We start from the raw sequence: 56,949 nt of genomic DNA on the forward strand, positions 1-56,949 counted from the left end.
CGGTTATCGAATATCCCTGGTGCCTGTTCCGTTTGGCAGAACTGTACCTGAATTATGCGGAAGCACTGATTGAAGTGGGTGGTGAAGACAACTTGGCGACTGCAAGAACATACATTAACAAGGTACGCACACGTGCAGGTATTCCTACTATTGAAGAAGCATGGGGTGAACATGGTAAAGACCCCAATTACTACAAGAGTAAAGAGAATATGAGAGCGATTGTGCGCCAAGAACGTAACTTGGAATTGTTTATGGAAGGACACCGTTTCTTTGATTCCAGACGTTGGAAAGTGGCAGAAGATTTTTTGAATTGCCCAGATAAAGGCTTGAATATTGATACCGATGATATAACTAAATTCGGTGAGGTAAAAGAAATATTGATTCCGAGAAGTTTCAACAAAGCGTTATATCTGATGCCGATTCCTGCAAAAGAATTGGACAATAACGAACGGTTGGTTCAAAATCCGTTCTACAATTAATGGTTACGGCAGTTTGTAATCGATATACTAATTTAATAAGTAAAGAATATGAAAATACATAGCTTACTATTTGTTTTTGGTTTGCTATTAGGACTTTGTTCTTGTAGTGAAACTGAAAATACAATTGAAGATTATAGCATTAGTGTTTTTCCCGAAACATTGGAACGCATACCAGCCGAAGGGCAGGCATTTACTCTTACTGCCACTTCCAATCTTAGAGAAAAACTGACGGTGAAATGTCCGAACTGGGTGACTCTTGAGGATACGGAAATCACTCCGGAAGGTGAAGTCTATACATTTAAAGTAGATGCTAACAAAAATGTGGAAAAGAAAAACGGAAAGATCCAGTTTACCGCCCGCGGAGCTTTGAAAGCAGTAGAGGTGACACAGACCGCAGCTCCAGATTACATTAATTTCACTGTGGACAAGAGTGCTATTTCACTTGATGATCAGCAAGTGAAGGAAATAGAAATTACGGTTTGGAGTGATGCCGCAGATAAGAATTTAGATTTTAATGTAACGTGTGAAGATTGGATTACCTTCATTTCAAAAAAAGCTTTCGATAGAGCGTCAATTGACGAAAAACCTGGATGGATTTACATATTCAGAATTGAACAGAATGATGACATTGGAACAAGAAATGGTAAGATATCCTTTGAGAACCCCAATAATATTGGAACTTATAAAATTGTATCAGTGGTTCAACCGGCAGAACCTAACGATGGAGAAATTGATAGGAATTTTACGCCGACTGAGCAAGTATATAAATTGGGTATAGAAAAGGCATATGCTTCCTACGGTACTCGTGGTAACACTCTTGAACCGGAAAATGCTACTGTTCAATTAGTTTGCGATGGAAATCCCAATACTGGCTTCTCTGGTCCTTACGCAAAAGAGGATGCTGTGCTTTATAATCCGGAGGTTTATAATCAATACTTTACTGAATTTCAAAAATGGCCAATGTCACCTGGTACCTTATCAAAGGTATATCCATTGGCTAACGGAGATAATTATCTGATTTTGACATTGGCAAACAATGATGAAAGTATTGATTACATGAAGTTCTACCCGAATAGTAATGCAAATGGTCGGTGGGGAAAGACAGACATTTGGATTTCCACAACTGCAGATGGTAATGACTTTGTAAAAGTTAAGAATCAATTGGACTTCCTATATGTAAACACCGGTTTCGTATGGATTTCTCTCACAAAGAAAGGAATCATAAAGGGAGCCAAACGAGTGAAGATTGCGATATATGATGCCATGGGTGAATATATTAGAGCCAATGAAATAGAATTCTATAGTGCAAGAAACTAAAAACAGATGTAGAATGTGGCAAAAGTTTTGTATTTTCGCCACATCTACTTTTTCATTAATTCGTACTATTATAAAGTTATGAAAATACACAATTTAATTTTATCCATTTTATGCTTGCTTTGCTGGGGTAGCTGTAAAGAGGACGAAAGCGTTGTTCAAGAAATTAATTTCGGTCTTTCTGCCACCACCCAGTCTGTGGGGCAATCGGGAGGAATTTTCACTATTAATGTGACAACCGAATCAGATATCGAAATTACTGTTTCTTGTCCCGATTGGATTAGCGAGGAAAAAGTAACTAAAAGTGAGAAAAGATTGAAGTTTACCTTTTCGGTTGTGCCCAACAACAATGCTAAGCTACGTAGCGGTACTGTGGTATTCACATCAGTACTTGGCAGTACTTCTAAAAGTGTAGAAGTTACTCAAAAAGGTCGGGGAGATTATAATGCCGAAGAGGTGGATATAGACAATCTTCCTTCTGATACAAAGAAGGTGAAGATTATTGGTGCCAAATCATATCAGGGAACGCAGAAAGAAGGTCCGACGAATTATATAGGAGGGACTGTTGATGCACTATTTGATGATGATATTACTTCATTGTTCCAAAGCGCATGGGGTATGGAATGGTTTGGTAAAAACTATGATCCTTGGACAGAGGTCTTCGAGCATTTGAAACCAGAATTGTTAAAAATAGAGTATTATACATTGGATTTCTATTTCGCTGATAATAAGGAAGAGAGTATAAACAGTATGATATATTACCCGCGTTCCCAAAATAACAAAGGAGGCGTATGGGGAAAGTTTGATATCGAAGCATCTACGTATGAAAGTCCCGAAAAGTTCGAAAAGGTAGGTAGTGGAGACTGCGGTCAGAAAGAAGGGGTTATCGCATTTATCAGTTTTGATAAGGAAGTGACGCACCCACATACCATTCGTTTGAAGGTATATGACTCTTACCAAAATTATATTTCGGCAGGCGAAATTGAATTTTATGGTCAAAACGATGTCGCTTTCGACACTACCACACTATTTGCTGACAACATTTGCTCCACACTGAAAACCGATATTACACTGGAGGACATCAACGCATGTGAATATCCGTTCTTTAAGAAAATTGCCACATACATTTATTACAATCGCGATGAATATACACAATTTCGTGTGAATGAATTTAAGGCATATCCGCATCCGGATGTACATGCTAAAGAAAATAAAGTGACTCCTTATGATTTGCTAGATAACGTGACTGGCATCTATGTGAAGGAAGGAAGCACATTAGTGGCTTTTGTAGATAATCCTTCCGTAGAAAGCATTGGGTTGCGTGTAGTCAATTTTGATACTCCGGAGAAAGATGGTTGGTACTCCTATACCAATTATTTATTGCGAAATGGTATGAATAGACTGAAAATGTCGCAAAAAGGACTAGTGTATGTGATGTATCATACATCGGCTTATGAAACAAGTGCCCCCGTTAAAATCCACTTCGCATCGGGAGATGTAAATGGATACTTTGATAACGAGAAGAATGCACCCGAAGATTGGAATAAGTTGCTGACTGCTAATGTCGCGCCACATTTTGATGTAATAGGTAAGTATGCTCACATCGTTTTTCCAGTTAACGATTTGAAGAAAGAGAACGATGGAAAGGGATTTGTGCAGTTCTATGATGACTTAGTGTACAATGAACAGGAGTTTCAAGGTGCAGTGAAGTATGACCGTTTGAGTAAAAATCGTATGCTTTTCAGTGTTTTCTATAGTGATTCTTATATGTATGCTACAAATTATCATACCGGATATAATGTAAGTACCATGGGGAGCATGTGCAGTTTGGAAAATTTGAAACAAGAAAGTTGGGGACCATCACATGAAGTAGGACACATGAACCAAACTCGCCCAGGATTGAAATGGACAGGCATGACGGAAGTCACTAATAATATCCAGTCTTTATATATCCAGCATTTGTCAGGAAATCAATCTCGTTTGGAGAAGAACGGTGACTACGAGCCTGCTATGAATACGGCGTTTGTTGACAAATGCCCGCATATCAAGATCAATTATCCCGGTCGTACGGGTGAGAATGTATTTTGTCAGTTGGTTCCATTTTGGCAATTGTATTTATATATGGTGAAAGTAGCAAATAAGCCAGATTTCTACAAAGATCTATATGAAGAAATTCGTCGTACTGATGCTGATATTGAAAATGCACGTAATGCCGGACAGCATCAGATGGAGTTTGCCTATACCTGTTGTAAGATTGCTCAATTAGATTTGACTGATTTTTTTGAAAACTGGGGATATATACGCGAAGCGGATTGCTCAATTGTAGATTATGGTATGACAGGAATCTACAAAATTTCTGAAACCGATGTGAACAATATGAAGGAGCGCATTAGGAAATTGGGTTTTGCTAAACCGAAACATGATTTTAAGTACATTTGCGAAAGCAATATGAAGACTTATCAGGAGAACGCAACCGTGACAGGCGGAAACGTTATTAGAAGTGGTAATAAGATTCAGGTGACAGGTTGTAATGGCGTGGCCTATAAAGTCTATAATAAAGACAATAATCGATTAGTCTATGTCTCCAACCGGACTTCATTTGAGGCTTCCGAATTACCGACCAACATTGAAGTAAAGGCCGTTGCTCCAGACGGAAAAGAAACCGTATTGAATATGAGATAAAACATTTTTATATGAAAAGAATACTTACACTACTTATCATCCTTTCTTTCATTCCCTTGTTATGGGCACAAAAGAACTATGCTACGAAGAATGTATGGATGCCTGATAATGGTGATGGAACTTTCACAAATCCCATTTTATGGGGAGATTGGGCAGACCCAGATGTAATTCGTGTGAAAGATGATTTTTATTTGATAGGAACTAGTATGCAATACGTCCCCGGGTGTCCCATCCTTCACTCTAAGGATTTGGTCAATTGGGAGATGGCAGGTTATGCTATTGAACGTTACGACGAAGATGAACGTTACGATCTGAAAAATGGTTCACTCTATATGAATGGTTCGTGGGCCAATTCTATTCGCTATCATAACGGTAAATTTTATGTAGGATTTTGTACTCCTGACGGGTGGGGACGGGAAAAAGGTAATTTCTCCATTTGCATAGCCGACAAAATAGAAGGACCTTGGGAACGTACCATTTTCCCGGAATTTATGTACGACCCAGGATTGCTTTTCGATGACGACGGCAAGGTATATGTTGTTCATGGGCAAGGTACACTCTATGTTACCGAACTGAATGCCGACGCAAAATCCGTCAAAGGAAAACCGGTGAAAATCTGGGAAAAGAGATTCAAAAACGCCCACGAATTCGGAGGAGGATTCGGCATGGAAGGTAGCCACGCTTATAAAATAAACGGGAAGTATTATATCACTTGTCCGGCAGGGGGAGGTCAAGGATGGCAAATCTGCCTGCGCTCAGACAACATCTACGGACCGTATGAACATAAGCTGATTATGAATGACAATGACCCATATCCTCCATATGGATTTCATCAGGGAGGTATGGTGCAACTAAAAAATGGAGACTGGTGGTTCATCATCATGCAAGATCGTATGCCTATCGCTCGTACAGCAAATTTGGTGCCGGTGACATGGGTAGACGGCTGGCCGATGTTGGGAGTTAACGGCAAGGATGCGGTGACCTATCCGAAACCAAATGTGGGTAAGACCTACAAAATGAAGGCACCCGCCACGTCGGATGAATTTAACGACAAGAAGTTAGGGCTGCAATGGCAGTGGAACCACAATCCGGATCCTACCCGTTGGTCGTTGACCGAACGAAAAGGCTATATGCGGATTAAAGCGTCGAAAGCCACTAACTTGCACGACGCACGCAACACGTTAACACAACGTACGCAAGGCCCCTTGTCGCAAGGAACGGTAGAAATGGACGTCACCGGACTAAAGAATGGTAATGTTGCGGGATTCGGTATTTTCCAGAAACCATATGCTTATGTAGCCGTAACGCAAAATGAGGGAAAACGCAAAATAGTAATGTGTAATAATGGAGAAACCATAGAAAGCATTGACAACTTTGCAGGTGATAAATTATGGATTCGTGCCCGCGTAACAGACCGTAATTTTGAAGCCCGGTTGTTCTATAGCCTTGATGGAGTAAACTATCGTCCGATTGGCAATGAATTGAAAATGAAAAACGGATTCCGTTGGACTGGAAACCACTTCGGCCTCTTCAATTTCAGCACGACAGAGGAAGGTGTGGAAGGATATGCGGACTTCAATTGGTTCAGATTCATCAACAAATAGTAGTGATAAATGTACAATAATTATACTTCTAAAGATATAAGGTGGATGAGGATAACAAGAAAAAACTGGTTATTAATTGTTTTTTTATTCAGTAGTGTGTGTGGATGCTTTAGGGCAGTCCACCACCTCTACTTACTCTACAATAGAGATAACGGATGAAGTGGAATTACTTAGCCCACAATCTGTCGTCTCGTGGATATCTTCTACTAAGGCTCAAGTGGAAGTGGAAGGTAATCGAGCACATCTGACACAAGATGGTAAGCATTTCTATATGGAAATCATCTCTCCTATAGGAGCTACATTTAAAACTTATATGGCAAAGAATACTTATGAGAATGAGTATCCCATCAAAGGCTATAGTATGTTGGAGGCCGAATGTCGGCTAGATGGAGATGAAAGAAAGATTATGGTACGAATGAGTAGTAAAAGGAGGATGAGATAATTTATTACCGTAGTTTGTTCAAATTTGAATTGACGGAAGAATCAATTCGTTGTGATAAATATGGTTAGTGATATAAGCTTTAATAGAACTATAAAATGCTAAATTATGAGAAGTAAAATACTATTTCCTTCACTCTTAACTTTTTGTTTGGGATTGTCGGCTCAGAATTGTGAGGTGAGTGGTGATATGATTAAACAAACGGCCAAGAAGGTTTCCAGGTTACTTGAGACTAGTCATCGAATGCTCAATCCTATTTCTCCTCCGGGTGTGTATATTGCCGATCCGGAGGCCAGGCAGATGCCTGATGGACGTGTTTATGTATATGGTTCGCGTGATGAGCCGACAAATGTTTGGTGTTCGCATACCTATGATGTGTTATCGACTTCTGACTTGATAAATTGGGATGTGGAACAGCTTTCTTTCGCTACAAAAGGTATAGGAAAGCAAGTTGATTATACCGACCAGTTGCTCTATGCTCCGGATTGTATCTATCACAACGGCAAATACTATTTATACTATTGCCTGACGAATGAAAAGGAAGATGAAGGTGTTGCCGTATCTTCTTCTCCTTATGGACCTTTTAAGGAGGGAAAAGCTATAACAGGAATTCATGGAATTGATCCTTCGGTCTTTATTGATGATGACGGGCAAGCTTATTTATTCTGGGGACAAGCCAATGCTAAAGGAGCGAAACTGAGTAAGGATATGTTATCTATCGAAGGTGAAGTACATGAGAAACTGTTAACCTATAATGAACATGCATTCAATGAAGGCAGTTCGGTTCGTAAACGGAATGGCATCTACTATTATGTATATGCCGGGCATCAGCGTCACGGTGAATCCAATTGTGCTACCCTGAACTATGCTACGGCTACTTCTCCATTAGGTCCTTATACATATCGGGGAGTAATTATAGACAATTGGGGGAGCGACCGGAATCTAGTGAATAATCACGGTTCTATTGCTGAAATAGATGGGAAGTGGTATATCTTTTATCATCGACCTACCCATGCTAGTTCATCCATGCGCAAGGTTTGTATAGAACCCATTGTGTTTAATCCGGATGGAACTATCAATGAAGTAGAAATGACCACCCAAGGTTGTGGGGGGCCTATTAATCCTTTATCGCGTATGGATGCGGCAAGGGCTTGTCTTTTGTCAGGTCATGCTACGGTGGTTGTTCGGCGTCTAGAACATAACGTTCCGGTAGAATATTTATCAGCTATCCGAAATGGTGATTATGCTTATTGGAAATATTTTGATTTTACAGGGGTGAGGGCAAATTCTTTCATCTGTAAAACGTGGGGAAAGAATGCTGCCGGTACTATTGAAATTCGATTGGATAAACCGGATGGGGAACTTATTGGTACTTGTGAATTAAATCCAATGAATGGAGAAGTTGCCTATTCTATTCATAAGGCGAAGGTGAAACCGGTGACTGGTGTTCATGCATTGGTATTGGTGTTCAAGGCAAATGAACCGAATATGACAGAGCGGGATTTCATGAACTTGGAATGGTTTATGTTTGAAAGTTGTGACTATTAATTTAGTCTTAGAATTAAAACAATGTTATATTGAAATAAACATAGTGTAAAATAATCAATAATTATATATGAGAATGATTCATTTTTTAGCGTTGGGCCTATGTTTCATATTAGGTTCATGCACGATGCAGCAATCTGCTGTGCAGGTCAGTGACAAGGGTACAGAGTGGAGTTGGGACAAAGGGACAATTGTTGTGAGAACTCCTAAACGTCCTGCCGGACAGGAAAGCGTCATCGGATTGGCACTTCCTAAGATGGAAGTGGTGCGTGTGGGATTTGTAGGATTAGGTATGCGTGGACCGGGTGCCGTGTCACGTTTCACTTATATTCCGGGAACACAGATTGTAGCGTTGTGCGACTATGAAAAGGAGCGTGCCGAGAAATGTCAGAAATATCTGAAAGATGCTTCTCTGCCCAAGGCTGCCATCTACTCAGGTGAAAAAGGCTACGAAGAATTGTGTAAGCGAGATGATATCGATTTGATTTATATTGCAACCGACTGGCTGCATCATTTCCCTGTGGCGAAATGCGCATTGGAGAATGGAAAAAACGTAGCGATTGAAGTGCCTTCGGCTATGAACCTGAAAGAGTGCTGGGAGCTGGTTGATCTCAGTGAGAAGACCCGTAAGCACTGTATGATTCTGGAGAACTGCTGTTATGACTGGTTTGAGATGAATACCTTGAATATGGCACAGCAAGGCGTGTTTGGTGAGGTGATTCGTGCGCAGGGTGCTTACATTCATAATCTGGCTCCTTTCTGGAAGCATTATTGGAAGAAAGGTGAAAGTGACAAGTTGGGCTGGCGCCTTGACTATAACATGCGTCATCGTGGTGACGTGTATGCTACTCATGGTCTTGGTCCTGTGGCACAGGCGCTCGATATTCATCGTGGCGACCGTATGGAGACTTTGGTAGCTATGGATACCAAATCGGTTGTAGGTAAGGACTTGGTGAAAGAGAATGCCGATTCTGTTTGTAATAATTTCCGCAACGGCGACCACACTACTACTTTGATTCGCACTGCTAATGGCAAGGTTATCGAAATCCAGCATAACGTGATGACTCCGCAACCCTACAACCGTCTTTATCAACTGACAGGTACTAAGGGGTTTGCCAATAAATATCCGACTCAAGGGTATGCTCTTGACGCAGAGCAGTTGAAGGCTTCCGGTGTCCAGCCCAAGGTGGACGACCTGAACTCACACGGCTTCATGCCGAAAGAGGAGATGGTGGCTTTAGTGGAAAAGTACCAACATCCTATCTTGAAAAAGTATGGTGAGATGGCGAAAGAAGTGGGCGGTCATGGTGGCATGGATTTCATCATGGATAGCCGCTTGGTTTACTGTTTGCAGAATGGTCTTCCTTTAGATATGGACGTTTACGATTTGGCAGAATGGTGTTGCCTCGCCGAGTTGGGTGAACTCTCTATGGACAACGGTTGTGCTTCCGTTGCGTTCCCCGACTTTACCCGTGGCGAATGGAATAAGGTGAAAGGATACAGACACGCTTATGCTGCTCCTGCTGAAGAGGAAGCGGTGATGGAAAAGGCGAAGGCTTTCACTTCCAGACTGAAAGAACAAGGCGCCAGAGAATGGGCGGAAGCAGAAAAATAAGAAAGAACTGATAGAATCAATTGGTTTAGGGTATCAGAAAGTGAATCCCGTTCCGTTATTGCAGCGGAACGGGATTTCTATTACTTTCCTCTATACTCTTGTGGTGACTGATTGAAGCAGGCCTTGAAGCAATGGCGGAAGTAGCGTAGGGAACTGAATCCTGCCTGATAGGCAATTTCCGTGATTTGCAGTTCGGGATGATTCTTCAATAGTTCTGCCGCGTATTTCAGACGGGCATTCATAATAAACTCGTTAGGAGACATACAGCTCAAGGCTTTCAGTTTGTTGTAGAATGCGCTGCGGCTCAAGGCCATTTCTTTGGCGAGGACACTGACATCGAATTCTGAGTCTGAGAGGTGTGCTTTGACTGTTTCCTCTAATTGTTCCAGGAACTTGGCATCAATAGGGTTGAGTGCCAGTGCCTGTATTCCAATTTCAACAGGAGACTTGCTGGTTGCCATTTCCTGGCTGAACTTCTGTTTCAGCAGTTTCCGGTTACGCAGTATATTGGCAATGTGAGCCTGCAACATTCTGTTGTTGAAAGGCTTTCCGATATATTCGTCGGCACCGCATTGCAGCCCTTCCATCTTCTTGTCGTTCGAGGTGAGGGCGGTGAGTAGTATTACGGGAGTGTGGCAGAGGTCGAAGTCGGTTTTGATTTTGGAACACATCTCGATGCCGTCCATTTCCGGCATCATGACATCGCTCAGTATGAGGTCGGGACGTTCTTCCATCGCTTTCTGCAGTCCGTCCTTTCCGTTCATGGCAATAACTACCCGGTAGAGCGGTGAGAGCAGGTCAGTGAGCAGTTGGAGCAGTTCTTCGTTATCCTCTACAATGAGTACGCAGTCCTTGTCCGTTCTTCCGGAGGGGAGCGCTTCGGGTGTTTCTTCCGTTGCACATTCTTCCGCTTCGGCAGTCTCGGTGAGCGGTGCAGGTATTGTTTCATATCCCGTTTTGTCTGCTTCTACGAAAGTGACGTAGCTATCATCTTTGAACGGATTCTCTTTGGACAATGTTACAGTGAAGATACTTCCGTAGTCTATTGCACTCTGCACTTCGATTTGACCGTGGTGTAGTTCCACAATGCCCTTCGAAAGAGCCAGACCGATGCCGCTGCCGGGTGACGAGGAACCCTCGTCCGCCTGATAGAAGCGGTCGAAGATAAATGGTAGAGCATTTTGAGGAATACCCTTGCCGGAGTCTATTACTTTAATATGAATAAAGTCTCCTCTATCAGTGATTTGCAGTTCTATCTTCCCTTTTTCGGGCGTATGCTTGAAGGCATTGGAGAGCAGATTGGTGAGGACTTTTCTCAGTTGTCGTCCATCAAACCAGCACAACAGACTTTCTACTTCTGTATGGAATATAAACTGTAGATTCTGTAAGTCCGCCTGGTCGGTGAAGTCTTGATGGATTTGCTTCAAGTAGGGAATGATGTCCATTTGGCAAACGTTCAGATGCAGTTTTCCACGCTCCATCTTCCGAAAATCCAGTAATTCGGAGATCAGTTCCTTGAACTGGAATGTGTTTCTGTAGATTTTTGTCAGGCGACTGCGCAGAAAAGGAGAGAGACTATTGCTCTGAAGCAGTGCTTCTATTTGTGTGATAATCAGTGTCAACGGTGTGCGAAACTCATGGGAGATGTTAGCAAAGAACTGCAATTTGGCTTGTATCAGTTCTTCGTTCTTTTCTTTTTCCAGTTTTTCTTGTGCCAGTGAAGCGCGGAGTCGCATCTTGGAACGTGCTTCACGGAAGATATTCCAACCTATGACGGTGATTGTGCAGAGATAAAGAATCCACATCCACCAGGTATTCCACCAGGGGCGGTGGATGAGAATGGGAAGTTCAATGGCATGCACTTCATCGAGTGGACTTTGCTGTTGTTCACGTATTACCAACTTATACTTTCCGGGGGAGAGATTAGTGAATACCACAGTGTTACCGTTGGTTCTGTTCCATTCTCTGCTGAATCCTTCCATCTTGTATTCGTAAATCTTCCTATCGGTATTACTAACGTAATTGTTGGAAGAGAAATTGATGGAGAAGTTGTTTTCTTTGTGTGCTAACTCTATCTGGCGGACAAAGGGTAGGGCACTTTTCAGAATACCGTCATCTGCTCCGACGGAGATACCCCGGTTGTTTACTGCCAAAGAAGAAAAATAAAGATTGTACTTCGGGGCGATTTTCTGCAAAGAGGAGTTCATGAACGAACTCATTCCTTCTACACCGCCTACAAACGTTTCTCCGTTACGGCAAATCAGAAGCCCGCAACCTTCATTGATAGCGGAAAGGTGTAGGCTTTCCACATCAATTATCCGCTTCTCTTTGGTTTGCGGATGATAAATAAGGAGACCGTGGTCGTTATTGATTGCCAGATATCCCTTGTCGGTGATGACCATATTGTAGCAATAGTCGGCATCAATATCCGTGCAGGCTATAAATTTCTCCCTTTCTCTGTCGAACCGGTAGATGCCGCTGCCGGAAGTACCGAAATAAAGGGTACCGTCGTGGCTTTCTACCATGCTCTGTACATAATACTTTCCCAGTCCGTTTTCACCGTATTGGTAGATATACTTCTCTTTTGGATTGTTCATGTTGATACGGATAATCTTCTTCCAGTGGGTTATCCAAAGGTAATTTTGAGAATCTATCAGAAAATTGCTTCCCTCTGTGTTTGCTTCCGGAGTCTGGGGAAGTAGTTTTTGGAAGTCTTCTTTTCCTTCTTTGAAAAACATACCTTTTCCTGTGAGCAGATAGAGCTTTCCTTCTTTGAACGCTGTTTTTATCCAAGTATCTCCAAACTCTTTGGAGTGGAAGACAACCCTTTTGCTTGGAATGTCGAAGCATAAGCCACCCTGTTTGTGAGTGCCTATGTAGAGCCGGTCGTTTGCGGCATCGTAGGTGATACATTTCAGATTGTAGAATATTCCGTTGGGTGATTTTGCGTCCATCAGGTAGTGGGTGAATCGTCCGGTTTTCCGCTCCAGACAGTTCAGCCCTCCCCCTTCGGTACAAATCCATATGTCTCCATGCTTGTCTTCCACCATGTTCCCAACAAAGGGGAAACTTAGTCCGTTCTCATTACCGATACTTTCGGTATAGTGGCTGAAGATATCCACTTCGGGGTTGAAGTAGCTGACCCCGCCATAGTAGGTACCCACCCAGATAGTACCTTGCCGGTCTTTGTGGAGGGAAAAAATGGAAGAGTGGCGTAAATTTCCGGGTTTGCTCCCTTTTTGATAATAAGAAACATGTCCCAATGTGTCTATCTTGTTCAGCCCGTTGAAGGTGCCCAGCCAGATACTTCCTTCGTTATCTTCCACAAAGCAACGCACGTCATTGTTGGAGATGCCGAATTCGTCCTGAATGGTGAATTGTTGGCTGATTCCGTTCTCTATCTTGTACATGCCGTTGCGGAAGGTAGCCACCCACATTGCGCCCCGGCTGTCGCGATACAATGAAAGTACGTTGATGTTCGGAATCACGCAGACGGGTGATGACGGGGTATGGATATTATCTGTTCTGTAAAGTCCGTTTCTGGTACCCAGCCAAAGGCTGTTGTTTACGTCTGCATAGAGTCGGATGATTCTTTTGTGGAAAGGGGCTTGATAGACAAATTTGAATGTTTCTTTTTCCCGATCCCATTGGAAAATGCTGTCATTGACAGCGGTCCATATGGTATGATTCTGTGCGAATAAAGCCTGTGTGCGTAGCGGCAACGGCAGGAAACGGTCCTTGTGTAGATCGTAGCGGATGAGGTTTCCGTCAGAAGTGAAAAATAGGCTGCCTTGTTTGTCACTTACTATATTGGATATTTCATTGCCGCCAAAATAATCTTTGTTGTCCGGAGACGGTTTATAAGTTCGCATTTGGTTTCCGTCATAGCAACTCAAGCCTTCGAGTGTACCAAACCACATTCTGTCCAGTTCGTCCTGGCAGATGGAGAGTACTGATATTTGTGACAGACCGTTTGATTTGCCTAAGTGTTTAAAATAGATATTTCCGTGGACGGCAACAGATATGAGCAGAAATAGGTATAGTAACGATTTTCTTTTCATAGCGGGGATTTTGAGATTAAGTGTGTTTGTATAATTACCAAACAAAGGTAAGGCTTTTAGCCGAAAATGGAATGTTAAAAATTAGCTTTTTAATGGAGAAGACATAAATGTATCACGAAAAAGACAAATTCTCCCCTTATGAGTTTAAGGGCATTCTATCTTTGCGGCAACCGTATGAGGTATATTGCCTTACTGTGTAGCCTTTAATATAAAGTAATGAACATGAAACTCAAATCAATTTTATTGGGCTTGTCCATGGCGACTGCACTGCCTGCTTTGGCGCAGGTGCCGGTGTATTTGGATGCAAATAAGCCTGTTGAAGAACGGGTGAAAGATGCACTAAGCCGTATGACACTCGAAGAAAAGGTGGCGATGATTCACGCCCAGTCTAAATTCAGTTCACCAGGTGTGTCTCGTTTGGGTATTCCCGAGGTATGGACAACAGACGGTCCTCATGGTATCCGTCCCGAGGTTTTGTGGGATAAATGGAATCAGGCCGGATGGACTAATGATTCTTGTATGGCTTATCCGGCGTTGACTTGTCTTTCGGCTACATGGAGTCCCGAAATGTCGTATCTTTACGGGAAGAGTATCGGTGAGGAAGCTCGCTATCGCAAGAAAGATATTCTGCTCGGTCCCGGTGTGAATATCTATCGTACCCCTTTGAACGGACGTAACTTTGAATATATGGGCGAAGATCCGTATCTATCTTCTGTAATGGTAGTTCCTTATATTAAGGGAGTACAGGAGAACGGAGTGGCGACCTGTGTAAAACACTACGCATTGAACAATCAGGAATTCAAACGACATACCACTAATGTTCATTTGAGTGACCGTGCTCTTTATGAAATATATCTGCCGGCTTTCAAAGCTGCTGTTCAAGAAGGTGGGACGTGGGCAATTATGGGTGCCTATAACCTCTATCGGGGAGAACATGCCTGTCATAACAAACGTTTGCTTAAAGACATCCTTCGTGATGAATGGGGATTCGATGGGGTAGTGGTATCTGATTGGGGAGGTGTACATAATACCGATCAGGCTATTCATAACGGTTTGGACATGGAATTTGGTTCTTGGACGAACGGGCTTTCTACCGGCACCCGCAATGCTTATGATAACTATTATCAGGCCTATCCTTATCTGAAACTGATAAAGGAAGGTAAAGTTGGAACCAAAGAACTGGACGAAAAGGTGAATAATATTCTTCGTCTTATTTTCCGTACTTCCATGAATCCCAATAGGCCGTTCGGCTCTTTAGGTTCTCCCGAACACGGGCAAGCCGCACGCCGGATTGGTGAAGAAGGCATTGTTCTTTTGCAGAATAAGAATAATGTATTGCCTGTCGACCTGAATAAGGCGAAGAAGATAGCCGTTATCGGTGAAAACGCCATTAAGATGATGACAGTAGGTGGTGGCAGTTCTTCTTTGAAGACTAAATATGAGATTTCTCCATTGGATGGTTTAAAGAAACGTATTGGTTCACAGGCTAAAATTGTGTATGCACGTGGATATGTAGGTGATCCTACCAGTGAATATAGCGGCGTCAAAACCGGTCAGAACTTGAAAGATAACCGTTCGGAAGACGAACTTCTCGCTGAGGCTCTGCAAGTGGCTAAGGATGCGGATTATGTAATCTTCTTCGGTGGACTGAACAAGAGTAATCATCAGGACTGTGAGGATACAGACCGTGCCTCTTTAGGTCTGCCATATGCACAGGACAGGGTAGTAAGTGAACTGGCAAAAGTCAATAAAAACCTGATATTTGTCAATATCTCCGGTAATGCAGTAGCTATGCCTTGGGTGGATGAAGTTCCCGCCATTGTTCAGGGCTGGTTCTTGGGCTCGGAAGCCGGCACGGCTCTTGCTTCGGTTTTAGTGGGAGACGTAAACCCTTCCGGAAAACTTCCTTTCACTTTCCCTGTAAAATTGGATGATGTGGGTGCTCATAAACTGGGTGAATATCCGGGCAATAAAGAAGAATTGGCAAAGTCGAAGCACAGGGGGGATACCATTAACGAAACTTATCACGAAGATATTTTTGTAGGTTACCGTTGGGCGGATAAAGAAAAAATCAAACCGTTGTTCCCGTTCGGACATGGATTGAGCTACACGACTTTCGCTTATAGCAAACCTTCTGCTGATAAGAGAACAATGACTGCCGACGATACGATTTCGTTTACTGTCAATGTGAAGAATACGGGAACCCGTGAAGGTCAGGAAGTCGTCCAGCTTTATATCAGCGATAAGAAATCCTCTCTGCCCCGCCCGGTGAAAGAACTGAAAGCTTTCCAAAAAGTGAGACTGTCTCCGGGCGAAGAGCAAGCGGTGACGCTGACAATTGATAAGAAAGCATTGAGCTTCTTCGATGACACAAAACACGAGTGGATAGCCGAACCGGGCAAGTTTGAGGCGGTTATCGGAAGTTCATCGAGAGATATTAAGGGGATTGTACCCTTTGAGTTGAAATAAATTAGCGTGGGAGATATCCGGATACATATCAAGGTAGCCGTGTAGCACCCCGATGCTATTGGAATTTTTCAATTCATATTCGGCATATACCAATATATATATCCGGTTTTTTCTTTGTCCTTGGCGGCGGGCAAAATGAAAATCAATATTTGTACTTCAGATAGTTGGAAGCATTCTTGCCGTTTACGGGTATGAAGGTAAATCCCCATTTGTAATCGCAATTCGCGGGAATGGTGAATCCGGATTGCACTTTGGCACCCCAGCTGTCGTATCCTCCTACTCCTTGTTGCTTCATATCTATGCATACCTCGATGAAATCACGTGCCTTTATGTCATTCACGTGGGTCATGCGGCGCAATACGTTACGCGCTTCCTTCTCATTGTGATTGCGTATCTCTTCCGCCGAATAGTTCCTCCACTGGTACGGACGGTTCGTGGTCTCTTCCGAGTCGAAATCCTCTACGGCATTGCGCAGGGCATTAAAACCTACCGTGCTGTCCGCCTTTATCATAAAGCCGCTGTCTCGACTATCGGACAACATCAGCCAGCGGGTATCGGTGCGGTGCCCATTTTCCTGCGGGCGTACGTAGTTCACATACATCGTTTCTACGGTGGTATCGTAAAGGCCGATCATCGAACCGGCATTCCTGTCGATGTAGTTTTCTCCGGGGCCGCGGCCGTAATACTTCACACGGTTCATTTTCATCGGAACGCGGAAGCGCACACCTATGCGCGGCACTTCAAGACGGTCCGGGTCTTCTTTCTTCTTTCCCGGAGTATAGGTGGCAAGATGAGTGTCTTCCGATATGTCGGTATGGGCCGCCTTATGGCTGGTGGGCGTGAAATGCAAATTCACGTTCATTATCCCGTCCTGATAAATTGTGTAGAGAACGGTATAGGTGTTTCCGGTAGGCAGGCCGTATGTCACTGTCACAAAAGCTTTGCCATCGGCCATCTTCACGTCTGTTCCTGATACGTTGAAGTCACGGCTTGCCTGCTTCCACACCTGCAGCCGTTTGGGGTTTCCGTTGCCATAGTCATTGTCGTTGGGAGCGCGCCAGAAGTTGGGCTGTATACCGAATCCGCCAGCGAAATATTCCAAGCCTTTCACCTTGTACGATTTCAGTAGTCCGGCATCCTTGTCAAACTCAAAATTCACTTTCGAAGAGCGCACTATGATAGCATTCTCTGTACTCATATCCTTCAATGTGGGGCCGGCGGCATTATATTCGCTGGTGGAGGCTGAGACAGGCAGACAGAACTGTCCGTGGGCTATTTCATGGTTTTGGGGAATCAGTCCTTCGGCTTTCTTCGTACGGACACTGAAATTGATGAGATATTCCACACCGGCAACGGCCGAGGGATATTCTGTCGGCACGGTAATCTCCTTGCTCTCTTGGGGGGCGAGCGCTATGTTCAATACTCCTTCTTTTATGTTGCTGCCGTTTGCCGTAAGTTCATAGCTCACGTTGTATTCGTCGAGGTTGGTGAAATAGAAACGGTTCATGATTCTGTACCTGCCCTTGTTTGCATCCATTTCCTCGAAAGATACGTTCTGATGGGCATACTTCACTTCCGCCATAGCCGGATGGGGTGTACGGTCCGGTCCCACGATGCCGTTGCAGCAGAAGTTTCCGTCGCTTGGCATATCCGTTCCATAGTCGCCGCCGTATGTCCAATAGCAGTTGCTGTCTTTGTCACGTTCCGCTATGCCCTGATCTACCCAGTCCCAAATGTATCCTCCCTGTAGGTTCGGATACTTATAGATTGCTTTCCATTGGTCCCAAAGGTTGCCGTTGGAGTTGCCCATGGCATGGGAGTATTCTGACGGGACAACGGGACGGTCGGATCCTGTCTTGCCAATGTATTCGAGCCAGTCTGCGCTCGGATACTGGGGTACATACATATCGGAGTTCCATTCCCACTGCGCACGTTCGTAATTCACCGGGCGGTTCATGAGTTGCTTCTCCCGTTCCTTTATCCACAGATAGGTCTGGTAAAAGTTGTATCCGTTTCCCGCTTCGTTGCCGAGCGACCAGAAAGTGATGCTCGGATAGTTCTTGTTGCGTTCGTACATATTTTCCGTACGGTAAATGTGGGGCTTGAGCCATGCGGGATTGTTGCCCAACGTGCCGCCTTTACGAAGGTCGTAATACATTCCGTGCGACTCGATGTTCGCCTCATCATATACATAGAGTCCGTATTCATCGCACAGTTCATAGAAACGGCGGTCCTGCGGATAATGGCATAGGCGTACACTGTTGATATTGTTCTGTTTCATCAAGGCGAAATCCTTGCGCATCACTTCTTCGGTAATGTAATGGCCGGTATGAGGGTCATGCTCGTGTATGTTCACGCCTTTCAACTTTATGGGCTGTCCGTTTACAAATAACACCACGTAAGGCTTTCCGTTTCCGGCCAACTGCTCTATGGGCTTTATTTCGATACGGCGGAAGCCGACGTTGAAAGGTACTACCTCCGTAACCGTTCCGTTTTCTTTCACTGTCATTACAAGCTTGTAGAGATGGGGCTTCTCCGATGTCCAGGTCTTTATGCCCGGTATTTTCTTACCGAAAGATACCGTGTTCTCCTTGCCGTCCTCCACTGTCTGTTCTTCTTCGCCTTTGGCGACAGTTTTGCCGTTTGCTTTGTCTATAAGCTCGTAACTTATGCTGAGGCGGGCTTCTTTATCGCCACGGTTTCTTAGCTCCACTGCCAAATCGAACGCTCCATCCTTGTAAGAATCATCGAGCGTAGACTTCACACGAAAATCCTTGATTGCCGCTTTGGGCTGCGAATAGACAAACACGTCCCTTTCTATGCCACTCATGCGCCAGAAGTCCTGACATTCGAGGAACGAACCTGTGCTCCATCTGAATATCTTCAGGGTAAGGATATTCTCCCCTTTCACGATATAGTCGTTGATAAGATATTCGGCAGGGTTCTTCGAATCCTCGTTATAGCCCACTTCCTTGCCGTTGATATATACGTAGCATCCCGACTTTGCTCCGGCTATGTGTAGGTAGATGTCCCTGCCGTTCCAGTCGGACGGTATGCTGATGTTCCGGCGGTACACTCCCACCGGGATGTCGGCTGGCAACTGTGGAGGTTGTGGGTTTCTCGGCTGGAACTCGTAGCCGTGGTTCGTGTAGATAGGAGTTCCGAAGCCCTGCATTTCCCAGTTTCCGGGCACTTTTATATCCTTCCATCCGGACAGGTCGGCACCGTTGTCCGTAATGTCTGCTGGCAGGTTGCGGTGTGAATCTGTATAATAGAACTTCCAGGTGCCATTCAACAACCTGTAATAGGTACTCGATTCATACTTGCCTGTCATGGCCTGCGACTTCGTGGCGAACGACATGAAAGTGGTACGGGGCTTCTCGCGGTTCACGCTCACCGTCTGCATATCCTGCCAGTATGGTAATCCGGATGAAACCTCACTTTGAGCCATGATGCTTCCACACAATACCAGGCACAATCCCAATAAATGACTTTTCATGATATTGATTGTATTAGTTAGTAGGACTGTCTCTTTGATATGAATAAGTATTATATATCAGATTTCCTGTATTTCAACAAGGCCTCAAGATAATAATAGTCTGCATATACGAGCGGCACATCAATCTCGTTGCCATGAGGGATACTGCCCACACTGTGCATCAGCGTAAAGTTACAGTTATTTCCCGGAACGGCGAGGTATGTCGGCGAAGATAATGACTTCAGTATATGTTCCGCTGCTTTATAGTACTTATTACCGTTCTTCACGTAATTCGCCAGTTCGAGAAAAGCAGATGCCGTGATTGCTGCTGCCGAAGCGTCGCGCGGCACTACTTCGAACTGGGAAGGGTCGTATTTCCAGTCAGGTGTATATCCGGGCTGTCCCGCATTGAAGTCCCAGTATGGGATACCGTCCTCCGGCATATTGGGGTGGTTCAACCAGAACTCGGCGGTCTTTAATGCCATGTCTAAGAAGAACTGTTCTTTGGTTTCCCTATATACCATTGTGAAACCGTATATCGCCCATGCCTGCCCTCTTGCCCATGCTGAATTGTCGGAAAAGCCCTGACAAGTGGCTTTGTGGAGCACTTTACCCGTGTTCTCGTCGTAATTCACCACATGGTAGTTACTATAATCTTCACGGAACTGGTTCTTGGCGGTGTTGCGGGCATGATTCGTGGCTATCATGGCATATTTGGGATCTTCCGTCACCTTGCTTGCCCAGTAGAGCAGTTCGAGATTCATCATGTTGTCTATAATCACGGGATAGAGCCATTCGTCCTTGCCGTTCCATGCCATACGCTTGTTCCACGATTCGATACAGCCGACGGTTTCGTTGTATCGGGTACAAAGTGAGTTGGCGGATTCTATCAGTATGTCCTTGTACTTTTCGTTTCCTGTCAGGCGATAAGCGTTTCCGAAACTGCAATACATCAGGAACCCCACATCGTGGTGATGCTTTGTGGTTTTCATAGGTTCAAGTGCTTCGGTCCATTTTATAGCTGCCTGTTTCCAGAAGTCTTCTTTGTTCCATTCATATAGATACCATAGGCATCCCGGATAGAAGCCTTCCGTCCAGTCGTTCAGCTTCGTGGTTTGTAACTTGCCGTCTTGGTCTACTGTACGGGGATATTCCGTAGGTTCGGGTACTGCTGCTAACTGGTTCTTCAGTTGTATCTCGGCAGTTGTGAATCCTGTTTCCACAAAGTCTTTTTCCTTCGCGGCTTCACCGCACGATGTAAATATTCCCATGAGAGGGAAAGATAAGAGGATTAATAAGTTTTTCATTACTAAAGTTTTATTAAAAATGTGTCAAAACCCAACATAAGAACACAAATAACACAAATACCCAATCAGATAAGTTTGGATCATATAAGTCTAAAAAGCAATATTTGTGTAATTCGTGTTCTAATCTTTCATTGGTTATAAACCGTAAAGTTTCAATTCGCCGATGGTTACAGCAGGGTGTGTTAAGTTAATATTAGGAGCAACATTATGAGACTCATCTGTCATAGGCTCATTTTCCTTCTGATGATTTAGCGCATCATAACTGCGTATGAAAGAAATTCTGAAGACTTTAACCTGCATCCCGTTCAAGGCATAGACAGGTAAATCTGCTCTTTCCCTAAACCATGTACTCTTTCCGGTAGGTAAATTATCATTTTCTCTTAAATATTCACCCAACAACACAAGATTACTCTTCGACTCTCCTGCATATATTTTTATATGGCTTGGTACATTATTGTTATTAGTACCGGTTATATAATTGAATGTAATATATTTGTATTGGTTATCCGGCAAATTCACATCGATGTACACTCCATATTCAGCATCATAGTGAGGATTTATGCCGCTATTCCAAATTGTTTGAAAGATAGTCGTGATGTCACCATCTGCAATTCTTGTATGATCTTGAGACCATCTTTGACTGCTTGCAAACAACATATCATTGGTAATTTTTATTTCCGGGAGTTCGTCACCCATAGGTGCGCCACCGCTACTCTTCGTGTTTACGATGATCCAAATACGGCGTACGGCTGTCTCGTCTTGCATGAAAGTGACAGGCAGCATATAGTCTTTGGTTGAACTCAATTGGCTTATGTAACTCTTGTTAAATGTCACGGACAATGTGTTGTTCTCGTATTTCAAATCTGAATAATGTGTGCTTTTCAGTACCTCACATTCCGTCTCGTATCGGATACTGTATTCTTTCATGTCAAGTTCATCGTTCTCGTTGGCTATGTCAAGAGTGACATTTCCGCTCAATCCGATGTTTTCCACTTTGAACGTCATATCCTGTTCTCCGCCGCCTATCATGTACGTATAATAATTGTACTCAGGACGGATATACTCGGTATCATACTCTTGGTTGAAACGATATGTGTAGACATCCTCGTTGGCGGTGTTGGTGATGCTGACCAATGCACTGCGGTTGTTCTCATTGTATGAGTTTTCCGATGCCATTATTATAATCTCACCGCTACCGTTCTGTTTTGCCACGGGATTGACGGTGACCCATGCACCACCTTCTAACGTCACAGTCCATGAAGTCGCATCAGAAGCATCCACCATGAAACTGTAAATCTGCCCTTCTGCTGGAACGGACACTACGTGTTCTTGTCCGCTGACACATTCGAAATCAGAAGATGTTATCTCGAACGACAATTCTCCTTGGTTCAATTTGTTATCATCGTTGCTACATCCCACCATTGCCACCATTGCAGCAAGCAATGTGAAAAGCCTTATGTTCTTATATGGATTTTTCATTTCTTTGGGTTTTTAAGTTTATTATTTCCAGCGCAAAGCACTCAGGCCGAGGCGCCAAGTGGCAAACTCATTACTTCTGTATTTGTCTATCACTCGCTTTAAGTCCCGGTCCATTTCGTAAAGTTCGTCTACCGCATAAACCGTTCCGCCCGGATTATATGTATTGTTATAGTCACTACGGTTCTTGTCTGGAGCATATTCCGTATTTACGAATTCTACATGGGTATACTTTGTCGGTTCAAGTATGAATGGTTTCCAAAAGTCAACACTTCTTTTTATAGAAGCCCCCCAGTTTACATCTTGTGCATAGAAAACATCAGCTACCTCGTATCCTTCAAGTATGGCTTTCAGATGGCATATCTTTGCAAAGAACTGCAGGTCGTATGCATGGTATGCAAAAGCGTCTCGTCCCAAGAGGTCTGTCGTAGTGCCGTTGGGAAAAAGGTTCTGTTTCACCCATTCCGGATAGTTGGTATTGAAATAGTTTAAAGCGTCCTCATCACCAAGTACTGTACCATATAGATAGAATTGAAAAAGAAGGCATGTACCCCAGTTGTTTATACGCAAGTCGTTGTCGCTTTTGAATACTTGAAGACGTTTATTTACCCAATTGTCGATAGTCTTTCTGTCTGCTTCGGAGATAACATTGCGGATGATGGAATATCCTTCCACGGCTGGAGTATAATAGTGTTCGTTGATGTTCGACCTGTGGTTTGCAACGTTACCTTTTGTCCATTCCTTGAGATTGGCCGCGGCTTTGTCCAGATACTTCTGTTCGCCGGTCATCAGGTAGGTTACGCAATGGTAGTATATCCTGTTCATCTCTCTCACGATGTAGTCCTTATCTGCTTGTGTGGCATCGTTATAATTGGCTTTCCACCATGTTGCCTGATTCAGATTCTTGTCTGATTCCGCTTTGATAGCCGTCTCGAACAGGGTTTTAAACGGGCTTTCAGGCTTGTCAAGTTCTGCCTTTGCTTTATCGTAGATTTCCTTGGACATCACCGCGTTGGGAAATACCTTGTTAACGTCGATTTGTGCCTTTATGGAAGAGGCTGTGAAGCCTCCCCATAATAAAGTCATAATAAATAATATCTTTTTCATACGTGTTCTCATTTAATTACCATCCCGGATTTTGTTCAATCTGGTTGTTAGTCTTTATTATCTCATATTGTGATATAGGATAGAGATACATCTTGTTGTCGAATTCTCTTTCCTCTATCACCACATTCGGATTATAGGTAAAGTGCTCACCCTCCTTAATTATCTCCATGCCCCTTATTTTCAGTAAGTCGTTGTGTTGTTCCGGTTCATCGAACAGTTTCCAGCGTCGGATATCGAAGAAACGGTGTTCCTCGAATGCTAGTTCCACACGGCGCTCCTTTCTTATCACTTTTCTCATTTCGTCCTTTGTCAACGAAGGATTTAACCTGTAAGGGGTAAGTCCGGCACGCTTACGGATTTCTTCGATAGAATTATAGACGCGCTTGTCCGGAGCCGGCAACATCTCGTTCAGTGCTTCGGCGTAGTTGAGCAGCACTTCAGCATAACGTATCAACGGCCATGTACGGTTTACGGAGTTTGCGGTACCACCGTCCCATACCACATCGTTCGACATAGCTTTCTTTAAGTAATAGCCCGTGCGGGTGGAAGTGGTATAGGCACCTGCCGCGTCTTTGCCGCCAGCAAAAGTTTCTATCGTAGTAGACTGCATGTTCATTTTGAAGTCCATTCCGTTATAAGCGATGTTCATGTAGAAACGAGGGTCGCGGTTTTCGTAAGGAGCGGCTGCGTGTACCGGGTTGTTCCAGTCGAAATCAGTGCCGTCTGCCATACCGAATGCGTCTACCATATTTTGTGACGGACCGGTGTAACCTCTACCGCCAAGACTAATCGGAGAGTTGTTGCGCTCGTAGCCGTTTTCAGAATTGTATTTGGTAGAAAACAGTATCTCCTTATTGTAACGATCAGTGTTCGTCTGCGACACGAATACGTTCAAATAACCTGTATTCGATTCTAAGTCGACAAGCCCGTACTTCACGCCTTCTAATCTTTTTAACTTCTCTGTGGTTTCCACTACGGCCTGGTAACGGCTCATATCGTTGTCCGGATTATTCAGAGGGCTGGCCCAATACAAAAGGACTCTTGCTTTCAAAGCGAGTGCTGCTCCTTGTGTAGGGCGTCCTTTATCTTTCATCTCGTTGAAACCTTTAATTACATCATCACCATCCACATAGTTTACCGGCAAAGCGCCGAAAGCAAGTTCGAGGTCGGCAAGTATTTGCTGTACACATCTGTTGTAGGAAGCTCGTTCCTGGCTTTTCGCCTCATCTATATCAAGCTTGTCTGTAAACAGAGGAACGCCGCCGTAACGCTTTATCAGTTCAAAATAGAAATAGGCGCGGAGGAAATATGCTTCACCCTTCATGCGGTCGCGTGTCCTGACTAAATCTTCCTGCGTACCGGTGATTGTCGGTTTTACGGGGAAGACGATATTTTCGCAGTTCTCTAACCATTTGTTTACTACGCGTATTCCGTCATAGTTCTTGTCCCACACATTTTCCACAAGATTGTACGGTCCCCACGTACCATCGTGGAAGCCTTTTATACCGCTTGTCACGTCGGAGTGTACGGCTTCGTCGCATGCCGAAGCCAACATGGCGTTACTGATACGGTTATATCCGTTGGGCAGATAATTATACGCATTGTTGAGGAATTGGAATGCTTGCGTATAGTTATTCCATACATCCTCTTCGTTCATTTTTCCATCTTTTTCCGGGTCAAGGAACGAGTCGCATCCCGAGAAGATGAAAGCGAGCAACGATAATGCTATTATATTCAGTTTTTTGAGTTTCATGCTATTAAAGTTTTAAAGATATACCAAATGATATAGTTCTTAGTAGAGGATATTGGGAATATCCCGCATTTACCGCTTCAGGGTTTCTGCCGTCGCGCAAGTTGGAGAAAGTGACCAGGTTGTTGGCGTTGACATACAGGCGGACGTTGCTCAACATGACTTTCTTCACCCATTTGCTTGGTAACGTATAGCCTATCTCGGCAGAAGAGATACGCAACATATTGATGTCCTGTTTCCAGAAGTCAGAAGTCTGGCGGCTATAATCGTTTTCTATGCTCACACGCGGATAAGCTGTCATCACGTTGGGCTGTGCCGGATTCCAGCGGTTGTTGTAAGTCCATGTAGTGAACTTGCCGGGGATGTAGAACATCGAGTAGCATGAAGAACCTTCGAGGTTGCACTGTATGTCGAAACCTTTGAAATTTCCGCCTAATGTCAAGCCGTAAATAAGTTCCGGGAAGGTGTTTCCTAAAGCCACTTTGTCCACGTCGTCAATCATGTTTCCGTCCTGCGGGTTTTGGTTCACATATTTTATGTCCCCCAACGCAGGAGTGCCGAAAGATGAAGACGGTGCATTTACCAGTTCCTCTTTGGAAGTATAAATACCGTCAGTAAGAAATCCGAACTGGGTGTTGATGGAATGGCCTTTCAGGAACTGGTGTCCGTATTCATAATTTATTTCACCGAGTTCGAGTACCTTGTTCTTTGCAAACAACATATTTCCACCCACGAAGAAACCACCGTTGGCATACTGTTTGGCATACATTATGTTCATGTCCATACCCTGGTTCTGTATCTTGCCGAAGTTGTACTTTGCCATATCTATACCTATGAGGTTGGGAACGGAGTTCGAGTAGGGAACGAGTATGTCTGTACGCTTTTCGTAGAAATAATCGGCAGTCAACGACAATCCTTTAAACAGTTCCATATCCATACCGAAATTGAACTTATACGCTTTCTCCCATGTTTCGTCAGGATTGGCAAGCGTACCTTCTATCATACCGTACGCATCACTCCAGAAACTGTAGTTTCCACCGGAAGAAAACTCCTGACGGTATGGGAAACGCCTTCCGCCCGTGCGGTCATTACCGCTTATACCGAACGAGGTGCGGAACTTCAGGTAGTCTACTGCTTCGAGGTTTTTCATCCATGCTTCGTCCGACATTATCCATGCAAGACCCAGGGCCGGGAAGAAACCGCCTCTGTCACCGTGTGTGTAATAGTTGGATGCATTATACGATGTGGTGAACTCGGCATAATAGCGTTTTTTGAAACCGTATTGGGCACGTAATGCCAGTGACTGGTATTTATAGTCCGGATTGTCGCCCGGGGAAGTCTCGATAGAGTGGTTGTACTGCAAGCGTACAGCCAAGTCGTGCTTTCCGGCAAGCGATTTCGTGTAGTCGATGCCTGCTCCCAATGTGGAGTATCTGTAGAAACCACCCATCATGTCCGCACCACGGCTGTCCTGGTTGTCATCATTGCCGAACTGGGTGTAACTTCCGTTAGGCTGTTCTTGGAACACTGCATACGAATGCGATATTTTGGTGTATTGCATATTGTAGTTCTCGAAACCGTACGACATATCGATGGATAATCCCGGAAGAAGGGGAGTTAAATCATACTTGCCGCGCAACTGCATATTGAGCAGACGTGTTTCGTCCTTACGTACACCGCTTCTGTTGAGCAGGCCTTCGGGGTTGGTGCGATATTGTGATGTACCGCCCAAGGAACCGTCCTTGTTGAACAACGGGAAAGCATTTGCGGGGAGTGTCATCAACGTATTGAAAATGTCGTTCGAGGCATTCTGTACAGTCTTGTTGTCGTAATAAGGTGTATAGTTTTTATCGAGTGCAGCGAATACGGAAAGGTTTACTTCCATACCCTTGAACGGGTTCACGTCGAGGTTGGAACGGACATTGAAGCGTTCGTAGCTGTCGCCGGCGTTTGTTTCGAAAATCCTTTCTTGTTTCATATATCCTGTGGATATGAAATACTTGGCTATCTTGTTACCGCCCGAAGCAGTCATATTGTAATGCTGGAAAGGGGTGGTACGTTTCAGATATCTGTCGGCATAGTTTTCGTCCGGATAGAGGAAAGCGTCCCGGTTCGGGTTGAGATAAGCGTCCGTATTGTAGATAGGACTACTGCCGTCGTTCACGAGACCTTCGTTATATAATGTCGTATATTGCAACGCATTCAATCGGTCGGACAAGCGGTCTGCCTGTTGTATACCGGCACGAATGTCCACATTGATGGAGTGGCGGATGTCACTACCGTGTTTGGTCTTGATAAGGATCACACCATTTGCACCTCTCATGCCGTAAAGGGCGAGTGCGGCTGCATCTTTTAGTACGGAGATACTTTCCACTTCGTTGAAGTCGATAAGATCGATGTTCGCTTCCATATTGTCGACGAATATCAGCGGGGTGGCTGTGGCATTCGTGGCTTTACCTCTGACGAAGAAGTTAAAGTTGTTTTTGCCTATGTTCTCGCCACCGTTCCTCATTGAATATAGTCCGGCAAGTGTTCCGTCCATGGCCTGCTGTATGCTTGTCACCGAGTTTTTGGAAATCTCGCCGACACCTATCGATGATATGGCCGAAGTTATGGAACGTTTGGATTGTTCACCGTATGCCACGCCCACCATTTCATTCTCATGGTGGAGGAATTTCTCCAATTTCAGCGTATGCGAATCCTTGCCCATTACTGGGGTGACAATGGGACGGTAGCCGTCTACGTCTACCACCAGTACGTCGAAAGGATCAACGAGCATATAGAAATGTCCGTCTTTTCCGGTAAGCGATTCTATCCTCTTTTCTTGTACCTTAACAACGACCCCTTCAACCGGTTTGTTGTTCTCGTCTACTACGACGCCTTCCACGGTCACCGTTTGCGACTTCTTGTTCTGTGCCTGTACAGCGGAGCCGTACAACACACCCATAAGTCCCAAAAAATATATTAAATGTCTTGTTTTCATATTATTTTTTATTCGGTTTGCTTATTCTTCATATCCCGGCCATCCCGGATTTTGTTTCAAGACTTTGCTCTTGTACACCTCGTCGTATGGAATGGGGTACAGGTGCATATGTTCTTTGAACGTCGGGTCTTGGTATTCAAATGTCTCGTACGTTTTCGAACCATCAGAATGTTTGGTGATGTTCATACCGTAAATCTTCTGTTCGTCAAAGAACTCTACACCTTTGTGCCATGAAATCACGTCGTACCAACGATGTTCTTCGAAACAGAGCTCCACAGCGCGCTCGTTCCATATCCTTTTACGCATTGTCTCCCTTGTGTCGGAAATATCTTCAGGTATGGGCACTTGGTTTACACGTTTCCTAAGATCAGTAAGGACTTTGCGTACAGACAAACCGTCAAGCGAACTTGAAGGACCACCGGCCTCATTCTGTGCTTCGGCGAAGTTGAGTAGTATCTCTGCATATCTGAAGAAGATGTAATTGAGATAAGTGGTGGAACCGCCATAACGTAAAAATCCGTCAGGCCAATACTTGATGCAGGTGTACCCCAATCTGTTTGTATGTTGAGTAGCCTTGTCCAAACCGTACTTCCCGTCTTCATCTATCCAAAACTCCGTTTCAACTCCACACCACATACGACCGTCGCGTAAGATACATTTGTCAAGGCGAGGGTCGCGATTGACGTATGGATTGTTCTTGTCATAAATGGAATTTTTATGGTCTATGGGATAACCTTTGCTGTCTTCAAACTTGTCCACCATATTCTGTGTGACAAAATCCTGGCACCAACCATTATGTCTGGTAGTCATATAAAAACGGGGAATGATGCCGCAACTGCTATGATTACCGCCTGAAACATAGAATCCGTTTGACCCGTTAATTCTGCTGCGGGGACGGTTCAATATCACCTCGTCGCATATAGGCTCAAAGAACAGTTTCTCGTATTCGGGATGTAGTTTGTATATTCCCAAATCGATGACATCCTTTGCAGCCCTTGCGGCGGCTTCCCATTTCGTCACATCATCGTTGGGATTATGTAATGGGCGTGCTGCATAAAGCAATGTTCTCGACTTTAAGGCAAGTGCGGCACCTCTTGTTGCTCTACCGTTGTCGTAATCCGCATGTTTTTCCGGCAATATGGCGGCTGCAGCATTGCACTCCTCGACTATATACTCCACACAATCATCGTACGTATTACGGGGTAAGTCGAGTTCTTCGTTCAAATTGACGTTTTGCGGTACGATAGGTACTCCACCCCAACGCTTTATTAGCTCGAAATAAAAGAATCCACGCAAGAAGTGCATTTCACCGATATAACGGTCTTTTATACCCTCTGGGAAATTCGTAACCTTATCTATGTTGTTAAGACACATGTTCGCTTTGCGGATTCCCACATAAAGATTGTCCCACATATCAGCTATTTCCGCTGCTCCCGGATCGTCTTTACTGCCACCCCATGCTCCGGTATTAAACGGCGGAGTCTGTGTACCTACACCATTGTTGCGTGATTCGTCACCAAGTTCGGAAACAGGTCCGCACCACATTCTGGCAAGATGTCCGGGCATATAGGAGTATGTATGATCAGCATACTGGCGAAACAGGTTGTAGTCGGTAAAAATCTTGGTCTCGTTCAAGTTGTCTTTCGGAGCCATATTGAGCTGGTCGGGGTTGAACAAGTCCGTACATGAGGCCATAAACAAACTTGCCCCGAATACGAATATAGTTTTCTTTAAATTCATAGTCTGATCAGAAATTAATGTTTACACCTAAATTATATACACTCTGCTGTGGATACACATCACCGCTTTCGTTTACTACTTCCGGGTCGAAATTGTCTATCTTAGACCACGTACACAGGTTGCTTGCATTCAGATATATCTTTAATGCTTCCATGTGTATCTTTTTGCATATCTTCGACGGGAAGTTGTAGGAGACGGAGATGTTCTTCAAACGAAGATAGCTGCCCGACTTCAGATGAAACGAGTTGATATTCTTATTACTGTGTTTTGCATTCTTATGAAGCGAAGGATATGATGCATTCTGATTTTCCGGTGTCCAATAGTTCTGGTGTGTCTTGGAGACCTGGCCGCCACCGGCTCCGCCTCCAAACTCAAAGCCTGCATTTCCGGTAAAGAATATAGATGCGTTGGCGGCTCCCTGGAACATAGCGGAAATTTCAAGACCTTTCCATGTGATGCCCGGAGTGACGGCATACATTATTTCCGGAATGCGGGCGTATCCGATAGGAACTTTGTCTTCCTCGGTTATCACCTTGTCGTTGTTCACATCGCGATACTTCAAGTCACCGGGAATGATTGGACCACCGAGAGTAGATTGGTCGGGCGAGTTCTTTATTTCCTCTTCATTTTGGAAAAAGCCCAGTACCTCGTATCCCCTGAACTGGCCTATGCGGTAGCCCGCTTCTTTCTGATAGTCGGGCTTGTTTATTGGGTCATCCTTGTATATCACCTTGTTGCGTGCGAAGCTATAGTTGCCCTTGACATAATAACCCACATTGCCTATCTTATTGCGGTGTGTCAGGTCTATTTCATACCCCCAGTTCTTCGTCTCTCCTACGTTGGCATACGGTGCAGCCACACCTATGATGGTAGGAACAGAGTTAAGTTGCATAAGGATATCTTTACGGTGTTCCTTGAAGAAATCTACGGAGAACGAAAGAAGGTTATCCTTGAACAAACGTCCTTCGATACCTACGTTCGATTTCAATGCTGTTTCCCAAGTAAGGTTCTCATTTCCGGCACGGGTTTCTCTTATACCACCTGCAGAAGAAGGGCTTGTTGTTCCGAAACCGAAACTCGGGATACCGCCACCGCCCGAATTGCCAATCTTATCGTATTGTCCCAGATACAAGAAACGGGCCTGTCCTTTGTCGTTACCCACAAGACCTATTGACCCCCTTAATTTAAGGTAAGGTAGGAACTTCTTCACTTTCTTCATGAATGGTTCTTCGGAAATGACGTAACCCAACGAACCGGAAGGAAATATACCGAACCGATGTCCGGGAGCGAAATTCTCCGAACCGTTGTAACCGATGCTCAATTCAGCTAAGTAGCGGTCGGCATAGCCATATTCCACACGTGCGGCATATCCCATCAATGCACTTGGGATAGCGGAGCCGGAAGTGGTCTTCTGTTGGTTATACACTAGTACCGAGTTCACATTGTGAAGTCCGAATCCCCGTCCGTATGCAAGTTTCAACTGAAGATTAGTGCGACGCATGGGGGAGATATTGGTTTCGCTACTAAATTTGAATGGAGTGTCGTCTGTTATTTGATCGTATCTTTCTGCAAGAGGATCGTAATAATATGTGTCAATAGCATCGGAATACTTCTTAGTGGAACCATATCTGTTATTGAATGAAATCGACAGGTCGAAACTCAATCCCTTAGTGATAAAGCTTAGGTCGTTTTTCAAAGTACCGATAATATCGTAATAGTTTACTTTGGAATTTTCATATCCTCCGAAAGCAAGAGATGCAATAGGGTTTGCGCTACCGGACACTGCACCCATGGATCCGTCGGGGTTGGCTATGGGATGACGCCAAGGTTCTTTCGCTATAATTCCTGCAAAGAATCCTCCCTTGCCACTGCTTGCGCCACTTGCGCCGGCGATACCGTTCATTTCTTCCGTACGGCCTGAAATATTAGCGGTAAGTGTCTGATATTTGTTAATAGTCAGGTCTATATTGGAACGAAAGTTGAAACGCTTAAAGTAGATGCTCGGATCGTATTCCTCCTGAAGATCTTGATATTTAAAGATACCATCTTGGTGGAGATAACCTACAGAGATGAAATATTTCACAATCTTGGTACCACCTGTCACATTGATATTATATTGTTGCTGGAGAGAACCACTCTTGTTGATAACCTCGTCATACCAATTGACGTTAGGATAGCGATACGGATCCTGTCCGAGACGGAAACCTTCGAGCGCTTCGTCCGATAGCAAAGTCGGTTCTTCGGCAGCAGGGTTGAACCCGTCATTTTCGTATGCTTTCTTGCGTAGTAGCAGGTGTTCGTAAGAACCGAGAAATTCGGGAACAGCAGTAGGAACCTGCAAACCCCAGTTGGCCGTAAGCGAGATTTTCGGTTTTCCCATATTACCTCTTTTCGTAGTGATGAGTATAACGCCGTTTGCACCACGAATACCATATACGGCTGTAGAAGAAGCATCTTTCAATACAGAAAGGCTTTCGATTTCGTTGGGATCTATCTGGGAGAAGGATTCCTGCTCTATACCGTCAATGATGATAAGAGGCTTGGAATCGTTCCAAGTGCCGACACCACGGATATAAATTTCGGCAGCATCTTCACCTGGACGCCCACCTGGCTGTTGGGTGATGACACCGGGCAACTTACCTGTCAAGGCATTTGTCACATTGGCAGCAGGAGTCTCGAGGATCTCGCTGCTCTTCATCATCGTAATGGAACCGGTGACAGTCTGTTTCTTCTGCGCGCCGTATGCCACCACCACGACTTCGTCGAGCGAATTGACTTCCTCTTCCAATACAATTTTGAACTCATTTGTATTGCCTACAATAAACTCATTTGTCTGATAGCCGACAAACGATACAACCAAAATTGATTTTCTGGATGGGACATTCAATGAGAACTTTCCATCGATATCAGTAATCACACCTATGGTTGTTCCTTTTACAAAGACATTTACTCCGATTAATGTTTCACCCTTGGTATCGGAAACAACTCCGGAAACCTGCAGATTCTGTTCTATCGAGTGCTCTGCAGCCGTAACATCGGCACCAGAGAACAACATCCAAATAAAACAGAAAGCACCGAAACATTTTAAGAACCATGTTTTTTGCTTCATAGTTTTCTTTTTTAGAATTAAAATTAAACCTTTATAAAATATTCACTAAAATTTCTTTTCAACAATGCAAAGGAAACATATAGCTGACAGATTATGGTGATATTATCCAAATCTGTTGATGTATATATTATCCAACGGACAATTTTTACACCTTAAGAATATGATTCATACAGTTGTACAGATGTTATTTATATCCAAGAACTACCGATACCGGTTTCCCACGTTCCGGTTCTGCGGGCATTTTCACCGCTACTTCGTTCCATCCATCTTGTAATTTGCGTACTTCATTACCGGTTACGGGAAGAGTAGTCTTGATTCTTAAAGTGTCGTTATCCTTATTCATCATGGCATCTGCAATGGAGATACGTATTTTATCATTACCTAACTGTTGCACCAACAAAGCCGCCTTGATATCTATATTGAATTTACCTATTGAAGATGTAACTTCTTTTTCACTTGTATTATATGAGACTATACCTATTTTCCTGCCATTTGCACTTTCTACCGCTTGTACATTTACCGTATTACTTAATATCTTGGGAAGACTTTCCGGAATAGTATTGCCGCAATTAACCAGATAAGCGTATTTGCCGTTGAATACTTTTTGTCCATGATTTATCTCCATTATGAATACCGGAACTTCTGTCTCTGGTTCGGTATTATTCTTGCATAGCTTATTCCAATCCGTCATTTTAATTTCCCTTGCGGCACTTACACGGCCGGAGGTCTGTTCGGGATATACATAATAAGAGAAATAGCCATGTTTCACCCATTCATTTTCAGTCCCTTTGTAAGGATTCCAAGATTTTACGGTTTTTCTTTCTTCGCTCCAGCCTGTCGGGGGCTTCATACTGAAAGTCTGGTCTATGGTAGTGGTAATGTCACCTTCAAGCTCCGGCTGAAGATTGGTTATCCCTGCGCCTAAAGCAATAAACAGGTCATCGAACATGAAATATGCCTTATTTGCCTTTACTCCATAAATCGTATTGTTCACATCACCAATTCCGAGAGTATCGGGATTTTGTTTGTTATTGGCATTTATTTTCCTATAAATGAATCCTGCGGCAAAATCACTTTCGTCATCGGTTGCTCCGGCTGCAAAGTCGTAAAGGCTTGTATATCCTCTCCAATTCATAATAGGTTTCAATGGTACAGGAGTCTGTCTGGTAGTGACACCCGGCCACGCAGTCATCTTCATTGCTCCTAAAATATTCCGGTATTCATCACCGCTGTTTTGGAAAAGTGTGACACCGTCGGCACTGTAGAAATTGAAACCGGCAGCACCGGGATATGCACTTTCCAGACCATCTACCCTATATGATGCCATATTCACAAACAGATAATAGTCCTTGGTTTTCTTTATAACATCATCATTGTTATAAAAATAACGTACTCCATGATAGTTCCCTGCCGGATATCCGGCCATCTGTATGTCAAATTCAGAAGATTCGGAAACGAACTGTTCCAACTCTTTAATCTGTTTTTCAGTCAATACCTCTCTCCAGTCTTTCAATAGTATGGAAGCTAAAGATACTGAAGGTATGTTTCCTTTACGGTTCTTGGCACGTGTCATATTTCCACGGTCCAAAAGAGGAGGGATAATTCCTTTACAATGATAAAATGCCGAACCGCGTATATAATTCATAACCACATCAACAGCTTCCGGTGACAGTGTCTCAACCCAAGGGGTTTTTCTCAAAGCTTTTAATATGCCAAATGCTCCTTTCATTCCATCAATCGGATATCCCCAGACAAGACACTGCATACCATGTCCCCAACCGGCACCGTCGGCAGTCATGCCCTCAGTCCAAAAAGCTTCATCAAACGTAGTTTGCGAAACGACTGAAAATGATTTTAACGTAACTTCCGCAAGAACGTCTATCATCGGAATAGACTTCATAGCTAAGGCTGCCTCAAGAAGCGGACGATAGTCGAGTGCATTACCGCCAACCCACCATACGTGCTTGCGGAACCTTTCTACAGAAACCACATTATTGTCTGTAGAGTCGTTTCTTGATGGCTGTGTCCACGACTGGAAACCTACATCGATTAACTTGTTCCTTGCATCGGATACTAATTTGTTATTGTAAGTACCATTCTCTATACTGTCCATTAAGGGTAAAAGAGAAAAATAAACAGTCAACGCATTCCGTGGAATAGCGAAACAAGAGGCATGGAAACGTCCCGGAGTCTTGTCGTTTCTATCTGTTTCCAATTGTCCATAAAACAATATACTTTTTAAAAGCAGTTGTAAGGAGTCAGAAGCCAGGTTAATGTTTTTCCCACGATATTGGCAAGTGAGTTTATTCAATCTGCTAAAAGCTTCATCAGTGACATTATTAATAAATGTGCAATGACTCATCTTCGAGCTGGAAGTATATCCACCCTCTATTATTTCATTCTCCTTACTGCGCAAATCAGTAAAACGTCCGGTCTCGTCAAGCAATTGCCATACGGAATCGTTGTATGCTTCATCCACATCATATTGTAAAGACGACAATTCGTCACGTAATCGTTCTATGGCCTGTTGCTTGGTTTCACCTCTACTATAAGAGGTTATCATGAAAGCAGACAACAAAATAAGAATAGTGCGCATAATCTATTATTCTTCGTCTTTTACGTTTAATGTAATGTCATCGATATAACAGCAGTAAGTATTGTCTTCTGCCAATGTTGTGTCGGAACCATATGTTGGCAAAATAGCGATACCGCATATTCCGTCGTTCAACTTTGTATATGCCGCACTGCCATACAACTGTTTAGTGAAATCAAATTTGAACGTAACCCATTCTCCTTCCTGATTGAATGGTTGGGCTCCCCTGTTAAGTAACACACCGTCATCCTCCCGGAAATCACAAACGGCATTAAACTTCGAAAGTAATTTCACACACACGTTCTGTTCAGTAGCAGCGGGAGTGTTATTCCATGTTGTTTTACCCAACACATTGGAAGGTTGGAACAATTTGAACTGTACATTCTTGATGTCTGTTGGTGCATATGTTTCAGGGAAACGAATCTTGATACCAAAATTACGAACTTCCATAGATGTGTATTTCAATACACGTTCCGAATTGTTGGCTTCATCCTTTACCGGGTTGGCAACCACTTCATGTGAATAAACCCAACGCGGCTTGAAATTCAGGTCTATTTCCTGGCCTCTCTTCGCTGCACCGATATTATTGCCGAAACGGAATATGCACGGAGTCATGTTTTCCGACTCGAAGTTTGCCACCATATATCCCTTGTCTTGAGTATTCCCGTTTCCTTTATCAAAATTAAAGATATTCTCGGTTTTGGAGCACGATGCTAATGTGAGCATACACAGGAAAACTCCGGAGGACCTTTTCAAAGTCCTTTTCAAACCAACTACAACATTTTTTTTCATCTTACATTACCATTTAAAATTAACAATAAAAATTTTGCTGCAAAACTATCGAAATGAGGCTTTAAGAATATGATACAATCATTTCAATCATATACATTTATTGTCCGGCAAACTATTTTAACGTGGGGGCAATATGAATGGTACTTCTGTTGCCACCTTGTCGGCAAAGCGTTGCCACTTTACTGGCAAGATTCTGTCAGCGAGGTGACAACGGCTGTATCATTACATGAAACTGAGGACGAATCCGACTATTATTCAAGTATAAAAGTCTCACCCGGAATCATCTGTTTTATCTCTATCTTTTGGGTGAACGGATTAAAAAGGCGTAATTCACCTTTATTTTCTGAATATATCTCAATTCTTGCTATCTTACCATCCGAATAATCAGCGTTGACCAGGAAACCGCCCATTGCACGCATTTTCTTAAATGAAGCATTCTTCCAGCTTTCAGGCAGAGCTGGGAATACTCTTATAACTCCTGTGTGACTTTGTAGAAGCATTTCCTGAATGGCTGCGGCGCAAGCAAAATTACCTTCAAGGGTAAAAGGACGATATTTAAAAGAAGAATAGCCTTTTCCTGTCTGGTCTCCATTCAGATGAAAACTGTTGGGAGCGCAGAATGCCTTTATGAAAATATGTAGGGCTTTTGAAGCTGCATCACCGTCAAATACACGCGCCTTCATATTGGCCAACCAAGCATAAGTGTATCCACACCATGCCGATGTGCCTTGCTCCTCTACATTATATATAGAACGTCTAATAAGTTTCTCCACGTCTTTTCCTTGTGAGATATCTAAAAGTCCTAACGGATGAAAGGCTAATAAATGGGACAAATGCCTATGCGACTCTTTGAAGGGAAAATCGGGGGCAATCAAAAGTCCTGTCTCGTTTACAGCAAAATCCGGCCATTCTTCAAGCATTTTTTTCCAATGTTCTGCGTCTTCATTCAGACCCAATACATTTGCCATTTCTATTGCCGCTCCATACACAAAACGAATCGCAGCCAAATCATAGTTCGTTGTCTGCCGGAACCATGCATCCAGCCGATTGTCATTAATCTCCGGCGAAGAAGACAAAGGGAGTTTGCGAAGGCCATACTCATCTTTTATAGATATATTATCAAAAAACAAGGCTGCATTCTTTATCCACGGATAAGCCCGTTCCTTTAAAAACATACTGTCGGCAGTATATTTCCATTGAAGATAAAAATGATGGGCTAACCATCCGTTGGCTGTAGGTTGATGAGAATAAGGACTCCATCCGCCTATGGCTTTGCCTTCCAAAGTTGCAATGCCAGGTATATTCAAGCCGGTAACGCCAAAGAACTTTTTTGTAAACCTTTCACCGTTGTCCTTTATTTTCCATAACCAATCCGTAAATACGGAACTCGCTTCAATGTGATTCGCTGCATATCCGGGCCAATAACTCAGTTGTGTATTCAAGTCATTATGAAAATCTCCACGCCATGGCGGAGTCTGACCATTGTCGGCTGTCCATACAGCCTGCAAACAGATAGGCGGCGCACCTTTTTGTGAGGCGGAACCGAATTTATACATTTCCAGATACCACTGGCGTTCAAGTGTCTTATCGTCCGGCAGGGTTATTTCGCACTCCGACCAGTAGTTCTTCCACCATTCCTGATGTTCAGCCAAAGCCTTTTCGTAAGATTTTGAATTTTGCTTTAAGAATTTATCAGCCTTGCAAGATTCGCTATACCAAGTCCCGTGAGTTGTAAGTGCGTAACGCCCCTCGACTATGCTATCTGATATATTTATCCAGTTTAAGGCTACGGAATATGAAATATCGCCATATACTTTCTGATTATAAACAATGCTGTTACCAGTCCTTAAGACCTTGCCTGTTTGATAACCAAGGCGTGTAAGAAGACTTTGACCATTATTGTCTTTTATATGCTCTACTTCTTTTTTATCTTCTTGAAAGCGTGGAGGTACAAATTTGAATTGTAGTTCCCGAGGCAGATTGATAAATCTGAAATACCCTATCTTGTCAACCGCATTTGTAAAGAATTGGGCTTCAACCCCATTTCCCCAGATTATGGTACATACGGCGGTATGCAAATCCAATGCGACACGTTCTACTTCACCAAAACAAGAAACAGGTATTTCCAAAGCACCTGCTGGTAATTTTGTAGGAGCCACATCTTCTCTAGTACGTGCATCTATGAGTTTGTCTACACGTGATATGTCTTTCTTGCCAATAACTTCATCGCATATAAATCCGTATGAATATTGTGAAGACTCAAACTCCTCGACTGGACGTAAATCCCACAAATCGGCTTTATCTAGAGACAAGCGTAATACGTCTCCCTTTTGCCATATCAAGGTACCCATAATGCCATTACCTAATGGAATACCTTCATCCCAGACTTTGGGTAATGTTTTAAAACTCAGTCCATGGCTCTTTTTTACATCACTTAAATGAAATGATTCTGAAGCATTCAATGAATTAGCAACACAAAGTGTCAATGCCGTAACAAGGCATATGTGCCATTTGATTCTCATAAATAATAAATATAAAGTTGGTACACGTTAATAAACAACGCAAAATTAACCGACTTATACATTTTGGATTTGCGTCTATTGTATTTTGTTTATGATAAAATAGTACGAAAAACTTTTATTACATATGTATGATATTACAAATTCTCATTTTTTTTCCTATACGCTTGAGGAGTGACTCCGTAAAAGTCCTTAAAGCATTTGCTGAAATAACGAGGTGAAGTAAAGCCCAGCCTGTAAGCAATTTCAGAAATGTTAAGTGTAGGAGATTCCTTAAGCATTTTCAACCCTTCTTTAAGTTTTATGTGTAAGGTGAATTCGTTTGGCGTGATACCCGTTGCTTCTTTTATTCGTATATAAAGTTTGCTTCTACCCATATTTACTTCAGAAGCCAATACATTCATATCAAACTCCGGATTATCAAAGTTCTTCTTTATGATTTCAGTTACCTGTTCTACGAATTGTAAGTCTGTAACATTGGCAACAACCGACACTCCCTTGTCTTCAATCTGAATATTTCTAAGGTTTTCAAATATTAAACGGCGGTTTTTAACCAGACTGTTACAACGGGACATCAGCATCTTTACATTAAATGGCTTGGTGACATAATCGTCTGCGCCGAACATATATCCCTCTACAGTATGCTCTTCGGATGTCTGTGCGGTGAGTAGGACCACAGGTATATGTGATAACTCGAGACTGTTTTTTATTTTATAACACATCTCTTTGCCTGTCATAATGGGCATCATTACATCACTAAGAATGATGGCAGGATACAGTTTTTGTGCCATATCAAACCCTTCGGCACCATTGCGGGCACTGAAAACCTTATATACGGGCATGAATATTTCTTCGAGCATCGTAAGAATGTCATCGTCATCTTCTACTATGAGCATTACCGGTTTTACTGGGATATCATCCGAAATCTCATTTTCCGGAACCGTAGTAGAGACTTCATCATCAAGTTCAACGGAAATATCATTTGAAACGGCATCCGTTAAGAGTCGTTTCTCTTTCAAATTCAGTTCTTCAGTGGTAAAATGTGAGTTACCCGCCGGCAATAGCACTCTGAATGTACTGCCTTTGTCTACCTCGCTATTCACCTCTATGCGTCCTTTGTGTAACTCGACAATGCCTTTTGTCAATGCAAGACCTATGCCGGTACCTCTCAACGGTTCTTTCGGAGCATTGTCCGCCTGATAAAAACGGTTAAAGATTTTATCTACTGATTCGGAAGCAATGCCACAGCCGTTATCTTTTACTTCTATTTCCAGCATTTCGTGCGATGAAGCCACTTTTATGCTTATATTACCATTGACAGGTGTATATTTAAAGGCATTCGAGAGTAAATTGAATATTACTTTTTGTAACTGTATCCCGTCAAACCATGCCTCAATATTTTGGCTTGTATGATAAAAGTTATATTCTATACCACGTTTGTCGGCATATTCCTTGAATGAATCAAATATATCACGGACAAATGATACCAAGTCGTACTTTTCTACTTTCAACTGCAGATAGCCTTGTTCTTGTTTACGGAAATCAAGCAGTTCGGTTATCAGGTTACGCATATTAAGGCTGTTCTTGTATATACGTTGCAGTTTGCGCTGTACTGATAGCGACAATCCTTCATTTTGAATCAAGGTCTCGAGCTGCCCCATAATTAAGGTGAGAGGGGTGCGAAACTCGTGGGATATGTTTGTGAAGAAACGTAGTTTCAACTTGTTCACTTCTTCTATACGCTGTTTTTCGCGTTTTTCGTTCTCTAATGACAAGGCTAACTTTTGACGCGTCAAACTTATACGCCAATAACTATAAAATATAGCGATGATTATCACAAAATATATGATATATGCATAGATGTTTGCATACCACGGATGAGAGACGTTTATGAAAAGGGAGATCTCATCTTTTCCCGCTCCGCCAAGTTTGTTGCCTACCTTGCGGATTATAAGCTTATATTTTCCGGGCGGGATATTTGTATAGTTTATATTTGTGCTTTCTGTAGTACCCCATCCTTTATCAAAACCTTCAAGCATATAGTAATATGCAGTCGTGTGGGCTAAACCGATATAATTGGAATTGGCAAAGGTAAAAGATATGTTGTTCTGGTTGTGTTTAAGGTTAATCTCGTCGGTATACGCTAATGTCTTGCTCAATATGCCGCTATTGTCCGAAGGAGATATCAGACTATTATTGATATACAGGGTCTCTAAGTGGAAAAAGTCGTCTCCTATTGAATTCAGTACAGTCTTATATTTTTTATAATCCAAAGACATCATGCCACCTACTCCTCCCATATACACTACATCATTGGGCGACACATATATGCCGCATACGTCTATAACGGTAGAAATCATTCCTTTATCAGCTTGGAAATCTACAGTCTTCACCAACCTCTCATCCTGCATAAAAATGGAAAATCCCTTATCGTTTGTAATAAAGACATCTCCTTTCTCTGTTTCAGCGATGTTGTAACAGAAATTACTCAACAACCCGTTTTCTTCATGAAGATATTGCTTCAATGTCTTTGAGTCCATGTCATAAGAGAAAAAGCCTGCCCCCAAGGTGGATATATATAGATTATTCCCTTTCTTGGCAGGTAACACTTTGGTTATTCTGATATGCTTGGGTAATCTGTTTTCCAGTCCGTACAGCCTGATAAATTCCGAGGTACGGATATTGTAAAGATATATATTCTCCTTGGAAGTCAGCCAAATGTTATCATTTTGATCTATTTCCATAGAGATTATATCGGCATGATAATCCACTATCGAAAAAACGTTTGTCTTCACATCTAAAGTCCAGAAACCATTGGTGGCAGTGATGTATAAAATGCCGTCATGATATTTACAGCAATGTATCCTGTCGCTGGGAGATTTCTCTTTTGTGCTATGTTCCAGATAATTATAGAAAGTCTTTGTCTTCCTGTCATACTTGCTTAAGCCGCCGGTATATGTTCCTATATATACACAATCTCTCTCATTGTCGTATGCCATGGATTTGACATTGTTATGAAGAATGGAATTTGGCATTGATGCGTCAAAATAGGTAAACGAGCCATTTTGTTTGTTATATACATTTATACCTCCCCCGTCAGTAGCAATCCATAAGTTATGTTCTCGGTCTTCAAAGACTTGTCCGACAATAGGAAAACTCAGGTTCCTGCCATCTTTACTATTGTTGTTACGATAATAAGAAAAAAGATCGAACTCAGTATTGAAATAGTTGACTCCTCCATAGTAACTTCCCACCCAAATGGTATTCTGAATGTCTTTATAAAGAGAAAAGACGGAGTTGTGTTCAAGCGTACCGGCTATGTTTTCCGCACGATAAACTTTATACTCATCCTTTTCGGGATCATACATCTGAAGTCCATCGAATGTGCCGAACCAGATTCGTTTTCGGTTATCTTCCACAAACTCGCGAATTTGCGGACTAACCACTCTTGAGGGAGAGATGGTTTCTTCAATTATCTTATTATCGGCCTTTATGCGATACAGGCCATTCATACGCGATGCCACCCAGAATTCGCCTGACGAACTTTGAAAAATCTTGTAGATTTCGATATCGGGCAATATACATTCCACTTTTTCGTCTTTTACCCTAAAAAGTCCGTTCTTCGTTCCTATATAAAAAATTCCCGATTTGTACTCCATGCAAGTTATATAAGGAATGTCGTATCTTTTTTGAAACGAAATCGGACAGTCGGGAACATACGACATCAATGAATCTTTTACAAAATAATATAATTTCCCTTCATAGAAATTCATTGTTCTCACGCCATTTGAAGAGATTTCCGTAAACTTGTCTTTCAATAAGTTGTATTCAAGTAGTGTATTATTGTTTATTATAAAGACTCTTTCTTTTCCATCACCAAGGATTTGCGAAACATTCCCGCGTAAGTTTTTTGTCTCCACTTTCCCTTCAACCAAAGATTGGTACTTGGTTATTCGCGAAATCTTATTACCGTTATAAATATTTAATCCCTCAGTTGTTCCGAACCACATTCTGCCAAGTGGATCCTGATATATAGAAACTACCGAAAGAGAGGAAAGACCGTCTTTCATTCCTATCTTCTTAAAATACTGGGCGTATGAAGATGCAAACGTGAAAAAACACGATAGTATTAAAAATGAAATTCTATAACTTAACATAAATGATAAAATTAACAAAGGTCTATTCTTTTACGTACGAATATGAGTACATATATAAATCGAATCTATAAAGAACGTAATGTTCTATGAGACAAAAATACGAAAAAAATAATATTCCTGAATACCGGACAAGAATATTTGTAGTCTTTTACGGATGAACCCCAGCCCGAATTCTTCCGGACGTATCTCTTTCAGGGGAAGAGGAGTTGGAATAAATGTTTCACGAGCTCAAAGTCTCAAAATATAATAGCCTATGTGGATCTATTCTAAAAGTATAAAAACGGATATTCACAGCTTTCACCCTTAGATGGATAATTAGGAATCAGTGACTTATGGGTGAAACGGGACATCTAATATAAAGTATTCGTTCTTCACTCCATTCACCTTGCTTTTTTCAAATATGCTATGAGCTAAAATAAATATGCTATAAGCAAAAACGAATATGCTTATAGCAAAATGAAATATGCTCATAGCAAATATTCCGTTAAGTATTAACATTTGAACTATCAGGTATTAATACTCTATCCCTAGGGTGTTAATATCTGAGTTGTTGGGCATATATGCCCAAGGCGCAGGAGCTATATATCCAAGACGTTGGAACTATATGCCCAACACATTGGGGCTATATGGGCAATAAACGTTGTAAGGCAAATTTTGAGATGTGAAGGGAGTGAAGAACGAATACTTTATATTTGATGTCCCGTTTCACCCATAAGTGGCTGATTCATAGTTGTTCATCTAAAGGTGAAACTGGTGAACCCTTTGAACATATATTATAGTTATAGGTTAATCTTAGAGGTTTTGTACTGAGTTTATTATTATGCTTTCTAAATTATATGGATTTTCTATCTCCTTTTCTAATGCTAATCGTCAGCAAGGTGCCGATGCGGTAGGTAGTTTGATTAATTGCGTAATAGATACAACCAAAAATAGTTGGCAATTTAGGAAAATGAGTCGGGCTAACTATATACATCTTGAGAATGTATTATACCTGCTGAGCCGATTGGAAGCAGAAACTAATGAAGAAAAAGATGATAAAACGGAAAATGATATTATGATTAAAGCCGAATGTAACGGGAAGTAAAATATCTGTGACCTGCCCGATAGAAAAGGAGTTCAATCTTTTGTGCTCCTTCTTTTTATTGTCGTAACTTTGTCTGCGGATAATCAGATAAAAACGAACTGTTATGAAAAACGCAATCTTTTGGATTCTATACCTTTTATTTTACCTCTTCAGGCACAGCAGAAACTCCCTTTTCGCAGAAGCGGGGAAGTGCCACGCAACTTGTTGTAGATGGCAAACCGTTTCTAGTTATTGGTGGAGAATTGGGTAACTCTTCGCCTTCCTCTGTTGAGGATATCGAACGTATTTTTCCGAAATTGCAACGTATGGGCTTGAATACGGTTCTGGTTCCCGCATATTGGGACTTCTACTTGATAGTGCCTTTTTTACTTCTTTGTCAGATGATAAGGTGATTTTTTGTATTTGATGTCACAGCAAATGAAAAAAATCACTTTCTTTGCATTATGATGCAAAAATGGCAAGAAGAACTGAAAAAGGGAAACGAAAAAGCTTTTAGTATCATTTTTAATGAATATTATAGCCTTTTGTGTGCTGTTTCTTATCAATATGTGCAAGATGTACAGATAAGTGAGGCAGTAGCAGAAGATGTATTCTTTACACTTTGGGAAAAGCGTAATGAAGTTTTGCCCGTATCTTCATTGAGGGCTTATCTGATGAAGGCTGTTCGTAATCATAGTATAGATTATCTGCGTACGCAGAAAAATGAGTTGTTTCTGGATTTGGAATCTGTTGCTTCCCGTTGTTTTGTGCGCGAGGAGGATATTTTCGAACGATATGTTATGGAAGAATTGGAGGTGATGATAAGTGAAAAAATAGCCTTGCTTCCTGAAGAATGCCAAAAAGTTTTCTATCTGAGCCGATACGAGAGTAAAAGTTATGCTGAAATATCAGAAGAGCTGGGTGTATCTATAAATACTGTTAAGTATCACATAAAGAATGCCTTATCGACTCTCCGTAAAGAACTGGAACCTTATCTTCTGCTCATTCTGAGCATCTACTTTTCACTTTTCTCAAAATAAATTAAAAAAAAGTTCCTTTTTGACTACCCTTTAATGAGTCTTTTATCGTCATTAGATAAAAAGATACTATTTATGCCTATTGATAATCTTGAAGAAATGATTGTTCGTCAATTAAGTAACAATCTGACAGAAAAGGAAGCGGATGAGCTTTTGAACTGGTATAATTCCTCTGAGGACAACAAGAAGTTATACAATGATTATTGTGTATTACTTAAGGCTCAATCGATTGCGTTGGACAAACGGTTGTTTGAGAAAGATAATATGCGTTCCTGGAAACGGCTGAGAAGGCGGATACAGCAAAGAAGGGTTAGCGGCTTTTGGCTGCCTGTCTTGAGATATGCCTCGGTGGCTGTTGTTGCTCTGCTGGTCGGGATGGGTATTCATATGTTTTTGAGTGATGCGGATACTGCCACAGGCGGTATGCAGGTCACAGTGCCTGCAGGCTCTAAATCTAAAATAGTGTTGCCCGACGGAACATCTGTATGGCTGAACTCTGGTTCAAAGTTGACTTATACCGGAGATTTCGGGAAAATCAATCGTGTTATTTATCTGGACGGAGAAGGCTTTTTCGACGTTACGAAGAATAAGGAAATACCTTTTGAAGTATATGCGGGAGAGGCTCGCATACGAGTATTGGGTACACAGTTCAATATGAAAGCCTATTCGATGGATGAAAGAAAACGAATCACTTTACTGGAGGGAAGCCTGAGTGTGGCTGTGAATGATACCAAAAGTGGGGGGAAGGTTATCGTTCCTAATGAGCAGGCGGTCATCGTGAAGGGAAGTTCCGATATTCATGTTCGTCAGGTAAAGGCTGCGAATTACGTTTCGTGGACGGAAACCAGAAAGGAGGTTCTGGCTGCCGTTGAACCCAAGGCGGATAAACTGTTGCCCCAGATGCAGATTCCTAACCAGACTTTCCGCAACACTTTGTTTTTCGATGAAGAACCATTGTCGCAGATTGTGAAAGATTTGAGCCGGGCGTACAATGTCACTATTCAAATTGCTGATAAAGAGATTGCGGCGGATATCTACTACGGAGATTTCCGTAATGAAGAAAGTGTATACGAGATTCTGGATGTAATCACATCTTCCGGAGATATCTATTACGAGATAAGAGATAATAAAATAATAATCAATAAGAATATCAATTAAATAATAGCCTATGGATAAATGAAGAGAGAGCCGATGTTAAAAAGATGAACCGATAATGCGCCAACACTACCGGTTCGGATTCAGAATGTAAATTGGATATTAATACATTAAGAAGATTACAAAAATATGGAATATAAAGTAAATAGTTTATTAAGAAAGAGCTTTTTTTGCCTAAATAACATTTATTTCCCATGCAGGTGTCTCCATGGAGTGTTACTGTTGTTCTTCCTGCTATTTTCGGTGGGGACGACTACTATTTCCGCACAGTCAAATTCGGGAAATGCCGATACGCAAACCCTGAGTGTCAAAGAAGCCTTGGAACAGGTCAAAGTTCGTATGGGATATTCAATCTGGTTCAACGTGCAGGATGTGGACTTGACCAAAAGAGTCGTTGTCAAGTTTCAGAACCGGACGGTTACCGAACTTTTGAATGTGATATTGAAAGGGCAACCGCTGACGTATGAGATTAACGGTAAGATGATACAGATTCGCCGTCAGGCTACCGGAGCTCAAAAAGATGACAAATATCATTTGGTCACGGGTAAGGTGACGGATGCGAATGACGGACAACCTTTAATAGGATGTAATGTACGCGTGAAAGACAAGAACATTGCTACTATTACGGATATTGATGGAAACTATTCAATAAAGATTGGAGAGAATGATGTACTTATTTTCTCATATATCGGATATGGGACAAAACAGAAGATGCCCGGTTCCAGTTCCAAAATGAACGTCAGTCTTTCCAATAACAGTATTTCGTTGGATGATGTGGTGGTGACAGGCTATCAGGTGATGAAAAAATATAATGTGACAGGAGCTGTAAATACTATCAATAGTAAGGATATCGAGTTACGAAGTAGTAATTCTTTGCAGGGAATATTGGAAGGTGCTGTTCCGGGCTTGACAGTATATAATAATGAGTATCGGATACGTGGTGGTGCATCTCTTAATTCGGGCAATAAACCGCTTTTTATCGTAGATGATTTTGAAGTGGAAGAGCTTCCCGAAAATATGGATATGGTAGAAAGTATCACAGTACTGAAAGATGCGGCGGCAGCAGCCATTTGGGGGTCCCGTGCAGCCAACGGAGTAGTAGTGATTACAACTAAAAAGGGGAAAGCTAATGATTTCCGCATTTCATATTCGGGCAATGTAAAGGTAAGCGCACAACCCGATTTCGATGATTTGCATCGGGTAAACTCTGAACAATTAATAGATTTTGACCGCACGGCATTCTTAGGAGGTTATTATTTCCCCGGTTATTTTGGTTATAGTAAAAGTGGATATTCTCTATCTCAGGAAATCATTAATGACTATACGCTGGATGATATGAACGATTTGACGGCACAGCAACTTGCTGCGATGGACAGCCGTCTGGGCAAATTGGCAACCAATTATAATCGTAAACAGATTGAAGATAATCTCTTGCGCAGTGCTTTGCAACAACATCATATGCTCTCTATCTCCGGTGGTACCGATAAGGTTAATTACTTCTTGTCAGGTAGTTTTATTGGTGGGCATTCATCTTATATCGGTGATAGTAATCAGTCTATTAATATCAACTCAAGGACATCTTATAAGATATTGCCTTTTCTGACTCTGCGCTCGGATATAATCGCTAATTTTGTGAAGAATGATAACGGGTATTCTTCTTTGTCAAGTGATATTTATAATTTGTATCCTTTCCAGATGTTGCTGGATGAAAATAATAACCGTATTGCTGATTACAGTAGCTTTAACCACGAATATTCTAAAACGATGGTTTCCCAGTATGGTTATTACGATCAGGGAAAGAATTTGTTGGATGAGGTTGATATGGCGAATGATAAAACAAACGGAGTGAATTATAAAGTACGTGTCGGAGCTGATTTCAAGATCATTAGCGGATTAAGCGTTTCAGCCGATTATCAATATGAGAAATCGTTGAGTACACACAAGAACATTATCTCAAAGAAAAGTTATGATGGCCGTACATTGATTAACTCGATGGCAGTTCCGAATAGTACAAACACACTGACTTATAACATTCCTAACAGTGATATACTTGATCACCAGCAAGCAACGACAGATGCTTGGATCCTGAAATTCGGAGCTACTTTGAACCGTAGTTTCGGAGCGGATAAACAGCACTATGTAAATGCTGTTGCAGGTTTTGAAATGCGTAGCAGGCATTATTATATGGAGAAATACCGTAAACTTGGGTATGATGACCAGATTCTGTCATGGCAACCTATTGACGCTGTTTCATTGCAGGATGGTGTGACATGGTGGAACGGGGATAAAAATAGATATTACTCTACCAGTTACGATGGCTTCAGTGATGTGCTGAATAAAGAAATCTCATATTTCTTGTCAGCAGTATATACATATGATAACCGCTATACATTGAGTGGTAGCATGCGTATTGATAAGTCGAATTTATTTGGTGTGAGTGATAAATATCGCCGTAACCCTATATGGGCATTGGGAGCCAACTGGAATGTGAAAAATGAGAAGTTCTTTGATGTCGATTTTATTTCTGCTTTGATGTTGCGTGCTTCTTGGGGGTTGACTGGTAATTTTGACCGTTCAGGTGGTACAACTCCGGTGATGGTAGGTAGAAGAACATACATACCGGCTGTCGGGGATTATGTAGTACGTTTGAGCACGCCACCCAATCCCAAACTTCGTTGGGAGCGAAATCGTTCAACAAATGTATCGTTGGATTTGGGCTTGTTTGACCGGATCAATGCAACATTTACTTACTATAATAATTCTTGTTATGATTTGTTGGGAAGTACATTGCTTGACCCGACCACGGGTTATGCCAGCGCAAGAATTAATGCTGCTGATATGACAAACAAAGGATTTGAACTCCAGTTGGGAGTTGATGTTCTCAAACTGCGTAATTTCAATTGGAATGTCAACTGGATTTTTGCTCATAACTCCAACAAGATTACCAATAATAACATTAATGAAAGCAGTCCTCACTTGAATCGTGTCACTGGTTTGACGGAATTTGTAGAGGGATACGCGCGTGAAGCTATTTGGAGTTATCGCTGGGCCGGACTGGATAGTAATGGGGAGCCGATGGTTTATGACAAGGATGGTAATAAGACATATGATATTGCTACATTAGATGCGGATGACCTGGAATACAGTGGTACTTATCAACCTAAATATAACGGAAGTTTCTCTACTTCATTTCAGTACAAGAACCTGCAAGCCAGCTTCTTATTTACCTATAATTTCGGTCATGTTTTCCGTGCCGAATATCCGAGTATGGATGCTTATGCTACTTCTCCTTCTCTTACCGATAAAATTGCAGATCGCTGGAGAGAACCGGGAGATGAGAACAAGACTGATATTGCTTGCCTGCCAACCATGGAAGCCAATTGGGCAAATACACAATATCGTTCTTATGCAGTGATGTATTCTTCCAATAGTATTCGTAATGGAAACATGATTCGTTTGCGTGAGATATTGTTGAATTATGAATTTCCGCAGAATTGGCTGAAACGTACGCCGCTTCGTCGTTTATCATTGACAGCACAATTTAATAATATCTGGTTGTGGGCCAAGAATAAGGAAGGGTATGATCCGGAAGCGGTAAATCCCAAGACAGGAGCGATGTCGTTCAGTCAGCCATTCTCGTTCACGGCAGGTATTAAAGTTGATTTCTAACAAAATATATCAATAGAAATATGAAGAAAATAGAATTGATGATAGTTGTTGTGGCTATGGTATTATTGGCTGCATGTGATGATTTTATCGATACTGTTCCTAAAGGTAAGGTAATTCCTACGACAATGGATGATTTTAAAAGCATGATTATTGATGTGACAGCTTCCAGTGTTGCCTATCCAATGGCAAATGTCTGTTCGGATGATGTTTTCAACTCAAACTTGAATGGGAATTCGTCTGCCGGAAAAGCTTATTACTGGATGGAAGATTTCTATAAGGAAAATGAAAAGGATCCGTCATGGAATACACCTTATGAGCAGATGTATAAGATGAACGTAGTCGTTCAATATGTGATGGACTCCACAGAAGGAACGCCGGAAGAAAAGGCGGCTATATTGGCAGAGGCGAAATGCTGGCGTGCTTATTATAATTGGTATTTACAGAGTTTGTATGCTCCTGCATATCAGGCTGGTACTGCATCAACGGATTTGAGTGTACCTTTAGCCCAGGTTCCGGATTTGGAGGCAAAATATAGTCGATCTACGGTTGAACAGGTAACAAATGCGATATGGGATGACCTGAAAAATGCCGAAACATTCCTGCCCGAAGATGCTGCTAACGGATATCGTCCGAATAAAGCGGCGGTGTATGCTTTGAAAGCTCGCATTTACTTTTATATGTGTGAGTATGATAAGGCGGCAGAACAAGCGAAACTTGCTTTGGGCAAAAACAGTGCATTGAACGATATGCGTACCTGGAGCTTCATGAGTGAAGAGATGCCTTTTGTCGGAATAATCAATAAACCTCTTAATTATCGCGAATCACCTGAAAAAATATGGTTTCAGGAAACAGGTTTCAATAGTATGCTTACCAGTTATTGTATTAGCGATGATCTGCAAGCTATGTATGGAGCAGCGGATTTGCGTTTTAAGTTCTGGTTTACGAACCGTGACCGTAGAGGGGACATCTGGGAAGACGGTCGCTACCGTTATCTTCAAGAGTTGGATTATAGTTTTACTGTTCCTGAAATGATGTTGATTGAAGCGGAGGCGTTAGCTCGTAAGAATGATACGAAAGCATTAGATATTTTAAATAATCTGCGTATCATGCGTTTCAAGACAGAGGACTATACACCGCTTACAAAAGCTGACGGACCGGACTTGCTTTCTATCGTTTTGGCCGAACGACGTCGGGAACTGGCTTTGAGCGGCCTGCGCTGGTTGGATATGAAACGTTTGGCTAAGGAAGGGCTCTATACTAAAACTTTGATTCGTACACTCAATGAAGTGGATTATAAATTGGAGCCTGATTCAAAGCTTTATGTATTTCCTATTCCGCCGCAGGTGCTCTCATTAAATTCGAATATAATTCCTAATGACCGTAAACAATGAAAAGATTTATAATTATTGCATTTTTGAATTTATTTGTCTGGGCTTTGTATGCCCAGACATCTCCGGTGAAGCTTTCCGGAGAGATTGAAGGTTTGAACGGAGCGGAAGTAGTTCTGTTGAATGCTGACAGGAACGAGGTGGTGCGTGTAAAGGGAAAAGGCAATAAGTTCTCGATGCGGGCAGATGTCGTGAAGGGGGACGGACGTGTGTATTATCTCTATGTTCCTTCGCTGGGGAAGCTGGGACCTGCCATGAATATACCTTATTTTTATTTCTTTATCGATAATGATGCCTTGGAAGTAAAAGCGGAGATTAAAGATAAGAATCTAAAGAGAGTTTCGGTGAAGAATTCGGCAGCTATGGATGAATATGATGCTTTGTACCAGAGTAATCCTTATCAAGATAAGGTATCGGAGGTCGGTGCACTTTACAATGAAGCTTTCAATGCATATAATACAGTATCGAAAACCGAAGAGAATCTGGCTAAATTGAAAAATCTTTCAGATTCTTTGCAGACGTTGTATGGAAAGTTGTCTCAGTCGTTCTTGGATATGATACCGTCCAATAAAAAGAGCGATGCGCTGTTTTTGATAGTGTATTCTTCTGTTCCGATGGAGACGGAGGCTGCCATCGAGAATGTGTTGCAGAAATTTGATGTGGATTTTATACAACGCAATTATTATGCAAAGGAGCTGCAGGAAAGATTGCGTTTGATGAAAGGAAGTGAAGTCGGCTCTGTCGCACCGGATTTTGAACTGAAAGATGCTCAGGGGAATCTTGTGAAACTGTCTTCATTGAGAGGCCAATATGTGCTGATTGATTTCTGGGCATCTTGGTGCGGACCTTGCCGGAAGGAGATTCCGAATGTGAAGAAGATCTGTTCTGAGTATAAAAATAAGGGGTTGCAGGTGCTGGGTGTGTCTATCGACAAGGATGAGAGCAAATGGCGGAAAGCTATTGAGGAAGAACAACTGGAATATTTGCAGTTGTGGGACCCGTCTATGACGACAGGCAAACTTTATAATTATAATGGAATTCCTTTTATTATTCTGATCGGACCTGACGGGAAAATTCTTGCGAGACAATTACGTGGTGAAGAATTGCGTCGGAAAGTAAGTGAATATATGGATAGCAAGCCATTCGAAATCTCAGTGAGGCTTTCTAAACCGTATAAAGGCAAAGTTTTTCTAACTTGTGTGAAAGACCGATTTACCAAATTGGATTCTTTACAAGTGGACGGGACTTCGTTTTCTTTCAAGGGAAACATTTCTCATGCGGATCAATATCGGTTAATGGCGCGCCCGTATGGTTTTGATGCTTATGTCTGTGTAGAACCCGGCGGTCATTATCAGGTGGATATTAATGAAGGCCGTAATTTTGTTGTTACGACACCAGACGGTAAGGAACAGTTGTTGATGAATGAGCTTCTAGCCGTGACAAGTCCAATAGAGAAACAGACTGAGACTCTTGCAAACCGTTATAGTAAACTCAAAGAGCAGAAAAAGGACGATGAGGCGGATAAGCTGCAGAAGCAAATGAGTCTTAACTGGGGAAGGAGTCAGGAAGCAAAACTTTCATTTATCAAGAAATATCCGAAGAGCTTTGTTGCCATGCTTACGGCAGGTGAACTATTGACGAATGATTATACTACTCTGAAGGAAGTCTATGAACTTGTAGATACAGTCAAGTACGCTTATTCATATTCCTGGCGGTCTTTTAAGAAGAAATATCAGGAAGCGGCGGATAAATGGATTCAAAATAAGAAAGCTCCCGATTTTATCACGAAAGATATGGATGGTAACACGGTGAAACTTAGTGACTTTAAAGGGAAATACCTGTTGCTTGATTTCTGGGCTTCCTGGTGTCGTCCTTGCCGGGCAAAGATGAAAGAGCTGAAAGAGGTATATCCTGAATTACAAAAGAAAGGGATTATCGTGTGTAGCATCAGTCTGGACGAGAAACGGGAACAATGGGAAAAGGCTACCCGTGAAGACGGGATTGTTTGGGCGAATACTTGTGACTTGAAGCCGTTCCGTACGAATGAGATTGCCGCAGCTTATAAGGTTACGAGTGTGCCGACTTTATTTGTTATCGATCCGCAAGGGGTTATTATAAGCCAGAATCCAAGTTTGGAAGAAATATTGCAGTTGGAACTCAAATAGGCACTTCGTGCTTTTGAGTTTTATTAAATGATAGTTCGCTGTATTGTACTATACGTAATGATGATAATTATAGTACAATACAGCGAATATAATTATAATTGATTATCTTCTCTCTTATTTAATATCAGAACGCTTTCCGGTCCCATATTAAACAACAAATCGATAATACTCAAATTGGGAAGGAAGCCCAGTTTGGACTCGAAGACCTGATAATAAGGCTGCGGTACAAACTCCGTATCCGCTGTCCGGAAATCCTTTTTAGGATGGATAATCTCCCGGAAATCGGCTTCTTCGGAAGTGAACTCCATCTTATACTCGGAAGTACGTTCCATATTAGGATGAATATCTGTCAGTTCGCAGACTAATCGACAAAGTTCCTCGTTGAAATCGGCCAAAAACTCATATTTCTTCTCGTAGAAAGGGCGGAAATCATCTTTGTAGTATTCAAAGAAAGGAGTACTGTTGTAAGCGGATTCAATAGCGTTCCAATGTAGGTGTCTCCAGTTTCCGTGGTCGGAGATACGGATGTCCTTCATCGGACATTTCAGCGTATCGGGCTTTACGGTCGGAATGGAAAGGGCTAATTCTCCGCCGGGACCGGCAATCGTACAACGGTTGCGGTAGGTCTGCTTGATATAGTGATCATGTTGCTCTACAAATATCTTGTCGTAAGCCAGTAATTTGGTGTAGTACTCGACGGGAGCGAGGTAAGCCGAAGATAAATAAGCTGTTTTCATATCTTTCATTTTATACGTTTGGGAGTTTTTATTTCACCGTCCGGAAGAAACGGTTCCATCGGTATCCGTCAAATAAGCCTGTCTCTTTCTCTTTGGAGAACCAGATGAGAGAGGCTTTTCCGATGATATGGTCTTGCGGTACAAATCCGAAAAGGCGCGAGTCGGACAGGTTGATAGTATTGTTTGCCCCCATCCAATAGTAATCTTTGGTGAAATAACAGTGTTGTGTGGGTTTTCCGTCCACATATAGGGTATCGTTTTTAATTTCCGCCTGTCTGCCCTCATGCATTACGAGAGTATTCCTCAACAAGGTAATGTTCCAGGGATATACCCGGATATATTTTCCCTTGCCGGGGACAATCAGAGGTTTCCGTTCAATGTCTTGTTTCGGGGATAAAGGTTGTAGCCAGTTTTGCCCGTACATGGCTTGTTCCAACAGGTAGTATTCATATCGGCTGAAACTACGTACGTGGGTACTGTCATTGCTTCCCATTAATCCGTTGTCGGTAATGGAGAGCGTGTGCATAAGTGAGGTAATCAGGCTCTCTTTGGAGACGGGATAAGCATAAAGTCTCTTTTTGTCCGGGTTGAACTTCGTTTCGGGGGAAACGGCAGAGAATAAAGAATCTACGAATAAGGTATCACCCGGAACGCCGATACAACGGCTGATATAGATTTTCCGCCGGTCGATAACCGGTTGCCGGATATCGGCAGGATTGTTGAAAAGAAGGATGTCCTGTCGCCGTACGGGACGTTCACCCCAACGGTGGTAGGAGAATACCGACATCAGAGGAAGCCGCAGCCCGTAGCTCCATTTGTTGACCAAAATGCGTTCGCCTTGGAAAATGGAGTTCTCCATGCCGGTGGACGGGATAAGGCAGGACGTAAAAGCAAATCCCCGGAGCAGAAGCACAACGACTGCTACTCCGGCAAATGCTAGTATCCATTTGAATTTACGAATGTTCATCAATTCTTATCACCTTATCACTCTGTTATGCCAGTACGCACTTATCAGTCTACCCACTTGAACAGGCGGTTCCAACGAATCTTACCGTCAAACCATCCGCGGTCTTTGTCAAGCGATAGCCATACAACAATAGGCTTGCCTACTACGTGGTCTTCGGGAACGAAACCCCAGTAACGGGAGTCGGCAGAGTTGTGGCGGTTGTCACCCATCATCCAGTAATAATCCATCTTAAAGGTATATTGGTCGGTCTTTTCACCGTTGATGTAGATGCCGTCCGGCTTGATTTCCAGTTTGTTGCCTTCGTAAGCTACGATGCAACGTTCGTAGATAGGAAGATTATCCTCTGTCAGTGTGATGGTGGCTCCTTTGGCAGGAATCCAGATAGGACCGTAGTTGTTGCGGTTCCACTTCGTATAGAGATTCAGCGGATACATCTGTCCTGCGTAGTCTTCCGGTTCCATTACGATTTTGCTGATAAGTTTTTTATTGCCGGAGAGGGTTTCGTACATTTTTTTGGTCAGAGGAAGATGATAGACAGGGTTCAGTTTGCCTTGTGCGTTCCGGCTGTCGAGTCCCATTTCCAACAGTCCCATTTCCCAACCGGAGTCTTCTATCAGCATTTGGTCGGCTTTGCTGATGCCCAGTTCGCGGAACATATCGTCTGTGATATACGGTCCCGTTGTCTGTACGAAATAATTAAATTGCAGGTTTTCGGGGTTCTTGATGGCTTTGCCGTCAATCATCACTTGGCCGTCTACGATCTGAAGCGTATCACCGGGAAGGCCTACACAACGTTTTACGTAGTTCTCACGACGGTCTACCGGACGCCAGAGGACTTCTCCGTAGCTGCGCGGATTATTCAAAATCTGTTGCCGTCCGGCGGCATAATACAAATCATATATGGCACGTTGCTGTGCGCGGGTCAAGCTGTCCATCTCAACCTGTTTCGGGTAGATGCGTTGTCCTTCGCCGTAAGCCAGTGTATAGAAGTCAGTTGTCTGCTGATAATTCACTGCTACCGTATCGCCTGCCGGGAAGTTGAACACAACAATGTCATTCAGTTTTACCTTGCCGAATCCCGGTACCCGCTTGTATTTCCATTGCGGCCACTCGATATACGATTTGGTGTTGACGAGCGGTAGTGTATGTTGTGCCAGCGGCATGGAAAGCGGAGTGTTCGGTACACGTGGCCCGTAGCTCATCTTGCTCACATACAGGAAGTCGCCTACCAGCAATGACTTCTCCAAAGAAGAAGAGGGAATCTGGTAGTTCTGGAAGATATAGATATTGACGAAGTAGACGGCAACCAATGCGAAAACGATAGCGTCTACCCAGCTCATGATATTGCGTACCGCCGGATTCTTCGACCTTTTCCAAAAAGACCAGGGTATTTTCTTGGTAATATAAATATCGAAAATAAAAGGAACAACAATTAATCCCCACCAACTCCGTACCCAAAGCAGGAAGGCGAGATAAAGTAGGATAGCAATGGCGCATTTGATCCATTGTGCGCGTGTGGCTTGTCTCATAATGTTATATTTGTTTAGAA

The 56,949-nt window shown here is 42.7% G+C and carries 29 protein-coding genes and 2 pseudogenes (1 of these 31 cut by a window edge); 15 read left to right on the forward strand and 16 right to left on the reverse strand.

Translation table 11 applies throughout. From position 1 onward, the window contains the following. From RDN93_RS02735 to RDN93_RS02765, 7 genes are all read left to right on the forward strand, one after another. A protein-coding gene (locus RDN93_RS02735; protein WP_308744120.1) for a RagB/SusD family nutrient uptake outer membrane protein crosses the window boundary here: on the forward strand, positions 1-479 show its 3' end. Its footprint begins 1,441 nt before the window's first position; the window shows 479 of its 1,920 coding nt (coding positions 1,442-1,920); its start codon lies beyond the left edge, outside the window; the stop codon is at positions 477-479. 48 nt (positions 480-527) lie between these two features. Beyond that, the gene (locus RDN93_RS02740; RefSeq protein WP_308744121.1) at positions 528-1,796 is read left to right on the forward strand and encodes a BACON domain-containing protein; all 1,269 of its coding nucleotides are present in this window, start codon (positions 528-530) and stop codon (positions 1,794-1,796) included. Between the two features lie 78 nt (positions 1,797-1,874). After that, a complete protein-coding gene (locus RDN93_RS02745; protein ID WP_308744122.1) occupies positions 1,875-4,475 on the forward strand; it encodes a M60 family metallopeptidase in 2,601 nt (866 codons plus the stop codon). Between the two features lie 11 nt (positions 4,476-4,486). Further along, a complete protein-coding gene (locus RDN93_RS02750) occupies positions 4,487-6,079 on the forward strand; it encodes a glycoside hydrolase 43 family protein (protein WP_308744123.1) in 1,593 nt (530 codons plus the stop codon). Between the two features lie 76 nt (positions 6,080-6,155). Further along, on the forward strand, positions 6,156-6,521 hold the full coding sequence (locus RDN93_RS02755) for a hypothetical protein (protein WP_308744124.1): 366 nt from the start codon (positions 6,156-6,158) through the stop codon (positions 6,519-6,521). Positions 6,522-6,626: 105 nt separating this feature from the next. Then, positions 6,627-8,066, forward strand: coding sequence for a family 43 glycosylhydrolase (locus RDN93_RS02760; protein WP_308744125.1), 1,440 nt, complete (start codon positions 6,627-6,629; stop codon positions 8,064-8,066). A gap of 67 nt (positions 8,067-8,133) precedes the next feature. Further along, positions 8,134-9,678 carry a Gfo/Idh/MocA family oxidoreductase gene (locus RDN93_RS02765; RefSeq protein WP_308744126.1) on the forward strand — a complete coding sequence of 515 codons (1,545 nt, stop codon included), beginning with the start codon at positions 8,134-8,136 and terminating at the stop codon, positions 9,676-9,678. Between the two features lie 80 nt (positions 9,679-9,758). Here RDN93_RS02765 and RDN93_RS02770 read toward each other — a convergent pair whose 3' ends face one another. After that, entirely contained in the window at positions 9,759-13,739 is a 3,981-nt protein-coding gene (locus tag RDN93_RS02770) for a two-component regulator propeller domain-containing protein (RefSeq protein ID WP_308744127.1), read from the reverse strand. A 216-nt stretch (positions 13,740-13,955) separates the two neighbouring features. Between RDN93_RS02770 and RDN93_RS02775 the strand changes: the two genes are divergently transcribed. Further along, a complete protein-coding gene (locus RDN93_RS02775; protein WP_308744128.1) occupies positions 13,956-16,208 on the forward strand; it encodes a glycoside hydrolase family 3 C-terminal domain-containing protein in 2,253 nt (750 codons plus the stop codon). Positions 16,209-16,350: 142 nt separating this feature from the next. Here RDN93_RS02775 and RDN93_RS02780 read toward each other — a convergent pair whose 3' ends face one another. From RDN93_RS02780 to RDN93_RS02835, 12 genes are all read right to left on the reverse strand, one after another. Beyond that, positions 16,351-19,707 carry a glycoside hydrolase family 2 TIM barrel-domain containing protein gene (locus RDN93_RS02780; protein ID WP_374047358.1) on the reverse strand — a complete coding sequence of 1,119 codons (3,357 nt, stop codon included), beginning with the start codon at positions 19,705-19,707 and terminating at the stop codon, positions 16,351-16,353. A gap of 50 nt (positions 19,708-19,757) precedes the next feature. Beyond that, positions 19,758-20,957: a glycoside hydrolase family 88 protein gene (locus tag RDN93_RS02785; protein WP_374047359.1), complete on the reverse strand. Its 1,200-nt coding sequence runs from the start codon at positions 20,955-20,957 to the stop codon at positions 19,758-19,760. Positions 20,958-21,128: 171 nt separating this feature from the next. After that, positions 21,129-22,472, reverse strand: coding sequence for a hypothetical protein (locus RDN93_RS02790; protein WP_308744130.1), 1,344 nt, complete (start codon positions 22,470-22,472; stop codon positions 21,129-21,131). Positions 22,473-22,493: 21 nt separating this feature from the next. Then, entirely contained in the window at positions 22,494-23,576 is a 1,083-nt protein-coding gene (locus tag RDN93_RS02795) for an alginate lyase family protein (protein ID WP_308744131.1), read from the reverse strand. 16 nt (positions 23,577-23,592) lie between these two features. Continuing rightward, positions 23,593-25,329: a RagB/SusD family nutrient uptake outer membrane protein gene (locus RDN93_RS02800; RefSeq protein WP_308744132.1), complete on the reverse strand. Its 1,737-nt coding sequence runs from the start codon at positions 25,327-25,329 to the stop codon at positions 23,593-23,595. Positions 25,330-25,333: 4 nt separating this feature from the next. Next, the gene (locus tag RDN93_RS02805) at positions 25,334-28,309 is read right to left on the reverse strand and encodes a SusC/RagA family TonB-linked outer membrane protein (RefSeq protein ID WP_308744133.1); all 2,976 of its coding nucleotides are present in this window, start codon (positions 28,307-28,309) and stop codon (positions 25,334-25,336) included. 21 nt (positions 28,310-28,330) lie between these two features. Beyond that, positions 28,331-30,049 carry a RagB/SusD family nutrient uptake outer membrane protein gene (locus RDN93_RS02810; RefSeq protein ID WP_308744134.1) on the reverse strand — a complete coding sequence of 573 codons (1,719 nt, stop codon included), beginning with the start codon at positions 30,047-30,049 and terminating at the stop codon, positions 28,331-28,333. Positions 30,050-30,056: 7 nt separating this feature from the next. After that, positions 30,057-33,158, reverse strand: a complete 3,102-nt coding sequence (locus tag RDN93_RS02815) for a TonB-dependent receptor (protein WP_308744135.1) — start codon at positions 33,156-33,158, stop codon at positions 30,057-30,059. Positions 33,159-33,342: 184 nt separating this feature from the next. Continuing rightward, on the reverse strand, positions 33,343-35,754 hold the full coding sequence (locus RDN93_RS02820; protein WP_308744136.1) for a polysaccharide lyase family 8 super-sandwich domain-containing protein: 2,412 nt from the start codon (positions 35,752-35,754) through the stop codon (positions 33,343-33,345). Positions 35,755-35,760: 6 nt separating this feature from the next. Next, positions 35,761-36,477 carry a hypothetical protein gene (locus RDN93_RS02825; RefSeq protein ID WP_308744137.1) on the reverse strand — a complete coding sequence of 239 codons (717 nt, stop codon included), beginning with the start codon at positions 36,475-36,477 and terminating at the stop codon, positions 35,761-35,763. 317 nt (positions 36,478-36,794) lie between these two features. Continuing rightward, positions 36,795-39,065 (reverse strand): glycoside hydrolase family 95-like protein, encoded by a 2,271-nt coding sequence (locus tag RDN93_RS02830; protein WP_308744138.1) that lies wholly within the window; start codon positions 39,063-39,065, stop codon positions 36,795-36,797. Between the two features lie 134 nt (positions 39,066-39,199). Further along, complete coding sequence (locus RDN93_RS02835; RefSeq protein WP_308744139.1) at positions 39,200-43,132, reverse strand: ATP-binding protein; 3,933 nt, start codon at positions 43,130-43,132, stop codon at positions 39,200-39,202. Positions 43,133-44,075: 943 nt separating this feature from the next. On the opposite strand from RDN93_RS02835, the pseudogene RDN93_RS02840 reads away from it, so the two are divergent. The 7 genes and pseudogenes from RDN93_RS02840 to RDN93_RS02865 form a co-directional block, all read left to right on the forward strand. Beyond that, positions 44,076-44,303 (forward strand): annotated as a pseudogene (locus RDN93_RS02840) (hypothetical protein); the annotation flags it as partial. Between the two features lie 103 nt (positions 44,304-44,406). Further along, a pseudogene (locus RDN93_RS22055) lies at positions 44,407-44,647 on the forward strand (hypothetical protein); the annotation flags it as partial. 99 nt (positions 44,648-44,746) lie between these two features. Continuing rightward, positions 44,747-45,322: an RNA polymerase sigma-70 factor gene (locus RDN93_RS02845; protein WP_308744141.1), complete on the forward strand. Its 576-nt coding sequence runs from the start codon at positions 44,747-44,749 to the stop codon at positions 45,320-45,322. A gap of 72 nt (positions 45,323-45,394) precedes the next feature. Then, positions 45,395-46,477 carry a FecR domain-containing protein gene (locus tag RDN93_RS02850; RefSeq protein WP_308744142.1) on the forward strand — a complete coding sequence of 361 codons (1,083 nt, stop codon included), beginning with the start codon at positions 45,395-45,397 and terminating at the stop codon, positions 46,475-46,477. Positions 46,478-46,687: 210 nt separating this feature from the next. After that, on the forward strand, positions 46,688-50,143 hold the full coding sequence (locus tag RDN93_RS02855) for a SusC/RagA family TonB-linked outer membrane protein (RefSeq protein ID WP_308744143.1): 3,456 nt from the start codon (positions 46,688-46,690) through the stop codon (positions 50,141-50,143). A 20-nt stretch (positions 50,144-50,163) separates the two neighbouring features. Continuing rightward, positions 50,164-51,534 carry a RagB/SusD family nutrient uptake outer membrane protein gene (locus tag RDN93_RS02860; protein ID WP_308744144.1) on the forward strand — a complete coding sequence of 457 codons (1,371 nt, stop codon included), beginning with the start codon at positions 50,164-50,166 and terminating at the stop codon, positions 51,532-51,534. Continuing rightward, positions 51,531-53,696 (forward strand): redoxin domain-containing protein, encoded by a 2,166-nt coding sequence (locus tag RDN93_RS02865; RefSeq protein WP_308744145.1) that lies wholly within the window; start codon positions 51,531-51,533, stop codon positions 53,694-53,696. The genes RDN93_RS02860 and RDN93_RS02865 overlap by 4 nt, the downstream gene beginning before the upstream one ends. Before the next feature lie 92 nt (positions 53,697-53,788). On the opposite strand, the gene RDN93_RS02870 is transcribed toward RDN93_RS02865, so the two are convergent. Genes RDN93_RS02870 through lepB (RDN93_RS02880) form a run of 3 tightly spaced genes read right to left on the reverse strand, consistent with a single transcriptional unit; the run spans position 53,789 to position 56,929 of the window. Further along, positions 53,789-54,442, reverse strand: coding sequence for a WbqC family protein (locus RDN93_RS02870; protein ID WP_308744146.1), 654 nt, complete (start codon positions 54,440-54,442; stop codon positions 53,789-53,791). A gap of 19 nt (positions 54,443-54,461) precedes the next feature. Then, positions 54,462-55,400: a signal peptidase I gene (lepB, locus tag RDN93_RS02875; protein ID WP_308744148.1), complete on the reverse strand. Its 939-nt coding sequence runs from the start codon at positions 55,398-55,400 to the stop codon at positions 54,462-54,464. Positions 55,401-55,444: 44 nt separating this feature from the next. Continuing rightward, positions 55,445-56,929 (reverse strand): signal peptidase I, encoded by a 1,485-nt coding sequence (gene lepB / locus RDN93_RS02880; RefSeq protein WP_308744153.1) that lies wholly within the window; start codon positions 56,927-56,929, stop codon positions 55,445-55,447. Positions 56,930-56,949 lie beyond the last annotated feature (20 nt).

It is taken from the genome of uncultured Bacteroides sp. (assembly GCF_902491285.1).
Classification (GTDB): Bacteria; Bacteroidota; Bacteroidia; order Bacteroidales; family Bacteroidaceae; genus Bacteroides.

Coding starts and splice junctions, on each gene's coding strand:
- RDN93_RS02740 (WP_308744121.1), top strand. CDS start 528: ATGAAAATACATAGCTTACTATTTGTTTTTGGTTTGCTATTAGGACTT.
- RDN93_RS02745 (WP_308744122.1), top strand. CDS start 1,875: ATGAAAATACACAATTTAATTTTATCCATTTTATGCTTGCTTTGCTGG.
- RDN93_RS02750 (WP_308744123.1), top strand. CDS start 4,487: ATGAAAAGAATACTTACACTACTTATCATCCTTTCTTTCATTCCCTTG.
- RDN93_RS02760 (WP_308744125.1), top strand. CDS start 6,627: ATGAGAAGTAAAATACTATTTCCTTCACTCTTAACTTTTTGTTTGGGA.
- RDN93_RS02765 (WP_308744126.1), top strand. CDS start 8,134: ATGAGAATGATTCATTTTTTAGCGTTGGGCCTATGTTTCATATTAGGT.
- RDN93_RS02770 (WP_308744127.1), bottom strand. CDS start 13,739: ATGAAAAGAAAATCGTTACTATACCTATTTCTGCTCATATCTGTTGCC.
- RDN93_RS02775 (WP_308744128.1), top strand. CDS start 13,956: ATGAACATGAAACTCAAATCAATTTTATTGGGCTTGTCCATGGCGACT.
- RDN93_RS02780 (WP_374047358.1), bottom strand. CDS start 19,707: ATGAAAAGTCATTTATTGGGATTGTGCCTGGTATTGTGTGGAAGCATC.
- RDN93_RS02785 (WP_374047359.1), bottom strand. CDS start 20,957: ATGGGAATATTTACATCGTGCGGTGAAGCCGCGAAGGAAAAAGACTTT.
- RDN93_RS02790 (WP_308744130.1), bottom strand. CDS start 22,472: ATGAAAAATCCATATAAGAACATAAGGCTTTTCACATTGCTTGCTGCA.
- RDN93_RS02795 (WP_308744131.1), bottom strand. CDS start 23,576: ATGAAAAAGATATTATTTATTATGACTTTATTATGGGGAGGCTTCACA.
- RDN93_RS02800 (WP_308744132.1), bottom strand. CDS start 25,329: ATGAAACTCAAAAAACTGAATATAATAGCATTATCGTTGCTCGCTTTC.
- RDN93_RS02805 (WP_308744133.1), bottom strand. CDS start 28,309: ATGAAAACAAGACATTTAATATATTTTTTGGGACTTATGGGTGTGTTG.
- RDN93_RS02810 (WP_308744134.1), bottom strand. CDS start 30,049: ATGAATTTAAAGAAAACTATATTCGTATTCGGGGCAAGTTTGTTTATG.
- RDN93_RS02815 (WP_308744135.1), bottom strand. CDS start 33,158: ATGAAGCAAAAAACATGGTTCTTAAAATGTTTCGGTGCTTTCTGTTTT.
- RDN93_RS02820 (WP_308744136.1), bottom strand. CDS start 35,754: ATGCGCACTATTCTTATTTTGTTGTCTGCTTTCATGATAACCTCTTAT.
- RDN93_RS02825 (WP_308744137.1), bottom strand. CDS start 36,477: ATGCTCACATTAGCATCGTGCTCCAAAACCGAGAATATCTTTAATTTT.
- RDN93_RS02830 (WP_308744138.1), bottom strand. CDS start 39,065: ATGAGAATCAAATGGCACATATGCCTTGTTACGGCATTGACACTTTGT.
- RDN93_RS02835 (WP_308744139.1), bottom strand. CDS start 43,132: ATGAAAGACGGTCTTTCCTCTCTTTCGGTAGTTTCTATATATCAGGAT.
- RDN93_RS02845 (WP_308744141.1), top strand. CDS start 44,747: ATGATGCAAAAATGGCAAGAAGAACTGAAAAAGGGAAACGAAAAAGCT.
- RDN93_RS02850 (WP_308744142.1), top strand. CDS start 45,395: ATGCCTATTGATAATCTTGAAGAAATGATTGTTCGTCAATTAAGTAAC.
- RDN93_RS02860 (WP_308744144.1), top strand. CDS start 50,164: ATGAAGAAAATAGAATTGATGATAGTTGTTGTGGCTATGGTATTATTG.
- RDN93_RS02865 (WP_308744145.1), top strand. CDS start 51,531: ATGAAAAGATTTATAATTATTGCATTTTTGAATTTATTTGTCTGGGCT.
- RDN93_RS02870 (WP_308744146.1), bottom strand. CDS start 54,442: ATGAAAGATATGAAAACAGCTTATTTATCTTCGGCTTACCTCGCTCCC.
- lepB (WP_308744148.1), bottom strand. CDS start 55,400: ATGAACATTCGTAAATTCAAATGGATACTAGCATTTGCCGGAGTAGCA.
- lepB (WP_308744153.1), bottom strand. CDS start 56,929: ATGAGACAAGCCACACGCGCACAATGGATCAAATGCGCCATTGCTATC.